The organism is Nocardia sp. NPDC050712 (assembly GCF_040654295.1).
Lineage (GTDB): Bacteria > Actinomycetota > Actinomycetes > Mycobacteriales > Mycobacteriaceae > Nocardia.
The window spans coordinates 1,799,829-1,857,499 of sequence record NZ_JBFAHT010000002.1 but is presented as its reverse complement, the minus strand read 5'-3'; the positions used below and the strand labels follow the sequence as shown (position 1 = coordinate 1,857,499).

Annotated in this window: 45 protein-coding genes and 1 riboswitch (2 of these 46 cut by a window edge); of the genes, 28 read left to right on the top strand and 17 right to left on the bottom strand. The window is 68.4% G+C overall.

Annotation, left to right across the window (positions count from 1 at the left end; all coding sequences use genetic code 11):
* From AB0H76_RS19540 to AB0H76_RS19515, 6 genes are all read left to right on the top strand, one after another.
* Positions 1 to 18,472 carry the 3' portion of a non-ribosomal peptide synthase/polyketide synthase gene (locus AB0H76_RS19540; protein WP_357325445.1) on the top strand. Its footprint begins 2,300 nt before the window's first position, so only the last 18,472 of its 20,772 coding nucleotides appear in the window; its start codon lies off the left edge, out of view; the stop codon is at positions 18,470 to 18,472.
* Between the two features lie 58 nt (positions 18,473 to 18,530).
* The gene (locus tag AB0H76_RS19535; RefSeq protein ID WP_357325442.1) at positions 18,531 to 18,902 is read left to right on the top strand and encodes a VOC family protein; all 372 of its coding nucleotides are present in this window, start codon (positions 18,531 to 18,533) and stop codon (positions 18,900 to 18,902) included.
* Positions 18,885 to 19,077: riboswitch (cobalamin riboswitch) on the top strand. It overlaps the preceding gene by 18 nt.
* 14 nt (positions 19,078 to 19,091) lie before the next feature.
* Positions 19,092 to 20,747: an ABC transporter substrate-binding protein gene (locus AB0H76_RS19530; RefSeq protein ID WP_357325439.1), complete on the top strand. Its 1,656-nt coding sequence runs from the start codon at positions 19,092 to 19,094 to the stop codon at positions 20,745 to 20,747.
* A 13-nt stretch (positions 20,748 to 20,760) separates the two neighbouring features.
* The gene (locus AB0H76_RS19525; RefSeq protein ID WP_357325436.1) at positions 20,761 to 21,702 is read left to right on the top strand and encodes an ABC transporter permease; all 942 of its coding nucleotides are present in this window, start codon (positions 20,761 to 20,763) and stop codon (positions 21,700 to 21,702) included.
* A complete protein-coding gene (locus AB0H76_RS19520) occupies positions 21,699 to 22,520 on the top strand; it encodes an ABC transporter permease (RefSeq protein ID WP_357325434.1) in 822 nt (273 codons plus the stop codon). Before AB0H76_RS19525 ends, AB0H76_RS19520 begins: the two co-directional genes overlap by 4 nt.
* Positions 22,517 to 23,893 (top strand): ATP-binding cassette domain-containing protein, encoded by a 1,377-nt coding sequence (locus AB0H76_RS19515; protein ID WP_357325431.1) that lies wholly within the window; start codon positions 22,517 to 22,519, stop codon positions 23,891 to 23,893. The genes AB0H76_RS19520 and AB0H76_RS19515 overlap by 4 nt, the downstream gene beginning before the upstream one ends.
* Here AB0H76_RS19515 and AB0H76_RS19510 read toward each other — a convergent pair.
* Positions 23,856 to 24,824, bottom strand: coding sequence for an LLM class flavin-dependent oxidoreductase (locus tag AB0H76_RS19510; RefSeq protein ID WP_357325428.1), 969 nt, complete (start codon positions 24,822 to 24,824; stop codon positions 23,856 to 23,858). The two genes, AB0H76_RS19515 and AB0H76_RS19510, sit on opposite strands and share 38 nt — an antisense overlap.
* 155 nt (positions 24,825 to 24,979) lie before the next feature.
* On the opposite strand from AB0H76_RS19510, the gene AB0H76_RS19505 reads away from it, so the two are divergent.
* Entirely contained in the window at positions 24,980 to 25,351 is a 372-nt protein-coding gene (locus AB0H76_RS19505) for a DUF5655 domain-containing protein (protein ID WP_357325425.1), read from the top strand.
* A 709-nt stretch (positions 25,352 to 26,060) separates the two neighbouring features.
* The gene (locus AB0H76_RS19500) at positions 26,061 to 26,405 is read left to right on the top strand and encodes a hypothetical protein (RefSeq protein WP_357325423.1); all 345 of its coding nucleotides are present in this window, start codon (positions 26,061 to 26,063) and stop codon (positions 26,403 to 26,405) included.
* 81 nt (positions 26,406 to 26,486) lie between these two features.
* Here AB0H76_RS19500 and AB0H76_RS19495 read toward each other — a convergent pair whose 3' ends face one another.
* Both AB0H76_RS19495 and AB0H76_RS19490 read right to left on the bottom strand, forming a co-directional pair.
* Entirely contained in the window at positions 26,487 to 26,774 is a 288-nt protein-coding gene (locus AB0H76_RS19495; RefSeq protein WP_357325420.1) for a hypothetical protein, read from the bottom strand.
* A gap of 87 nt (positions 26,775 to 26,861) precedes the next feature.
* The gene (locus AB0H76_RS19490) at positions 26,862 to 27,485 is read right to left on the bottom strand and encodes a hypothetical protein (RefSeq protein WP_357325417.1); all 624 of its coding nucleotides are present in this window, start codon (positions 27,483 to 27,485) and stop codon (positions 26,862 to 26,864) included.
* A gap of 192 nt (positions 27,486 to 27,677) precedes the next feature.
* On the opposite strand from AB0H76_RS19490, the gene AB0H76_RS19485 reads away from it, so the two are divergent.
* From AB0H76_RS19485 to AB0H76_RS19475, 3 genes are all read left to right on the top strand, one after another.
* The gene (locus AB0H76_RS19485; RefSeq protein ID WP_357325416.1) at positions 27,678 to 28,418 is read left to right on the top strand and encodes a hypothetical protein; all 741 of its coding nucleotides are present in this window, start codon (positions 27,678 to 27,680) and stop codon (positions 28,416 to 28,418) included.
* A 325-nt stretch (positions 28,419 to 28,743) separates the two neighbouring features.
* Entirely contained in the window at positions 28,744 to 29,019 is a 276-nt protein-coding gene (locus tag AB0H76_RS19480; protein WP_357325413.1) for a hypothetical protein, read from the top strand.
* Positions 29,020 to 29,156: 137 nt separating this feature from the next.
* Complete coding sequence (locus AB0H76_RS19475; protein ID WP_357325410.1) at positions 29,157 to 29,753, top strand: hypothetical protein; 597 nt, start codon at positions 29,157 to 29,159, stop codon at positions 29,751 to 29,753.
* Positions 29,754 to 29,836: 83 nt separating this feature from the next.
* Here AB0H76_RS19475 and AB0H76_RS19470 read toward each other — a convergent pair whose 3' ends face one another.
* The 7 genes from AB0H76_RS19470 to AB0H76_RS19440 form a co-directional block, all read right to left on the bottom strand.
* Positions 29,837 to 30,058, bottom strand: coding sequence for a hypothetical protein (locus tag AB0H76_RS19470; RefSeq protein WP_357325407.1), 222 nt, complete (start codon positions 30,056 to 30,058; stop codon positions 29,837 to 29,839).
* A 256-nt stretch (positions 30,059 to 30,314) separates the two neighbouring features.
* Positions 30,315 to 31,778: a DHA2 family efflux MFS transporter permease subunit gene (locus tag AB0H76_RS19465; RefSeq protein WP_357325404.1), complete on the bottom strand. Its 1,464-nt coding sequence runs from the start codon at positions 31,776 to 31,778 to the stop codon at positions 30,315 to 30,317.
* Positions 31,779 to 31,783: 5 nt separating this feature from the next.
* Complete coding sequence (locus tag AB0H76_RS19460; RefSeq protein WP_357325401.1) at positions 31,784 to 32,401, bottom strand: NAD(P)H-dependent oxidoreductase; 618 nt, start codon at positions 32,399 to 32,401, stop codon at positions 31,784 to 31,786.
* A gap of 214 nt (positions 32,402 to 32,615) precedes the next feature.
* Entirely contained in the window at positions 32,616 to 33,263 is a 648-nt protein-coding gene (gene merB, locus AB0H76_RS19455; RefSeq protein WP_357325398.1) for an organomercurial lyase, read from the bottom strand.
* 208 nt (positions 33,264 to 33,471) lie between these two features.
* A complete protein-coding gene (locus tag AB0H76_RS19450) occupies positions 33,472 to 34,437 on the bottom strand; it encodes a hypothetical protein (protein WP_357325396.1) in 966 nt (321 codons plus the stop codon).
* 109 nt (positions 34,438 to 34,546) lie between these two features.
* On the bottom strand, positions 34,547 to 34,747 hold the full coding sequence (locus AB0H76_RS19445) for a hypothetical protein (protein WP_357325393.1): 201 nt from the start codon (positions 34,745 to 34,747) through the stop codon (positions 34,547 to 34,549).
* Positions 34,748 to 34,845: 98 nt separating this feature from the next.
* Complete coding sequence (locus AB0H76_RS19440) at positions 34,846 to 35,685, bottom strand: LysR family transcriptional regulator (RefSeq protein WP_357325390.1); 840 nt, start codon at positions 35,683 to 35,685, stop codon at positions 34,846 to 34,848.
* Between the two features lie 105 nt (positions 35,686 to 35,790).
* Between AB0H76_RS19440 and AB0H76_RS19435 the strand changes: the two genes are divergently transcribed.
* The 3 genes from AB0H76_RS19435 to AB0H76_RS19425 all read left to right on the top strand — a co-directional run bounded on the left by AB0H76_RS19435 (position 35,791) and on the right by AB0H76_RS19425 (position 37,805).
* Positions 35,791 to 36,516 carry an SDR family oxidoreductase gene (locus AB0H76_RS19435; RefSeq protein WP_357325387.1) on the top strand — a complete coding sequence of 242 codons (726 nt, stop codon included), beginning with the start codon at positions 35,791 to 35,793 and terminating at the stop codon, positions 36,514 to 36,516.
* Positions 36,517 to 36,646: 130 nt separating this feature from the next.
* The gene (locus AB0H76_RS19430) at positions 36,647 to 37,342 is read left to right on the top strand and encodes a respiratory nitrate reductase subunit gamma (RefSeq protein ID WP_357325384.1); all 696 of its coding nucleotides are present in this window, start codon (positions 36,647 to 36,649) and stop codon (positions 37,340 to 37,342) included.
* A 34-nt stretch (positions 37,343 to 37,376) separates the two neighbouring features.
* Positions 37,377 to 37,805 (top strand): hypothetical protein, encoded by a 429-nt coding sequence (locus AB0H76_RS19425; RefSeq protein ID WP_357325381.1) that lies wholly within the window; start codon positions 37,377 to 37,379, stop codon positions 37,803 to 37,805.
* A 43-nt stretch (positions 37,806 to 37,848) separates the two neighbouring features.
* On the opposite strand, the gene AB0H76_RS19420 is transcribed toward AB0H76_RS19425, so the two are convergent.
* Positions 37,849 to 38,772 carry an SDR family NAD(P)-dependent oxidoreductase gene (locus AB0H76_RS19420; protein WP_357325378.1) on the bottom strand — a complete coding sequence of 308 codons (924 nt, stop codon included), beginning with the start codon at positions 38,770 to 38,772 and terminating at the stop codon, positions 37,849 to 37,851.
* Positions 38,773 to 38,926: 154 nt separating this feature from the next.
* On the opposite strand from AB0H76_RS19420, the gene AB0H76_RS19415 reads away from it, so the two are divergent.
* The 5 genes from AB0H76_RS19415 to AB0H76_RS19395 all read left to right on the top strand — a co-directional run bounded on the left by AB0H76_RS19415 (position 38,927) and on the right by AB0H76_RS19395 (position 43,956).
* Positions 38,927 to 39,346, top strand: coding sequence for a YciI family protein (locus tag AB0H76_RS19415; RefSeq protein WP_357325375.1), 420 nt, complete (start codon positions 38,927 to 38,929; stop codon positions 39,344 to 39,346).
* Positions 39,347 to 39,353: 7 nt separating this feature from the next.
* Positions 39,354 to 40,640, top strand: coding sequence for a sigma-70 family RNA polymerase sigma factor (locus tag AB0H76_RS19410; protein WP_357325372.1), 1,287 nt, complete (start codon positions 39,354 to 39,356; stop codon positions 40,638 to 40,640).
* A 52-nt stretch (positions 40,641 to 40,692) separates the two neighbouring features.
* A complete protein-coding gene (locus tag AB0H76_RS19405; RefSeq protein ID WP_357325369.1) occupies positions 40,693 to 42,204 on the top strand; it encodes an MFS transporter in 1,512 nt (503 codons plus the stop codon).
* Between the two features lie 28 nt (positions 42,205 to 42,232).
* The gene (locus tag AB0H76_RS19400) at positions 42,233 to 42,799 is read left to right on the top strand and encodes a TetR family transcriptional regulator (protein WP_357325366.1); all 567 of its coding nucleotides are present in this window, start codon (positions 42,233 to 42,235) and stop codon (positions 42,797 to 42,799) included.
* 179 nt (positions 42,800 to 42,978) lie between these two features.
* Positions 42,979 to 43,956, top strand: a complete 978-nt coding sequence (locus tag AB0H76_RS19395) for an AraC family transcriptional regulator (protein ID WP_357325363.1) — start codon at positions 42,979 to 42,981, stop codon at positions 43,954 to 43,956.
* A 42-nt stretch (positions 43,957 to 43,998) separates the two neighbouring features.
* Here the strand turns inward: AB0H76_RS19395 and AB0H76_RS19390 are convergent, their stop codons facing one another.
* Positions 43,999 to 45,201, bottom strand: coding sequence for an FAD-dependent monooxygenase (locus AB0H76_RS19390; protein WP_357325360.1), 1,203 nt, complete (start codon positions 45,199 to 45,201; stop codon positions 43,999 to 44,001).
* 133 nt (positions 45,202 to 45,334) lie between these two features.
* Positions 45,335 to 46,030 carry a DUF4190 domain-containing protein gene (locus AB0H76_RS19385; protein WP_357325357.1) on the bottom strand — a complete coding sequence of 232 codons (696 nt, stop codon included), beginning with the start codon at positions 46,028 to 46,030 and terminating at the stop codon, positions 45,335 to 45,337.
* A 228-nt stretch (positions 46,031 to 46,258) separates the two neighbouring features.
* Between AB0H76_RS19385 and AB0H76_RS19380 the strand changes: the two genes are divergently transcribed.
* A complete protein-coding gene (locus AB0H76_RS19380; RefSeq protein WP_357325354.1) occupies positions 46,259 to 47,569 on the top strand; it encodes a GAF domain-containing SpoIIE family protein phosphatase in 1,311 nt (436 codons plus the stop codon).
* Between the two features lie 16 nt (positions 47,570 to 47,585).
* Positions 47,586 to 47,861, top strand: a complete 276-nt coding sequence (locus tag AB0H76_RS19375) for a hypothetical protein (RefSeq protein WP_357325351.1) — start codon at positions 47,586 to 47,588, stop codon at positions 47,859 to 47,861.
* A 61-nt stretch (positions 47,862 to 47,922) separates the two neighbouring features.
* Here AB0H76_RS19375 and AB0H76_RS19370 read toward each other — a convergent pair whose 3' ends face one another.
* Positions 47,923 to 48,564 (bottom strand): TetR/AcrR family transcriptional regulator, encoded by a 642-nt coding sequence (locus tag AB0H76_RS19370; RefSeq protein ID WP_357325348.1) that lies wholly within the window; start codon positions 48,562 to 48,564, stop codon positions 47,923 to 47,925.
* A 115-nt stretch (positions 48,565 to 48,679) separates the two neighbouring features.
* Between AB0H76_RS19370 and AB0H76_RS19365 the strand changes: the two genes are divergently transcribed.
* Positions 48,680 to 49,516 carry an SDR family NAD(P)-dependent oxidoreductase gene (locus tag AB0H76_RS19365; protein WP_357325345.1) on the top strand — a complete coding sequence of 279 codons (837 nt, stop codon included), beginning with the start codon at positions 48,680 to 48,682 and terminating at the stop codon, positions 49,514 to 49,516.
* 45 nt (positions 49,517 to 49,561) lie between these two features.
* On the opposite strand, the gene AB0H76_RS19360 is transcribed toward AB0H76_RS19365, so the two are convergent.
* Positions 49,562 to 50,530, bottom strand: coding sequence for a WYL domain-containing protein (locus tag AB0H76_RS19360; protein ID WP_357325343.1), 969 nt, complete (start codon positions 50,528 to 50,530; stop codon positions 49,562 to 49,564).
* 63 nt (positions 50,531 to 50,593) lie between these two features.
* On the opposite strand from AB0H76_RS19360, the gene AB0H76_RS19355 reads away from it, so the two are divergent.
* The 5 genes from AB0H76_RS19355 to AB0H76_RS19335 all read left to right on the top strand — a co-directional run bounded on the left by AB0H76_RS19355 (position 50,594) and on the right by AB0H76_RS19335 (position 54,721).
* Entirely contained in the window at positions 50,594 to 51,103 is a 510-nt protein-coding gene (locus AB0H76_RS19355) for a DUF488 domain-containing protein (protein WP_357325340.1), read from the top strand.
* 90 nt (positions 51,104 to 51,193) lie between these two features.
* Entirely contained in the window at positions 51,194 to 52,147 is a 954-nt protein-coding gene (locus tag AB0H76_RS19350) for an ABC transporter ATP-binding protein (protein WP_357325338.1), read from the top strand.
* Entirely contained in the window at positions 52,144 to 52,959 is an 816-nt protein-coding gene (locus AB0H76_RS19345) for an ABC transporter permease (RefSeq protein WP_357325335.1), read from the top strand. Before AB0H76_RS19350 ends, AB0H76_RS19345 begins: the two co-directional genes overlap by 4 nt.
* Positions 52,956 to 54,104, top strand: a complete 1,149-nt coding sequence (locus AB0H76_RS19340) for a histidine kinase (protein WP_357325332.1) — start codon at positions 52,956 to 52,958, stop codon at positions 54,102 to 54,104. The genes AB0H76_RS19345 and AB0H76_RS19340 overlap by 4 nt, the downstream gene beginning before the upstream one ends.
* Positions 54,101 to 54,721: a response regulator transcription factor gene (locus tag AB0H76_RS19335; RefSeq protein ID WP_357325329.1), complete on the top strand. Its 621-nt coding sequence runs from the start codon at positions 54,101 to 54,103 to the stop codon at positions 54,719 to 54,721. The genes AB0H76_RS19340 and AB0H76_RS19335 overlap by 4 nt, the downstream gene beginning before the upstream one ends.
* A gap of 7 nt (positions 54,722 to 54,728) precedes the next feature.
* Here AB0H76_RS19335 and AB0H76_RS19330 read toward each other — a convergent pair whose 3' ends face one another.
* Positions 54,729 to 55,511, bottom strand: a complete 783-nt coding sequence (locus tag AB0H76_RS19330) for a class I SAM-dependent methyltransferase (protein WP_357325326.1) — start codon at positions 55,509 to 55,511, stop codon at positions 54,729 to 54,731.
* Positions 55,512 to 55,559: 48 nt separating this feature from the next.
* On the opposite strand from AB0H76_RS19330, the gene AB0H76_RS19325 reads away from it, so the two are divergent.
* Entirely contained in the window at positions 55,560 to 56,135 is a 576-nt protein-coding gene (locus AB0H76_RS19325) for a helix-turn-helix domain-containing protein (RefSeq protein WP_357325323.1), read from the top strand.
* A gap of 12 nt (positions 56,136 to 56,147) precedes the next feature.
* On the opposite strand, the gene AB0H76_RS19320 is transcribed toward AB0H76_RS19325, so the two are convergent.
* Positions 56,148 to 57,671 carry the 3' portion of an FAD-dependent monooxygenase gene (locus AB0H76_RS19320; protein ID WP_357325320.1) on the bottom strand. 27 nt of this gene lie beyond the right edge of the window, so only the last 1,524 of its 1,551 coding nucleotides appear in the window; the start codon falls outside the window, past its right edge; it ends in the stop codon at positions 56,148 to 56,150.

Below are 57,671 nucleotides of genomic sequence, written 5' to 3'. Positions count from 1 at the left end.
GGCCGTGGTGCCGATCGGCACGCCGGTGGCCAATGCGCGGGCCTACGTGCTGGATTCGTGGCTGGCCCCGGTGCCGGTCGGGGTCGCCGGTGAGTTGTATGTGGCCGGACCGCAATTGGCGCGCGGCTATCACGGCAAGGCCGGTCCGACGGCGGCGCGGTTCGTCGCCGATCCCTTCGACCGGACCGGTGGCCGGCTGTATCGCACCGGTGACATCGTGCGCTGGACGACCAGTGGGCAGCTGGAATTCGCGGGGCGGGTCGACGATCAGGTCAAGATCCGCGGCTTCCGCGTCGAACCCGGCGAGATCGAAACCGTGCTGGCACAGCATCCTTCGGTGTCGCAGGCGGTGGTGCTGGCACGGGCGACCGATACCGGCGACAAACAGCTGGTCGGCTATGTGGTCGGCGAGCGGCTCGACGGGGGAGCGGTCCGTGCCTTCGCGGCCGAGCGATTGCCGGACTTCATGGTCCCGGCGGTGGTGCTGGTGCTCGACGCGGTGCCGCTGACGGCCGGCGGGAAAGTGGATCGTGCGGCGTTGCCGGTCCCGGACCTCAGGTCGACGCTGAAATACCGGGCCCCGCGCAGCACCGAGGAACAGAGCCTGGCGCAGTTGTTCGCCGACATTCTCGGGCACGACCGCGTCGGCCTCGACGACAACTTCTTCGCGCTGGGCGGCCACTCACTGCTGGCCACCCGCCTGGCCAGCCGGATTCGCGCGGTCCTGGGCGCGGAGGTGCCGATCCGGACGATCTTCGCCGCCCCGACGGTGGCGCAGCTGGCGACTCGCCTCCATGCGGGCGTTCAGTTGCGCCCGGCAGTGTCGGCGTACCCGCGGCCGGAGGTGCTCCCGCTGTCCTACGCGCAGCGGCGATTGTGGTTCATCCATCGGCTGGAAGGGCCTTCGGCCACGTTCAATATTCCGCTGGCGGTGCGCGTGCGCGGGCTGGATGTGGCGGCGTTGCGCGGCGCGGTCGGCGATGTCGTCGCCCGGCACGAGAGTCTGCGCACGATTGTGGTGGACGCCGACGGCGTGCCCGCGCAGCGGGTGCTCGACGAGGTCGCGGTTCCGTGCACGGTCACCGAGCCGGACGCCGCGGACGTGCCCGCGGCGGTGACCGCCGCGGCCCGCTACGCCTTCGACCTGACCGCGGAGATCCCGATCCGCGCCAGCGTGATCCGTTGTGGCGCAGACGAGTGCGTGCTCGTGCTGCTGCTGCACCACATCGCCGGTGACGGCTGGTCGATGGCGCCGTTGCTGCGGGACCTGTCGGTGGCGTACGCGGCCCGCCTGGCGGGCCGGGCGCCGCGGTGGGAACCCTTGCCGGTGCAGTACGTGGATTACACGCTGTGGCAGCAGAACCTGCTGGGCGCACCCGAGGATCCCGGCAGCCTGGTCTCGCGTCAGTTCGAGTACTGGCGGGGCGAACTCGACGGAGTGCCCGAGCAGCTGCGGTTGCCCACCGACCGGCCGCGGCCGCGAGTGGCGAGTTACCGGGGCGACGTCGTGGCGTTCGCGATCGACGCCGAGATTCGTTCCGCCGTCGAGCGTTTGGCGGCGCGCGAGGGCACGACGGTATCGATGGTGTTGCAGTCGGCCTTGGCGGTGCTGCTGTGCAAACTCGGTGCGGGCGAGGATATTCCGCTGGGAACGCCGATCGCCGGCCGCACTGACGACAGTCTCGCCGATCTGGTCGGGTTCTTCGTCAACACCTGGGTGCTGCGCGCGCGGGTGGCGCCGGGGATGTCGTTCACCGAGGTTCTGGCGCAGGTGCGGGGTAAAGCGCTGTCCGCCTACGAGAACCAGGATGTTCCGTTCGAGTTGCTGGTCGAATTGCTCAACCCGGTCCGGTCGGCCGCCCATCACCCGCTGTTCCAGGTGTCGCTGGCCTTCCAGAACAACGCCCTGCCCGCCCTCGAGCTGCCGGGTGCGGGATTCGAGCCCTACGCCACCTCCGTCGCGGCCGCGCGGTTCGACCTGTTCTTCAACATCGCCGATACCGCCGCTGGTCAGCCGTGGACTGGTCTGGTCGAGTACGCGACCGAGTTGTTCGATCGGGCCACCGTCGAGGCGATGGCGGCGCGGTTGGTGCGGGTGCTGGACCTGGTCGTGTCGGATCCCGATGTCGCGGTGGGCGCGATCGACGTGCTCGACGCCGGTGAACGCGCGTCGCTGGTGCGCGGACTCAACGACACCGCCGAGGCAACGCCGGACACCACCCTGGTCGAGCTGTTCCGGACCCAGGCCGTGCGGACTCCCGAAGCGGTCGCAGTCGTCTGCGGTGACACGGAGCTGACGTATCGGGACCTCGATATCCAGGCCACGCGCTTGGCTCAGGTGCTGATCACCCGTGGGGTAGGCCCGGATCGTCTTGTCGCGGTGGCCTTGCCGCGCTCCACGGAGCTGATCGTGGCGCTGCTCGCGGTACTGCGGGCGGGTGGTGCGTATCTGCCGATCGATCCCGGCTATCCCGCGGATCGGCTGGCGTTCATCCTCGCCGACGCCGCCCCGGTCGGCGTGCTGACCGATTCGGCGACCGCGCCGCTGCTGCCTGCGACGGCCGCGCAACACATCTGTCTCGATACGCTCGATCTCGTCGACAGCGCCGGAATCGAGTCCGCGCCGCCCGTCTGTCCCGACTCGCTCGACCTTCACGGCGGTGCGGACGCCGAGGGCGCGGTCGACCCGCGAAACCTGGCGTATGTGATCTACACATCCGGTTCCACCGGTGTCCCGAAGGGCGTCGGGGTAACGCATCGCAACGTGGCGAATCTCGTTGCGCAGGCCTGGACCGGCGGTGCCGGAGACCGGGTCCTCGTGCATTCGTCGGTAGCGTTCGACGCCTCCACCTTCGAGATCTGGCCCGCCCTGTGCAGCGGCGCGACACTGGTCGTCGCGACTGCACAGCGTTCGGATCCGCTCGAACTCACCCAACTGGTCGAGGCGCGAGCGGTCACCGCGATGTTCGCTACCCCACCCCTGCTCGCGGCGTTGCTCGAGCACGTCGACTCGGTGCCGGGCAACCCGCTGCGCAGCCTGCGCCGGGTGGTCGCCGGCGGTTCCCAGTTGTCCACGGCCGTCGTCGCCCGGATGCATGCACATTGTGCGGACATGCAGGTGGTGAACGGTTACGGGCCCACCGAGACGACGGCGTGTGTGACGGATTTCGTTGCCGGGTCTACTGGGACGACGGTGTCCGTGACTGAATATGTCGACGGATCTTCGGAGACGGCGGCGTGCGTGACGGACCATGTGGATGGGCCGATGGACGCGGCAGCGAGCGCGGCCGGACACGTTGGCGGGTCTGTCGAGACGGCGGCGTGCGCGACCGACTATGTCGCAGGCATCGGGCTCGGTGGTGTTGTGCCGATCGGACGGCCGACGGGCAATGTGCGGGTGTTCGTGCTGGATTCGGGCTTGAGTCCGGTTCCGGTCGGCGTGCCGGGTGAGCTGTATGTGGCGGGCGAGCAGGTGGCTCGAGGTTATTACGGGCGCACGAGTGCGACTGCCGCGCGGTTCGTGCCTGATCCGTTCGATCCGGCCGGTGGGGGCCGGATGTATCGGACCGGCGATATCGTGCGCTGGACGGCGGGCGGGCAGTTGGCGTTCGAGGGCCGGGCGGACGATCAGGTCAAGATTCGCGGGTACCGGGTGGAGCCCGGTGAGGTCGAAACCGTGCTGGCGCGGCATCCGGGGGTGTCGCGCGCGGTCGTCGTCGTGGGTGACAACCAGTTGATCGGCTACGTGGTCGGCGTCGGGCTCGACGGTGCCGACGTGCGCGCGTTCGCCGCCGAGCAGCTGCCCGAATTCATGGTTCCGGCAGCGGTCATGGTGATCGACTCGGTGCCGTTGACCGCGAACGGAAAACTCGACCGCGCCGCGCTGCCGGACCCGCAGTTCGCCGCGTCCGCGCGCTATCGCGCTCCGCGCACCGACGCGGAGCGGGTTCTGACCACCGTCTTCGCCGAGGTGCTCGGGGTGGCGCGGGTCGGCGTCGACGACAGCTTCTTCGAGCTGGGCGGGGACAGCATCCGCTCCATCCAGGTGGTGTCGCGAGCCCGGGCACTCGGAGTGGAAATCAGTCCGCGGGAGATGTTCGAACACCGGACGGCGGCGAGACTGGCGGGCGTCGCGCGCGGCAGTGGCACCGCGATGCCGGGATTGGCCGAGCTGCCCGGTGCGGGCGTGGGGTGGATGCCGCTGTTGCCGGCGGCGCGATTCGTGCGCGGGCTGGGCGCGGGATTCGAGCGTTTCACCCAGTCGCTGCTGCTGGATCTGCCGGTCGGCATCGATCGGCCGGCGTTGGTGGCGACGTTGTCGGCGGTACTCGACCGGCACGACGTGTTGCGGTCGCGGTTGGTCGAAGACGAGCGCGGGGCGGGACTCGAAGTCGCACCGATGGGCGCGATCGACGTCGAGCGGCTGGTGCATCGTGTCGAGAGTTTCCCTGCGACAGCGGCATCCGATGATCGAGTTGCGAACGAGGTCGCCGCGGCAGCCGGGCGGCTGGCCCCGTCGACGGGTGTGGTGGTGCAGTTCGTGTGGTTCGACGCCGGGCCCGATCGGGCCGGCCGGTTGTCGATCGTGGCCCATCACCTGGTTATCGACGGTGTCTCGTGGCGAATTCTGTTGCCGGACTTGGCGTTGGCGTGGCAAGCGGTGTCCGCCGGATCCACCCCGGTCCTGGCGGGCTCGGGGACTTCTCTGCGGCGGTGGGCGCACGGGTTGGTCGACCAGGCGAGCACGCCTGAGCGTGTCGCCGAGCTGTCTTGGTGGCGTTCGGTTTTGGATGGCCCGGATCCGATCCTGGGCGCACGACCGCTGGACCCGGCCGTCGATGTCATGCGGACAGTACACCGGGTCGACGTGCAGATCCCGGCACAAGAAACCGAGGCCTTGCTGGCCACGTTGCCCGCCCTGTTCCACGGCGGCGTAGAAGACGGCTTGCTGGCGGCATTGGCTGCCGCAGTAGTGCATTGGCGCGATGACCGGGATTCGGTGCTCGTCCGGCTGGAGGGCCACGGCCGTGAAGAAGGCGCTGTCACCGGTGCTGATCTGTCGAACACCCTCGGCTGGTTCACCAGCGTCTTCCCGGTCCGGTTGCACGCCGAAACCGACTGGGAGCAACTCTGTGCCGGCGGCGCCGCGGCAGGTGCCCTGTTCAAGTCGGTGAAGGAGCAGCTGCGCGCCGTGCCGGACAAAGGCATCGGGTTCGGCATGCTGCGGTACCTGAATCCGGAGACAGCTGTTGAGCTGCAACGGTTTCCGACCGGACAGATCGGCTTCAACTACCTGGGCCGCTTCACCTCGACGGACCTCATGCCCCAGCACATCCGGGGTGCGGGTTGGACCCCGGCCGAACACGGCGCGGGAGCCGGCGCGGCTCCGGACCCGGCCATGCCGGCGCTGTCGGTAGTGGACGTCACCGCGATCGTCGTCGACACCAGTGCGGGCCCGGTACTTCAGGCGACTTTCGCCGCACCGTCGGGTGTCCTCGACCGAACCGAAACAGCCGACCTCGCCGACCTCTGGCGGCGCGCGGTATCGGGACTGGCCCGCCACACCACCGGCGGCCTCACGCCCTCGGACCTGTCGCTGGTGTCGTTGCGCCAGAACGAGATCGAAGCGCTGGAACAGCGCTACCCGGGTTTGGCCGACGTCTGGCCGCTGACTTCGATGCAATCGGGATTGCTGTTCCATCAGGTCCTGGCGGCTTCGGGCGCCTATCACATGCAGGTCGTCTTCGGGCTGACCGGCACGGTGGACCCGTCCCGGCTGCGGGCGGCCGGTCAGGCACTGCTGGACCGGTATCCGAACCTGCGCGCGGGCTTCTTCTCGGCGGTCGGGGGCGCGCTCGTCCAGGTTGTCGTCGACGACGTCGTTTTGCCTTGGCGGGTACTGGATCTGCGGGCATCGGACCCGGGCGATCGTGCCGCCGCACTGGAGCGTCTGCTGCGCGAGGACCGGGACGCGCACTTCGATATGGCGGTACCGCCGCTGCTGCGGCTGACGCTGGTGCTGACGGCCGGCGACCGCGCCGAGCTGGTGCTGACCGCGCACCACGTGCTGCTCGACGGGTGGTCGCTGCCACTGCTCCTGCGCGACCTGCTCTTGCTCTACGGCGGCACGACCCTGCCGCAGCCGCCGGACTACAAGTCCTTCCTGAAGTGGTTGCGCGAGCACGATTCCGGTGCCGGTGTGCGAGCCTGGATCGGCGAACTCGACGGCGTGGACGAACCCACCCTGCTCGCGCCCGAGACCGGTGCGGCCGAGGGCGCGGGGATCGAGCGCGTCGAGATACCCCTCGACACCGAGGCCGCACTGCTGGTGCACAAGCGGGCCGGTGAAATCGGGGTCACCACGAACACCGTCGTGCAGGCCGCGTGGGGACTGCTGCTCGCCGCGTCGACCGGCCGCCGGGACGTGGTCGTCGGCGCGACGGTGTCGGGTCGCCCGGCCGCGCTCGAACAGGTCGATGCGATGGTCGGGTTGTTCATCAACACCGTGCCGGTGCGCGTGCGTTTCGGCGCGCGGGACACCCTCGCCGAGGTCATGACCGCCTTGCAGTCCCGGCAGGTCGCACTGCTTGATCACCATCACGTAGGTCTGAGCGAGATCCAACAGGCCATTGGCCTGCCCGTCTTGTTCGACACCCTGATCGGGTTCGAGTCCTACCCGGTCGACCAGACCGGCCTCGGCACCGCGGCCGGCACCAGCGGAATCGCCATCACCGACCTGCGCTCCGACGCGCCCACCCACTATCCACTGACCCTCTTCGCCGCCGCGAATCCCACACTGGCCCTGCGACTCGAATACCGCACCGACGCGTTCGACCGGCCCACGGCCGAGGCGATGGCGGCACGTTTGGCGCGAATCCTGCGGCAGCTGGCTGCGGACCCGGACGTGCCGGTGGGCTCGATCGATCTGCTCGGCGCCGAGGAACGTGAGCTGGTGCTGCGGCGGTGGAACGCCACCGCGGCCGATCTCCCGGATATCACTCTGGACGAATTGTTCCGGGCCCAGGCGACCCGGACACCGGACGCGGTGGCCGCGCTCTGCGGCGACACCCAGCTCACCTATCAGGCACTCGACACGCGTGCCGAGCGGCTGGCCCGCGTGCTGGCCTCGCGCGGAGTCGGCCCGGACACCGTGGTGGCGGTCGCGCTGCCGCGCTCCGTGGCGCTGATCGTGGCCTTGACGGCGGTGCTGCGAGCGGGCGGCGCCTACCTCCCGATCGATCCGGCCTACCCCTCCGATCGTTTGGCGTTCGTCCTCGCCGACGCCGCGCCGATCGTCGTCGTCACCGATTCCGCGACCGCGCCTCTCCTGCCCGGTACCGCACCGCACCTCTACCTCGACACGCTCGAGGAAACCGGATCGGAACGGCCGGCCCCGGCGAGGCCGCAGGATCTGGCGTACGTGATCTACACGTCCGGTTCCACCGGTGTGCCCAAAGGCGTTGGTATCACTCATCGCAACGTGGTGAATCTCGTTGCCCAGGCGTGGACGGCGGAGCCCGGGGATCGGGTACTGGTGCACTCCTCGATCGCTTTCGACGCCTCCACCTATGAGATCTGGCCCGCGCTGTGCGGTGGGGCGACGCTGGTGCTCGCGAGCGCACAGCGGTCGGATCCGGACGAGATCGCGGAGCTGGTCGAAAACCGTTCCGTGACGATGATATTCGCGACGCCTCCGCTGCTCGCGGCGCTGGCCGAGCACTCGAAGCCGGTACCCGGCAATCCGTTCCGGAGTGTGCGGCAGGTGAACACGGGCGCGGATACGGTGACGCGCGCGCTCGTCGAGGCGGTGCGAGCGCGATTCGGCGCGATCCGGATCGACAACTTGTACGGACCGACCGAAGCCACGGTCGACGTGACGGCATTCGCCGTGCCTTCCGACGCGGACACCGCGGTCGTACCGATCGGTGGCCCGCTCGCGAATATGCGGGTGTACGTGCTGGATTCGTGGCTGGCTCCGGTGCCGGTCGGGGTGGCGGGTGAGCTGTACGTCGCGGGTGCGCAGGTGGCGCGCGGCTATCGCGGCCGAGCAGGTCTGACCGCGGCGCGGTTCGTCGCCGACCCGTTCGATCCGGCCGGTGGCCGGTTGTATCGCACCGGCGACCTCGTGCGCTGGACGGCGGGCGGGCTGCTGGAGTTCGCCGGGCGGGCCGATGATCAGGTCAAGATCCGTGGCTTCCGGGTGGAACCCGGCGAGGTCGAAACCGTGCTGGCGCAGCATCCTTCGGTCTCGCGCGCCGTAGTGGTGGCACGCGGCCGCGGCGCGGGCGGCAAGCAGCTGGTGGGCTACGTGGTCGGCGCGGGACTCGACGCGACCCAGGTCCGGGCGTTCGCGGCGGAACGCCTGCCGGACTTCATGGTGCCGGCGGTGGTGCTGGTGCTCGACGCGGTGCCGTTGACCCCCAGCGGCAAGCTCGATCGCGCCGCGCTGCCGGAACCCGAACTGCGTTCGGCGGTGCGCTATCGCGCGCCGGGCACAGACCGGGAACAGACGCTGGCGGGTGTGTTCGCCGAGGTCTTGGGGCTGGAACGGGTCGGAGTGGACGACAGCTTCTTCGAGCTGGGCGGCGACAGCATCCGGTCGATCCAGCTGGTGTCGCGGGCCCGGGAACTGGGCGTCGACCTCAGCCCGCGCGAGGTCTTCGAGCATCGGACGGCGGCCGCGCTGGCCGCGATCTCGCAGCATCGCGGCGCGGCGGCTCCGGTCCTGGCGGAGTTGCCGGGCGGCGGTGTGGGCTGGCTGCCGCTGCTGCCGGTGGCGCGCTTCGTGCGCGGAATGGGCGGATCGGGTTTCGACGGTTTCAGTCAGTCGCTGCTGCTGGATCTGCCGGTCGGTATCGACCGGGCGGGGCTGGTGGCGACGGTGTCGGCGGTGCTCGATCGGCACGACATGCTGCGGTCGCGTCTGGTCGAGGACGAGCGCGGCGCGGGGCTCGAGGTCGCGCCGGCGGGTGCCGTCGACGTCGACGGGCTCGTCCGCCGGGTCGCGGGCGCCGGCGCGGGAGTGATCGTTCCGCAGCTTGCGGAGGCTGCGGGACGGTTGCTTCCGGCCGCGGGTGTGATGGTGCAGTTCGTCTGGTTCGACGCTGGACCCGAGCGGGCGGGCCGGCTGGCGATCGTGGCGCATCACCTCGTGATCGACGGTGTTTCCTGGCGGATCCTGTTGCCGGACTTGGCGTTGGCGTGGCAGTCGGTGTCCGCCGGGTCCACCCCGGCCTTCGCGAATTCGGGGACCTCCCTGCGACGGTGGGCGCACGGGCTGGTGACGGAGGCGAGCCGGCCGGAGCGAGTCGCGGAGTTGGCTTGGTGGCGAGCGGTTTTGGACGGCCCGGACCCGCTGCTGGGCGCTCGCCCGCTGGATCCGGACGTCGATCTCATGGCTACGGCGCGAAATGTCCAGGTGCTGATACCGCTGGCCGAGACCGAGACAGTGCTGACGGTGCTGCCCGCACTGTTCCACGGCGGCGTGGACGACGGCCTGCTGGCGGCATTGGCCGCCGCGGTGGTCCGTTGGCGCGGCGACCGGGATTCGGTACTGATCCGGCTGGAGGGCCACGGCCGCGAGGAAGGCGCGGTCGCGGGCGCGGACCTGTCGGGCACCGTGGGCTGGTTCACCAGTGTGTTCCCGGTGCGGTTGCGCGCCGGAACCGCATGGGATCAGCTGTGTGCCGGTGGTCCCGCGGCGGGTGCCTTGCTCAAATCGGTGAAGGAGCAATTGCGTGCGGTGCCGGACAAGGGCATCGGCTTCGGCCTGCTGCGCTATCTGAATCCGGAGACCGCTGCTGAGCTGCGACATTTTTCGACCGGTCAGATCGGGTTCAACTATTTGGGCCGCTTCACCTCGACGGATCTGCTGCCCGCGCGTCTCCAGGGCGCGGGCTGGACACCTGCGGTCGACGCGGGACAGCAGGTCACCCCGCTGGATCCGGCGACCTCGTCGATGCCCGCGCTGTCGGTGCTCGACGTGAACGCGATGGTGGTCGACACCGATGCCGGACCGGTCTTGCAAGCGGTATTCGCCGCGCCGGGGGAAGTGCTGGCGGAGAACGAGATACGTGAACTAAGCGAGCTGTGGCGGAGCGCGGTCATGGGGCTGGCCCGCCATGCCGCGACGCCCGAGGCGGGTGGCTTGACGCCGTCGGACGTGTCGCTGGTGCGGCTGGACCAGGGTGAGATCGAGGCGCTGGAGCAGCGCTATCCGGGGTTGGTGGATGTGTGGCCGCTGACCTCGATGCAGTCGGGGCTGCTGTTCCATCAAGGGCTGGCCGGATCAGGTTTCGACGCCTATCACATGCAAGTCGTGTTCGGGCTGAGCGGCGCGGTGGACCCGGACCGGCTGCGCGCGGCCGGGCAGGCGCTGCTGGACCGTCATCCGAACCTGCGGGTGGCCTTCGCCGCCGATCACGACGGCACTGCGATTCAGGTGGTCACCGAGGGCGTCGACTTGCCTTGGCGGATAGTCGATCTGCGCGACTACGCGCCGGGCGAGCGGCCCGCCGCGCTGGCGCGGGTGCTCGCCGACGACCAGAACGAGCATTTCGATACCGCGATCCCACCCCTGCTGCGGTTGACCCTCGTGCCGATGACCGCGCAACGGTCCGAACTGGTGGTCACCGCCCACCACGTGCTGCTCGACGGCTGGTCGATGCCGCTGCTCATCCAGGATCTGCTGCGCCTGTACGCCGGCACGGCGATGCCGCAGCCGCCGGACTACACCGACTTCCTGAAGTGGCTGCACCATCAAGATTCCGAGGCGGGCATACACGCCTGGGCGCGGGAACTCGACGGCGTGCAGGAACCCACGCTGGTGGCGGGGCCGGACCGGAGCGCCCATGACTCGGCCACAGCCGGGGTGCGGCGGGTCGAAGTGCCGCTGCCCGAGGCGACGGCCGCGGCGCTGGGCAGGCAGGCCGCGGCACTCGGAATCACCGTGAATACCGTCGTACAGGGCGGATGGGGGCTGCTGCTGGCCGCCTCGACCGGCCGGCCCGAGGTGATCGCGGGTGCAACCGTCTCGGGTCGCCCGCCCGCGATCGCGGGCATCGACTCGATGGTCGGTCTGTTCATCAACACGGTGCCGGTGCGCGTGCGCTTCGGCCCCCGGGACACCGTGGCGGACTTGCTGATCGACGTGCAGGCACGCCAGGTCGCGCTGCTGGATTACCACCACGTGGGCTTGAGCGAGATCCATCGGGCGACGGGCCTGAACATCCTCTTCGACACCCTCATCGCCTTCGAGTCCTACCCCGTCGACCAAGCCGGAATCGGCGCGGCCACCACCAGCAGCGGCCTCGTCCTCACCGACCCACGACCCAACACACCCTCGCACTACCCACTGACCCTCATCGCCAACGCCACCCCGACTCTGACCCTGCACCTGGAATACCGCACCGACGTCTTCGACAACGACGCGATCGAAGCGATGGCGGCTCGGCTGGCCCGCATCCTGCGGCAGGTCGCGGAAGACCCGAACCTTCCGGTGCGCGCACTCGATGTCCTCGGCGCGGACGAACGCGACCTGGTGCTGCGCCGCTGGAACGACACCACCGCAGCCCGGCCCGCCACCACCCTGATCGACAGGTTCCGGGCCCAGGCCACGGCGACTCCCGACGCGATCGCGGTGTTCTGCGCGGCCACCGAGCTCACCTACGCCGAACTCGACGTCCGGGCCGCGCATCTGGCCCACGAATTGACCTCGTACGGAGTCGGTCCCGACGCCGTCGTGGCAGTCGCACTGCCCAAATCGCCCGACCTGATCGTGACGCTGCTCGCGGTGCTGCGGGCGGGCGGCGCCTACCTCCCGATCGATCCGGCCTACCCCTCGGACCGACTGGCCTTCGTCCTCGCCGACGCCGCCCCGGTCGTCGTGGTGACCGACCACGCCACCGCCCCCACACTGCCCGACAGTGCGACACCGCGGCTGTACCTGGACGCTCTCGATACCAGTGGCGCGAGCAGTCGGGAATCGGCCGCCTCCGTGCGCCTCGAGAACCTGGCGTACTTGATCTACACCTCCGGCTCGACCGGTGTCCCCAAAGGCGTTGCGGTCACGCACCATAACGTGCTGAACCTGGCTGCCCAGGCGTGGTCGACCGGCCCGGGGGAGCGGGTGCTGGTGCACTCCTCGGTCGCCTTCGACGCATCGACCTATGAGATCTGGCCCGCGCTGCTCAGCGGCGGCGCGGTGGTACTGGCCGAGGCGCAGCGTTCGGATCCGGCCGAGATCGCCGAGCTGATCGCGGAGCGGGCCGTCACCAGGATGTTCGCGACCCCGGCACTGCTGTCGGCCCTCCTGGAGCACGCGGAAACGGTGCCGGGCAATGCTTTCCGATCACTGGCGGAAGTGATCGCTGGTGGCGCGGAGCTCGGCCCGGCGTTGGTGGACCGGCTGCAGCGGCGCATCGACGGAGTGCGCGTCACCAACGGTTACGGTCCGACGGAGACGACAGTCTTCGCGACGGTCTTCACCCCCGATGCGGTGTCAGAGCACTCGGTCCCGATCGGATCGGCACTGTCCAATGTGCGTGCCTACGTATTGAATCCGTGGCTCTCACCGGTGCCCGTCGGGGTGCCCGGCGAGTTGTATGTGGCCGGTGCGCAATTGGCGCGCGGCTACCACGGTCGCGCGGGCTTGACCGCCGCGCGGTTCGTGGCCGACCCCTTCGACCCGGCCGGTGGCCGGTTGTATCGAACCGGCGATGTCGTGCGCTGGAACACGAGCGGACAGCTGGAGTTCGCGGGCCGCATCGACGACCAGGTCAAGATTCGCGGCTTCCGCATCGAACCCGGCGAGATCGAAACCGTGCTGGCGCAGCATCCTTCGGTGTCGCAGGCCGTGGTCGTCGCGCGCGACACCGCCACGGGCGGCAAACAGCTGATCGGCTATGTGGTCGGGTCCGAGGACGAACTCGACGGCGGACAGCTCCGCGCCTTCGCGGCGGAACGCTTGCCGGACTACATGGTCCCCGCGGTGGTGCTGGTGCTCGACTCCGTTCCGCTGACCCCGAACGGAAAACTCGACCGCGCGGCGCTGCCGGAGCCGGAATGGGTGTCCTCTGTGAGCTATCGGACGCCACGCAGCCCGCGCGAGCAAGCACTGGCCGCACTGTTCGCCGAGATCCTGGCCGTGCAGCGGGTGGGCCTGGACGACAGCTTCTTCGAACTCGGCGGCCATTCGCTGCTGGCCACCCGCCTCGTGAGCCGGATCCGCGTGGTGCTCGGGGTGGAGGTCCCGATTCGAACGGTCTTCGACGCCCCGACCGTGGCACAGCTGGCGGGCCGTCTCGACGCGGGCCGCGCGGTGCGGACACTGCTCACGCCCCGCCCACGGCCGGAGATCGTGCCGCTGTCGTTCGCGCAGCGGCGGCTGTGGTTCATCCACCGCCTGGAAGGGCCGTCCGCCACCTACAACATTCCGCTGGCGGTGCGGTTGCGTGGCGTCGATGTCGAGGTGCTGCGCGCCGCCATCGAGGACGTGGTCGCCCGGCACGAGAGTCTGCGCACCTCCTTCGTGGAGGCCGACGGGGTGCCGTCCCAGCGGGTGGTCGACATCGCCGAGGTCGAGGTGCCGTTCGCGGTGGTCGAGGTGGCTCCGGCCGAGGTCGAAGCGGCGGTGACCACCGCGGTGCGCTTCGGATTCGACCTGTCGGCGCAGATCCCGATCCGCGTCACGGTAGTGCGCGACGACGCCGGTGACTGCGTGCTGGTGCTGCTGATCCATCACATCGCCGGCGACGGCTGGTCGATGGGCCCGCTGCTGCGAGACCTGGCGCTGGCCTACTCGGCGCATCTGGCGGGCCGGGCGCCGGACTGGCGGCCGCTGCCGGTGCAGTACGTGGATTACACGCTGTGGCAGCAGGAGCTGCTCGGCTCGCCCGAGGACCCGGACAGCGTGCTCTCGCGGCAATTCGACTATTGGCGCGCCGAACTCGACGGGTTGCCCGAACAGCTGCGCTTGCCGATGGACCGGCCGCGCCCCCGGGTCGCCAGTTATCGCGGTGACATGGTGCTGTTCGAGATCGATGCCGAGACTCGCGCGGCGGTCGAACGGCTGGCCGCCGGCGCCGGCGCGACGGTGTCGATGGTGCTGCAATCGGCCTTGGCCGTGCTGCTGTTCAAACTCGGTGCGGGCGAGGATATTCCGATCGGCGCCCCGGTCGCGGGCCGCACCGATGACGCGCTGAGCGATCTGGTCGGATTCTTCGTCAATACCTGGGTGCTGCGGGCGGGCGTGGCCCCGGCCGCGTCCTTCACCGAGATCCTCGAGCAGATCCGGGCGAAATCGCTGTCCGCCTACGAGAACCAGGACGCGCCGTTCGAGCTGCTGGTGGAACTGCTCAATCCGGTCCGCTCGGCGGCCCACCACCCGCTGTTCCAGGTGTCGCTGGCCTTCCAGAACAACGCCATGCCGACGATGGAGTTCGCGGGCGTCGAGTTCGAGCCCTACAACGCCTCCATCGCCGCCGCCCGCTTCGATCTGTTCTTCAATATCGCGAACGCGCCCGCGGGCGGGCCGTGGGGCGGGTTCGTCGAATACGCGACCGACCTGTTCGACCGCCCGACCGTCGAGGCGATCGCGGCCCGGCTGGTGCGGGTCTTGCGGCAGGCGGTCGCCGAACCCGGTATCCCGGTGGGCGCGATCACGGCGCTCGAAGGTGGCGAACACGAACTGGTAGTGCGGCGTTGGAACAACACCGCCGTCGCCCTGGACCCGAAACACACCCTGGCCGGACTGTTCCAGGCGCAGGTGGCCAAGGCTCCGGATGCCGTCGCGGTGGTCTGCGGTGATGTCGAGGTCACCTATCGGGAGCTTGCCGCGCGTGCGAACCGGCTCGCGCGCAGCTTGGTCGCCCGCGGCGCGGGGCCCGACAGCGTCGTCGCGGTCGCACTGCCGCGATCGATCGAGTTGATCGTGACATTGCTGGGTGTGCTGCGAGCGGGCGCCGGCTACTTGCCGATCGATCCGGGTTATCCCTCGGATCGCCTGGCCTACATCCTCGCCGACGCCGCGCCGGTAGTCGTGGTGACCGACTCCGCTACAGCCCACGTCCTGCCGGACCAGCCGACACCACCACGGATCTACCTCGATGCGCTTGCCGAGGATCCGACGGATGTCGTTGTGCCCGGCGTGCTGCGATCACAGAATCTGGCGTACGTGATCTACACGTCCGGTTCCACCGGTGTGCCGAAAGGCGTTGGTATCACCCATCAGAACGTGGTGAACCTGGTGCATCAGGCGTGGCCGATCGAGCCGGGCGATCGAGTGCTGATGCATTCGTCGGTGGCCTTCGACGCCTCCACCTATGAGATCTGGCCCGCGCTGTGTGGTGGCGCGGCGCTGGTGATCGCGGGGGAGCGGCGCTCGGATCCGGTGGAGATCGCCCGCCTGGTCGAGACCTGGTCGGTGACGAAGATGTTCGCGACCCCGCCGTTGCTCTCGGCGTTGGTGGAGCACGCGGCGGCCTTGCCGGGCAATCCGTTCCGGAGTCTGCGGCAGGTGAACACGGGCGCGGATTCGTTGACCCGTGCGCTGGTGCAGGCCGTGCGGGCCGAGTGGGGCGGCATCCGGATCGACAACCTGTACGGCCCCACCGAGGCCACGGTCGATGTGACGGCTTTCAGCGTGCGCGACGAAATGCCGGGCGCGGTGCTGCCGATCGGTGCCCCGGTGGCCAATGCCCGGGTATACGTGCTGGATTCGTGGCTCGCGCCGGTTCCGGTCGGCGTGGCCGGTGAGTTGTATGTGGCCGGTGCGCAATTGGCGCGCGGCTATCGCGGCAAAGCCGAGTTGACGGCCACGCGGTTCGTCGCCGACCCGTTCGATCCGGCCGGTGGCCGGCTCTATCGGACGGGCGACGTGGTGCGCTGGACGCGCGGCGGGCAGCTGGAATTCGCGGGCCGGGCCGACGATCAGGTCAAGATCCGTGGCTTCCGCGTCGAACCCGGCGAAGTCGAAACCGTACTGGCGCAGCATCCTTCGGTCGCACAGGCCGTGGTGGTCGCCCGCGAGGTCGACGCGGGCGGCAAGCAGCTGGTCGGGTACGTGGTCGCCGCCAAGTCCGGCCCGGCTGTCGGTGAGGACGAATTGGTCGGCCAGTGGCGCCAGGTCTACGACGACCTGTACGCCGCCGCCGACGAAGGCGAGCCCGACCTGGAGTCCACGGACGAGTTCGGTGCCGGTTTCGAAGGCTGGAACAGCAGCTATACCGGTGTCCCGATTCCGCTGGAGCAGATGCGGGAATGGCGGGCCGCGACCGCGGATCGGATCCGCGGCCTCGGGCTGGGCCGCGTGCTCGAGATCGGGGTGGGTTCGGGCCTGCTGATGTCGCAGGTGGCGCCGGACTGCGCGGAATACTGGGCGACGGATCTGTCGGCCGCGACCATCGCCTCGCTGCGCCGGCAATTGGGGGAGGTGGGCGCGGACTGGGCCGACCGGGTCGTACTGCGTGCGCAGACGGCCGACGACGTCGAGGGCCTGCCCGAGCAGCACTTCGACACGGTCGTGCTGAACTCCGTGGTCCAGTACTTTCCGAGCCAGAACTACCTGCGGACCGTGCTGAAGCGAGTGGAAGGACTGCTGGCTCCCGGCGGGGTGGTGTTCGTGGGTGACGTGCGCAATTTCGCGCTGCTCGAGGAGTTCGCCACGGCCGTGCAGGTCAGCCGCAACGGCGGTGGTGATCCGGCGGTGGTGCGCGATCGGGTGCGCCGGGACATCGCCGCGGAGCAGGAATTGCTGCTGGCGCCGGAGTACTTCTCGGGCCTGTGCGGCGAGACCGGCGGATTCGGCGCCGTCGATATCCGGCTCAAGCGCGGATACTCGGTGAACGAGCTGACGCGCTACCGGTACGACGTCTTCCTGCACAAGGCGCCGACGGCCGCGATATCCGTCGCCGATGTTCCGAAAGTCGCGTTCCGAGAACTGGATTCGGTACGGACGCTCTTGGGTTCCTCGCATCCCGACGGCATTCGCGTCACCGGTATCCCGCACGCCGGTTTGCTCGGCGAGGTCGATGTCGCGCACCGTGTCAGAGCGGGTCATCCGGTGCCCGACGGTGATCGAAGCAGTTCGCGCACAGCCGGTTTCGAAGCGACGCTCGACCCCGTGCCGGATCGGGCCGAGGGCCTGTTGCCCGAGGATCTGCACGTGCTGGGCCGCGAACTCGGCTACGCCACGGCCGTCACCTGGTCCGCGCAGCCGGGGCGCATGGAAGCGGTCTTCCTCGAACTCGGCCGGGTGGCGGACCGCCCGATGACCGATGTGTACCGCACGCCCGCCTCGGTGGGCGTACTGGGCGGCTGCGCGAACAATCCGCAGGCGGGTCTGCTGGCCGCCGATGTGCGGCGCTGGGCGGCCGAGCGGTTGCCGGAGTTCATGGTGCCCGCGACGGTCATGGTGCTGGAATCGGTGCCGCTGACCGCCGGCGGCAAGCTCGATCGCAAGGCCCTGCCGGATCCGGAGTTGCTGTCCGCCAAGGAATATCGAGCCCCGCGCACCGGCCGGGAACAGGCCCTGGCGGAGTTGTTCAGCGAGATCCTGGGTGTGCGCCGGGTCGGCATCGACGACGATTTCTTCGCGCTGGGCGGGCACTCGCTGCTGGCGACCCGACTCACCAGCCGGATCCGGGCCGTCCTCGGCGCCGAGGTGCCGGTCCGGGTGATCTTCGACGCGCCCACCGTCGCCGAACTCGCGCCACGGCTCGACGACGAGGTTGCCGCGGGCATGGATTTCGATCCCGTGCTGGTGCTGAAGCGTTCGGGCACACAGCAACCGCTGTGGTGCCTGCACCCGGGCGGTGGGCTCGGCTGGTTCTACCAGCGGCTCGGCCAGGACCTGCCCGATCGGCCGGTCATCGCCGTCCAGTCCCGTGGCCTGAACGGCGGCCGGCTGGCCGACTCCTTCCCGGAGATGATCCAGGACTACGTCGCCCAGATCCTCGAACGCCAGCCCGAGGGGCCGTACTACCTGCTGGGCTGGTCCTACGGCGGGATCGTCGCGCACGCGCTCGCGAGCGAACTCGCCGGGCGGGGCCTGCCGATCGGGCTGCTGGGCATCATGGACAGCAAGCCGCCGGTCACCTCGGGCCCGCAACCCGATCTCTCCGAGGACGACGCGATGGCCGGTATCCAGGACTGGGTGGCCGACCGGTTCGGCGACCAGCTCGAATCCCCCGATGTGCAGGGTCTGGCCGAGCGCGCGACACGCGTGCTCGTCAACAACAGCAAGCTGCTCGACGGTTTCCGCACACCCTATTTCGACGGTGACGCAACCCTCTTCGCCGCCGCGATCGATGTGGAAGGCAATCGGCCCGCCGATGCGAAAGGCGAGCTCGAAGCGGCCTGGCGTCCCTACATCGGCGGGCGCATGGACATCTTCGACGTCGATTGCGCGCACGGCGACTTCGATCGCCCGGAGATGATGGGTCTGGTGGGCCGGATCCTGCGCGGGGTCCTGTGACGCGCTCGAGGTGACAAACGTCCAAGCCACCGGCGGCGGAAGCGGCGAGGATCAGAGCATGCACATCGAGAGGGTTACACCGAAGCTGGTTGTCGAGGGCGCGAAGGCGGCACTCGAGTACTACCGGGAGGTGTTCGGAGCCGAAGTGGGAGAACTGCACGAGGCCGACGGGCGCGTGACGTTCGCGGAGCTGGAATTGCCCGGGGGCGTGCTGTTCCAGGTCAAGGACGCCGACTCGGTCGATAGCGTTGCGACAGTGTTGCTGAGTGTGGTGGTCGACGAGCCGGACCGGCTCGCCGAGCGGATGGCCGCGGGCGGCGGGGAGATCGTGTTCGAGGTCGCCGATCAGCCGTATGGGATCCGGCAGGGCCGGGTGCGAGATCCGTTCGGGCACGAGTGGATCCTCGGTACGCCACTGCACCGCGGCTGACCTACATACTGCTAGGTTTTGTTCAGCAGGGAACACCGGTGCGAATCCGGGGCTGTCCCGCAACTGTGACCGAGGAGCAGACCTTCATCTACGGCCACGACCTTCCTGGGTTGGAAGGCCGAAGGCGAGCGTTGATCCGGGAGCCAGGATACCTGCGCCCTTTCAGGATCGAGCTTCACGAGGATGACAATGCGAGTGCCAACTCGCCGCCGGCTCCGCGCCGCGCGGCTACCCGATGGTGCGCCCGGCACGGGCCGCCATCACCGTTCCCCGGTCGCCGTGGTCGTGGCGGGACTGCTCGCCGTCGCCATGGTCTTCACCGGTTGTGCGTCGAACGAGAACGAGGGCGGCGCAGCGTCTTCGGCGCGGGCGCTGCGCGCGTCCGGTGACGGCGCCCTGACGATCTACAACTCCTACAAGATCGCCGGGCTGGACCCGATCGGCACCGGCACCAACTGGCTGTTCGACTGGGGTGTCGCGGAAAATCTGCTGCAGATCACCGAGACCGGCGAGGTCGCGCCGTGGCTGGCGGAGTCGGTGACCCGCGACGGGGACACCCGCTGGGTGGCCACCCTGCGCAAGGGCGTCACCTTCCAGAACGGCAAGCCGGTCGACGCCGTCGCCGTGGCCGCCGCGCTGACCAGGCAGATCGCCAAATCCGCTGCGGCCCGGGTCTATCTCGACGCGGCGACCACGGTGACGGTGGCCGGTGAGCAGGTCGTCATCACGACGCCGGCGCCGAACGCGATGGTGCCCGCCGCGCTGGCCGCGCGCGACAACTCCTTGCAGATCTACGACGTCGCCGCGATGGACGCCGCGGGCGGCGATTCGGCGAAGATCGTCGGCGCCGGCGCATACTCGGGCCCCTACGCGATCACCGCGTGGACACCGGACAATCTCGTGCTCGCCCCGTACGAAAAGCACTGGGAGGGCCCACCGCCGCTGCGGCGGATCACCGTCCGCGTGGTGCCCGACGAGCAGGCCCGGCTGGCGGGCGTGCGCAGCGGCGAAGCCGATATGGCGTTCTACCCGTCCACCGCGGCCAAGCTGGAGTTGCAGGGCGACAAGGACATGCACGTGCTGTCCTCCGAGTTGGCGCTGCAATCGCTGCTGGTCGAGATGAATCTGAAGGCCGGGATCTTCACCGACACCGCCGTGCGCAAGGCGTTCACCGCGGCGATCGACTACCAGGGCATCGCCGCCGACGTCGGCAACGGTCAGTTCGCCCCGGCCACCGGCCTGTACCCGCCCACCATGTCCTTCGCCGCCGACAGCCAGGTCTACGACCTGAACGAGGCGAAACGGCTGCTCGACGCGGCGGGCTGGGTGCCCGGCAGCGACGGCATCCGCGGCAAGGACGGCCGGAAACTGGTGGTGCGATTCGTGACTCAGGCTCAGGGGCCGGAGACCAACGATGTCGCGATCGCGATGAAAGACCAGGTGGCGCGCGCCGGTTTCGAGCTGCGCATCGACAATGCCGAGGATTCCGCCGCGGTCAAGAAGGACCCGACCGGGTGGGAATCCTCGGTGGCGCTGAGCGGTTCGCTCTCCGGCACCGCCGACCCGATCCAGCCGTATCTGGTGCGCTGGACCACCGGCGGCTCGTCCAACGCCCAGGGTGTGGCGAATCCGGAGATCGACGCGATCGGCGCGCAGCTGCGCGGCGAGTTCGACACCACCCGCCGCGACGCCCTGCTCGAGCGGGCGCAGCAGATCCTGGTGCGGGAGCAGGCCTATGTGGTGGCGGGCACGTTCAAGTACTTCACCGTGGTGACGGGTCCGGAGTGGGCCGACTACCGGGTGTCGAGCGTGCGCCGGCATCTGACCAGCCGGACCGGTGCCTGACGCGGCTCCGGCGATGCGAGTTCTCGTTCCGGTCCGGCGCCGGGTGGTCGAGGCGCTGCTGACGCTGCTGGGCGCGAGCGTGCTGATCTGGGCGCTGATGCCGTTGGCTCCGGGCAACCCGGCGCGAATGATCCTGGTCGCGCAGGGTGTCCCGGAGCCGCCGCCCGAGCAGATCAGCGCGCTCGAACGAACCCTGCATCTGGATCGGCCGGTGCTCGCGCAGTACGCGCACTGGCTGTGGGGTGTGGTGCGCGGCGATTTCGGGCTGTCGTTCGTCTCGGGGCGGCCGGTGGCGGGGGAGTTCGCCGAGCGGCTACCGGCGACGCTGACCCTCGCGTCCGCGTCGCTGGCGCTCGCGCTGGCGTTGTCGGTCGCCCTCGGCGTGCTCGCGGCCCGGTATCCGCGGCGGTGGCCCGATCAAGGCACCCGGTGGCTGGCGCTGGTGTTCGCCTCGGTGCCGGGATTCGTGGTGGCGCTGTTGCTGATTCAGGTGTTCGTGGTCGGGCTGGGTTTCGGCAAGGCCGCGCTGGACGGCACCTGGCGGCAGGTGTGGTTGCCCGCGATCTGCCTGGCGGTGGATCTGTCCGACACCTGGTCGCGACTGTTGCGGGCGAATCTGCTCGGGTTTCTGGAGTCTCCGACCGCGGAGGTGCTGCGGGCCCGGGGTGCGTCACGCTGGCGGGTGCTGTGGCGGCACGGGCTGCCCAACAGCGCGGTGCCCTCGTTGCACGCGCTGGCCGTCGGCACCGCGGTGCTGATCGGCGGGGCGACGGTCGTCGAGACGGTGTTCACCTGGCCCGGGCTGGGTTCCTATGTGGTGGAGTCGGTGAAGACGCGGGATCTGCCGGTGATTCAGGCGTTCACGGTGTTCGCGACGGCGAGTTATGTGGTGACGAGCCTGGTCGCGGATCTGCTGTCCGCGGTGATCGATCGCCGGATCGCGGTGGACGCGTGAGCGCCCGGCTGCGCCTGCCCGGATCGGTGCGCGCCGGGGCCGTGCTGCTCGGGGTGCTGCTGGTGCTGGCGCTGGTCGGCCCGCTGGTGGCGCAGTATCCGCCGAACGAGCCGCACTACGCGGACAAGCTGGTCGCGCCGAGCCTCGAGTACTGGTTGGGGACAGATCAATACGGCCGGGACCAGTTCTCGCGGGTGCTGCACGGGCTGCGACTGTCGCTGCTGTCGGCGTTGCTGGTGCTGGTGGGCTCGGCGACGATCAGCCTGCTCGTCGGGCTCGGCGCCGGGCTCTACGGTGGGTGGCTCGATCGCGCGGTGTCGCGTGTCGTCGATGTCGTCCTGGCCGTTCCGGCGCTGGTCCTGGCGCTGGCCGTGGTCGGTCTGCTGGGTCCGGGTTATCTGAATCTGCTGCTGGCGCTGGTGATCGCGAGCTGGGCGGCGGACGCGCGGGTCGCCCGGGCGCTGACCCTGGCGGCGCGCTCGCGGCCGTATGTGGTCGCCGCGCGAGTGGCGGGCGTCAGTCGCCCCGCAATCGGCGTGCGGCACCTGCTGCCCGCGGTGGTCGGGCCGTTCCTCATCGTGGCGACGCTGCGGCTCGGCGGCATCGTGGTTGCCTTGGCCGGGTTGTCGTTCCTGGGGCTCGGTGTGCAGATGCCCGAGGCCGAACTCGGGGCGATCCTGGGCGACGCGCGCCGATTCCTGACCGCCGCACCATGGTTATTGATCGCACCCTCGGTGGTGATCCTGGCGATGGCGGCCGCGGCAAACCTGCTTGCCGAGGGTTTGCGGGACCGGCACGAGAGCGAGGGAAACCGATGATCGCGGAACTGCGCGGGCTGACCGTCGCCTATCCGGGCGCCGGCCCGGTGCTGCGCGAGGTGTCGTTGACCGTGCGGCGTGGTGAGACCGTCGCCGTGGTCGGGCCGAGCGGGAGCGGCAAGACCACGATCATCCGGGCACTGCTCGGCTTGCTCGACGCCTCGGCGCGAGTCGAGGGCACGGTGCTCATCGATGGTGTCGCCATGTCCGGCAGAGACTTTCGCGCCGTGCGCGGCACGGTCCTCGGCTATGTCAGCCAGGATCCGTTCGCCGCGATGGACCCGATCATGTCGGTGGGCGGCAATATCGCCCAGGGCTGGCGCATCGCGCGGCGGCCGGTGCCCGACGGCCGGATCGTCGCCGACCTCACGGCTGTCGACATCGCCGAACCGGCGGCGCGAATTCGGCAGCGGCCGTTCACTTGGTCCGGCGGCATGTTGCAGCGCGGCTCGGTGACGACCGCGCGGGCCCTGGACCCGGCGCTGGTACTGGCCGACGAACCGACCTCGGCGCTGGACGAGGCCAACGCGCACCGCGTCATGGCCGCGTTGACCGCCGGCGCATCGGCGCTGCTGATCGTCAGCCATGACCGGCGGCTGGTCGAAAAGTACGCCGACCGGGTGTATCTCGTCGAGAACGGCACCGTTGTCGAATCGGGCGCGGCGAGTCCGGCTGTCGCGCAGCATGTTCCGGCGCGCAAACCGGTGCCGGACAGCGCACCGATCTTGCGGGCGCACGGCGTAGCGAAGCGGTATTCCACCGGTGGTGGTCTGGCCGCAACGGATCTGGAGGTGCGGCGCGGTGAGATCGTGGGGCTCGCCGGGCCGTCCGGGGCCGGGAAGAGCACGCTGCTGCGGGTGCTCGCGGGGGTCGAAGCGCCCAGCGTCGGACGGCTGGTCTGGGACGGCCGCGCGGGTGCGCCACCGCCCGGGCAGGTCGGTGTGGTATTCCAGAACGCCGTCGGCAGTCTCGATCCGCGGCGGCCGATCTATCGCAGTATCACCGAGCCGTTGCAGCCGCGGTTGCGCAGCCGGCTGCGGCGGGACGACGCGGTAAAGGTCGCCGGAACTGCCTTGGCACGAGTGGGATTGGGTGAGATCGACCCCGGACGCTATCCGCGCGAGCTCTCCGGTGGTCAGGCGCAGCGCGTGGCACTGGCCCGGGCGCTGGTCGGCGACGTGCGGTTGCTGCTGGCCGACGAGCCGACCGCCGCGCTCGACGAGGCATCGGCCGCGCGGGTCGTGGCGATCCTGCGCGAACTCGCCGACGACGGTATGGCGGTGGTCCTGGTCTCGCACTCCGAGCGGTTGCTGCGCGATGTCGCCGACACAGTGGTCAGGATCGATCCGGTAGGGGAGTCCACCGCGCGATAACCGTGTCGGCGAACAGGCGCAGGCTGGTACGCACCGCCGCCGCAGACGGTCCCGCCGGTTGGACGTTGCACAGGAACTCGGTCGCGTCCGGCACTACGAGGTCGCGCCGGATCGCGTCCCCGACTTCGGCACCGGTCCCGAGATATCCGTGGCCGGTGTCGACATAGTCGCGCGCGGTGAAGCCCGGCGGAAACCGCCCCGCCTCGACCGAGCTCGCGACCCAGCGTTCGATGCCCGGCCGCATGTGCTCGAACGCGGTCGCGGCGGTGTCGGCGCACAGCACCGACCGCGATACCCCGACCCGCGGCGTGCGCCCGGCGGCGCGCTGCGCCGCACGGTATTTCGCGACCCGCTCGGCCGCGATCTCGTCCCGCGGACCGTGCGGGGTCGAGGTCCGCCCGGTGAGCACGCCCAGGTCGAGTTCGGCGGCGAGGTCGAACCCCGATTCGGAGGCGGTCCCGATCCAGAGCCGATCCCGCAGCCCGGACGCCGCCGGCACCAGATCACTACCCGCGCCGAACAGTGCACGCAGCCGATGCAGCGTCTCGACGAACCGCTCATGCCGCTGCTCGTGCGCACGACCGAACCGCGCGGCCGTCTGCGCGTCCGCCCCCGCCCCGAGCCCGAGCTCCAGCCGCCCACCACTGAGCGCGTCCACCGTCGCCGCATCCTCGGCCAACCGGATCGGATCCTCCAGCGACCCGATCACCACCGCCGTCCCCAGCCGAATCCGGTCTGTCCGCTGCGCGATCGCCGCCAGCAACACCAACGGCGACGGGCAATGCGCCCGCTGCGCCCCGAAATGATGCTGCGCCACCCAGAACGAATCGAACCCGCACTCCTCCGCCCACACCGCCAACTCGACGACCTGCCGCAACTCCTCGCCAGACCCGCCCGCCCCCACCACATGCGAGATGAACCCGAACCGCACTACCCACCCATCCCATCAGCCATTTGTCTACCGGGTTCCACCGTAGTGCCCGGGCTACTTCACTCCCGGCCGGGCGAATCGGCCAGCCCCATCGTGGCGACGTCCTAGAATTGCGGGGCCGAACCGCTGCGCCGCCTTCGAACAGGAGCACGCACATGACGGATACGCCCCACACTCCCGAGGAATACCTCGACGGGCATCCCGGTGCCCTGCCTATCTACCGCAAGCTCTGCAAGTTGCTGGATTCGCTGGGGCCCTACGACATTCGTGTCACCAAGAGCCAGATCGCCTTCCGCCGCAAGCGCGGCTTCGCGTATCTGTGGCTGCCCGGGCAGTACCTGCGTAATCCGGATGCGGAGGTCGCCTTGTCGTTCGTGCTCGACCACGAGGAGAGCTCGAAGCGGTTCAAGGAGATCGCGCACCCCACTCCGAACCGGTGGACGCATCATCTCGAAGTCCACCACCCCGACGACCTCGATGAGGAAGTCCGCAGCTGGCTGCGCGCAGCCGCGGATTCAGCACAGTGACTGTTGGTCAGGGGCTGATTGCGAGGCCCATCAGGACGTCGTCGACGTAGCGCCCATCGAGGAAGAACTGCCCGACGTGCCTGCCTTGGATTGGGATCCGTATATGCAAGCTCTCTGGCGAGCAACCTGACGAAGTCGCTCACGAGCACTTCCGCGAGCGAGGGATTCGGCTCGCGAATAACGAGCCGAATCCGCGCGACTCACCAGCCGGAGCCCGAACCACCCGATCCGGTGTTGGCAAGGATGGTGCCGATGATCATCTGCAAGATCCCGGCGATGGGGCCTAGAAATTCCACGGTGTTCCTCCGACTTCTCAGCGCCGAGTGTCCGGCGTAGCGGGGAATCTAGCCCAGCAAACATCCGAAATGTTGGCGTTTCACCGAAATTGCAGGTCACCAGCTACCGCTTGGGCATCCATGGGTGACGTGGTGGCCTTCACGTGAACAGGCTCGTCAGTGTTCGAGACGCACTGGGTGTTCGCAGGTCAGCTGATTCATCCGTTCGAGCCACCGACGACTAGTTGCTAACTCAGCGCTGTACTGTGCGGTGCCAATGTTCCGTGGAGGGGATGGTGCCGCCGGACTTAGCAATGTGGCAACTGTGCAGCAGCGCTCGACTCTCGACTCGATACATAGCGATGGCTAACTCGCCCAACGAGATGCTTTGCGGGCCAACCATTCAAGTGTGTGAGACAGGCGAGAATGTGATCATGCGTTTTCGCGGCGAGCTTCCGTTCCGTGGCCAGATGGTCTGGCTCACAGCGGCTCAGGGCGGTCGCTCGTCGGGACCGCCTCCGACTCCATCCGACCACGATTACGCAGCAACAGCCTATGTCCCGCCCCATGGCGCGGTGGAGGGCCTCGCATCGTGGATCCGGCGGGTCGATGATCGCTCGGCCTGGCGATCACCCGCCAGCGCCGGATGGCTGGCTTTTGGAAACACCGGTCTATACCGGGTCCAGGCTGGATCCATCGTCGTTGTCACCGAGGGCTACCGGATCGTCGGCTACTTCCACGTCGACGACGTGGTGGATAGCGCCGGCCGACGCGGTTGAGCATCAGGCCGTCATTGCGGCGCAACATAATTCGTGACCTGCCTGGCCCCCCGCCGATGCAGCGAGATGACCTGCGACAGGCTAACTCTCGATCGGCTCCTCGTCGTCCAGCACATTGGCCGCGAGGCGGCTCGCGCCGACCGCGATCAGCAGCGCGATTGCCACGATGGGCGTGCCGAAGACAGTTCCCCACAGCACGACGAAGGGGCCGATGTATCCGACCCTCGGCCAGAATCCGCAGGGGGCTACGTCCTGGGGAATCTGGGAGCATTCCGGATGGTCGCCGGAAAGACCGAAGGCGACAGCCGCCAAGACGGACAGCAGGATTGCTCCGAACGCCGTATACGCCATCCCCTTGAGCAACCACATGCCTGCACTATACGAAGCCCGCGCACCGTCCGGGCTTTCGTCGTGTCATCGTTAGATTGTCAGACATTGGGCTACAGGTGCGATCTGCTATCCGCCGGGCGGTTGTTCCGACAACAAATTCTCGCTGATGCGGGCGAGCAGGACCGCCGAGAATTCCAGCAGCAGATCGATGTCGGATGCGTGGTCGTCGAGCCCGCCGTTGTCGCGGATGCTTTTCAAGATTATGAGCGCGCACCGGTGATGGACGACCAGCTCGCGGATCAGCTCAGCCTGCTCCGGTCCCGCTACCGTGCCGGCGTCCGGGACCGCGCGGGTCGGTACGCCGACGGCGAAGTTATCGAAGAACTCGACTCCCTCGAGCCCGGCCTCCTCGACTAGGCACCGGGCGACGCGGGTCATCGCCTCGGCGGTACGGCGTGTGATCGTGGCCCGGCTGGCGAACGGCGCCCAGTCCGGATCCGCGTCGTCGTCCGGCAGGTGCAGACCGCGCCGGGCGTAGCGTCGGACGTCGTTGTCGGTACCAACTCGCCCCACCACCTCGACGAGGCGTTCCAGTCGGCGGGCGGCCGACGGGCGGTTGAGTAGATAGTTGAGCACCGGAAAAGTTTCGGTGGCGAGCATGGTGCCGACCGTGGCACCGCCCTGTCTGCGCAGAACCTGCAACTCGCGCAGGACCAACTCGACAGGATCGTCCGGCGCGCCGGTTCCCATCTGGCTCCTTTGTCAAGCCCTCGGAAATCATCCCGTGCTCAATCTGCGATCAGGGGCGTATCGACGACGCTTCAGCGTGGCGTTACAGCGAATCGCTCTTGCCTCAGATGCCGTATCCCGCTTGGAGAGCGCCGAACCCGCCACAACAGTGGGAGTTGATCACGCGGTGATCGAGGAACTGAAGGGAACGACATGAGGATCCTTCCGGTGTTCGCGGGTGTGCTGACGGCCTTGGCGGTGACGGCGACCGTGGCGGCGGCGCCGGCCGCGGCCAAGGACACAGACGTCAACGTGCAGGAGCAATGTCAGACGCAGTACCCGAAGACGGACAGCCACAAAGTCGGCGTGGCGTATCTAGTTGACAAGAACAACGCGTACACGTGGCGCTGCAAGCAGGAACCGGCTGGCTCGGCCAAGGCCCGGAACGACCTCTCCGTCGATGTACAGGCGTACTGCGCGCGCCACAACACCGGCAAGGCCATGGCCCGTGACATTCACAATGCCTACTCGTGGAAATGCGCGACGACGCCCATGCCTGGCACCGGAGACAACTGGGTCGACTGCTCCGGGCCGTCCGTCTGCACAAAGTACTGGTCGCGCACCAAAACTCGCGACCTCAACAAATCACTGAGCACCGCGAAGCTGGCGGACGGCTCCTATGGTGCTGCCTTCTTTTGTGGGCTGGGTGCCTTTCTCGCCAGCGGCGGTCCGTTGATGCCCCTGTTGGGGGCCGGCGTCGCCGCGGTAGTCGGCGCGACGTGCAAGGCGGGCGCTTCCGCGATCTTGCCCTGGCAACTCAACGGTCTGGATACGGCCGCCGCGGCCGCAGTACCTGCGAACGGTTGCTTGCAGGTTGCCTACCCCAAGGACGAAAAGGAAGGAGATCGGCGCTGGAGTTACACCACGGACTCGGGCTACTGCTGGGAGAAGTAAAGCTATTGCGTCACATTACCTTTCCCGTGTTGGCGGCGACCGCCGGGCGCGGGGTAGCTCGGTAGGCCGACACCATCAATCGGCTGGTTCGTCCCAGATGGCGAGCGAGCCGGACGCACTCAATTCGGCACTGCTGTGCGTTCGCCGGAACGCGCCCGCGGCAGAACCGGATGCTGAGCGATCAGGGATCTCAGCTGCCGAGCGCGCTCCGCACCGAACTCCCGAATAGCGGAAAGCGCTGTGCGGCGGATAAAGTCGCGCTGGGGTTGCCGCCGGGGGAGTCATGGTGGTTCACATGAGCGGCTGCCGGGAGGGTTGTGCAGCCATGCTCGAAGAATTGGTCGACGGTGCCGGAGTGATCAAAGCGGTCCGCCGGGTGCCATTCGATTTCAGCGATTCGCGGTTCCAGACCAATGTCTTCGCCAAGGTCGCTTGGGTGCTCGGTATTGTCGGGGTCTTCTTCGTCGCCGTGCCGTTGGCGCTGTTCGCGCTGACCCGGATTCCGAAGGCCGATCAGAACAGCCGTGATCTCGCGTTCGGGGCGCTGATCTCGGGGTTCGGTGTGCCGCTGGCTATCGCGCTGTTCTATTTGCTGGGCTGACGCGGATTGAAGGGCACCGGCTGCGCGGCTTTGGCCGGCGGTCGGTGCACGGTCCGCAGGTTCGCGGCGGATGCGGGGACGCGCTGACATCGGCACGGTGGTGCGTTCAAGGCGGTAACCGGGAGGAGGAGGCTCGGATGGGATTCGCTGCGCGGCAAGATGATTCGACTGTGGCCGTTCGAAGTCGCACACGGGCAGTAGTGTTCATACTGCTGGGGCTCTCGTCGATGGTCACCATGGTCGTCTTGGTTCTTGTCTTCGCGCTGTCCAAACTCGCGGGCGTGGCAGATTCTCTCGTTGTCCCTTACGTTGAACAGACGAAACTGTCCGACAGCGAAGCCAAGGACAAGATGGCCAACCTGTTTCGAGTCGATATCCCGGACAACTGGCATCTGATCGGGATGACGTCGACCTGCCGGGGTGGGGCGGAACGATTGAACATCTGCACATTCGACGGTTCGTTCACCGGACCGGCCTCCGAATTCGTGCTTTACCCTTCACTCTTCCCGGTCAAGACACCCGGGGCGGTAGATCAACCAGCTACGCAGCTCGTCACATGTGAGGGTCTCGCCACCAGAAACCTACTCGACCTGGCATCCGATCTCGACTGCGCGAGTCAGCAGACTCTGGTCCTTTGCGAAGTGAATGGAGGCCACGCGTTGCCTGGAAGCAACGTGCTGATCGCAGGCTCTGCCGCGGCGACCACCGTGCGAGTAAGAGTTAGCGCCGTCTAGCAGGCCGTGCGCGCGGACCGTGTTTTGGGTACACCGTGCTATTGCGGCTGCTCACGCTTCCCCGGTGCGCATGCGCGTTTCGATCAGTTTCCCTCAGCGTCGAGGAACGCCTCGCGCTGGTGTCGCCAGCTCTGCACGAACGATGTCGCAGCGCGGGCGGCGTGCGCTGCTCGGACCGCACGTGCCGGCGCGGCGAACTCGTCGGCCGCGCCTTGGCTGACGAGGGTCCGGTGATAACCGGCATGCCGGTCGCGGAAGTGAACCATCCACAGCAGGACCAGATCGTCGTCGGTATCGAGGACCATCTCTAGATCGGCCGAACCGTCCGAAGCCACTGTTAATCGGCCCCCCGAGGGACGGAGTGTCTGCGCTGGAGCGCGTCCGGCAACTCGGTGCGGGCTCAGGCGGTCATCGGAAGCACGCAACTAGGTGTTGCGTTTGACTGCCTGAGCCCGCAAGCAATAACGGATCTCTAGTTGCACGGTTCGAAGCCGGCAATCCGCGGAAGGCTCGAAGAGGCGTACAACGCCACGGCACCAAGATGCCTGTCATCGGCGATGATCAGCGACCACTGTCAGCCGACCGCCGCGGCAGCAGCAAGGCCGGAATCAACGCGAGCGCGATCACGACCGGAGCGATCAGATAGGTGCTCTGGAACGCCTCGGCCAGCGCGGGAGCGATCTCGGCGCGCTGCGCCGGAGCCATGCCGTGCAGCGCTTGCAGCCCGCCGGTCACCGGGAGTAGCGCGCCCAGGATGACCGAGGACACCGCGGTGCCGATCGCCATGGCGGTGGTGCTGATCATGTTCAGCACCGTCGATCCCGCCGGCTGATCCGCCCGGCTCAGCGACCGGGTGGCTGTGGTCATGACCGGCATCATGGTGCCGCCGCCACCGGCGCCCATGAGCAGCATGCTCGCGCCGAGCGCCCAGTACGGCGCGTCCGCGTCCAGTTGGACGATGAACAGCACGAAACCGGTGAGCGCCACCGTGATCGACAGCGGCAGGTAGCGGCCGGGTGGAATCCGATCGATCAACCGGCCCGCCACCTGCATGGTCAGGCCGGAGGCCAGCGCGAACGGGATGCCCAGTGCGCCTGCCACCAGCGCCGATTCGCCACGAACCACTTGAAAATACAAGGGCAGCAACAGCATCGAACCGAAATAGCCGCTGGCGAACAGAGCCAGCAGCAGCGCGGCGGTGCCGCTGACCCGGTTGCCCAGCACTCGCAGATTCAGCAGCGGTTGCGCGGTGGTCAGCGACCGGCGCACGAAGGCGGCGATGAGTCCGGCCCCGGCCAGCAGCGGGACCAGCACGGCGGGCGTGGCGAATCCTGCCTGCTCACCCGCCGCGGTCACCCCGTAGATCAGCAGGGCCAGGCCGGGCGACATCAACAGGAGTCCGGGCAGGTCGAGCGCGTGCCGCGGTTCCGGCAGATCGTCGGGCACGATCCGGGCGGCCAGAACCAGCACCAGCACACCCATCGGCAGATTGATGAAGAACATCCACCGCCACGACACCTCGTCGATCAGGTAGCCGCCGATCACGGGCCCGAGCAGCGGGCCGACCAGAATGGCCAGACCCAGGGTGCTCATCAGCCGTCCGAGCCGTTCCGGCCCGGCCGCGCGCAGCAGGATCGTCATCGCGACCGGCATGAGCAGCCCGCCGCTGGCGCCCTGCACAACCCGGAAGGCGATGAGCGACTCGATGTTCCAGGCCAGCCCGGCCAGCATCGAGCCGACCGCGAAGGCGGCGATCGCGGTCAGGTACAGCCGTTTGGCGCCGAACCGGCCGACCAGCCACGCCGAGGTCGGCACGACGGCGCCGAGCGCGAGCGAATAGCCGGTCGCCACCCACTGGATGGTGTTCAGGCCCGCGTCGAATCGCGCGGACAGCGTGTTGATCGAGACGTTGACGATGGTCTGGTCGAGTGTGGCCATGATCGTGCCGAGCACCAGCACCAGGACGATCGTCATCGGGTTCCGGGTTGTGGGCGGCACCGGGGGAGCCGTTGCGGTAGTGGTCACGGCCCTCACGCTCCGTACGGGTTGGCGGCACGGGCGGTGCGCAATGCCTCACCCCACCAGGTCAATTGCTTCAGCAGGGCCTTGGTGGCGGTGACGGCGTCGGTGGGTTCGGCCAGCTCGCCCGCGTCGTCGAATCGGCCCCACGGGTTCGCGAAGCTGACGGTGTCGCGGATGGTGACCGCGTGCAGTTCGGCGAAGACGGGCCGCAGGTGTTCCACCGCGCGCAGGCCACCGGAGATGCCGCCGTAGGAGACGAAACCCACCGGCTTGGCCTGCCATTCGACGTGATGTTCGTCGATCAGGTTCTTCAACGCGCCCGGGTAGCTGTGGTTGTATTCGGGCGTCACGACCACGAAAGCGTCAGCGCGGGAGAGTGTTTCGGTGGTCTCTGTCCGTGACGGGTGCTCGGTGACCGCACCGAAGGCGTGCGACAGCGCGACCTCCCGGGTATCGACGATCTCGACCTCGAGGGTGTCGTGGCGCCGGAGCTGGCCGACGAACCAATCCGCGATCGTCGTGCCGAAACGGCCCTCCCGGGTGCTGCCGACGACGACCGCGACTCGCAGCGGAGTCGTGGCCGGATCGCGTTGCGGCTCTTCGGTATTGGCGTGCCAGTTGCTCATGAGGCCCCTCTTTCGGACGATCGCGCCGGCGTTGGCGCTGTCCAAAGCCTCCAACCTCAACCAATCTTCGGGTCAAGCCCCTGTGATCCAGGCGACATTATTCTGGGCAACAGAAGGTCGTCCACGTGCTGCCTGAGGCGCGGACACCCTATGGCGACTGACCGGCCACGCGATCGCCGTCGTCCGGACCGACACGTCAGGTTGCGCTCCCGCCTCAGAACATATCGGCGAGTTTCTTTGTATCCGTCCATAATTCCGCGATGGGTGCGCACGCGATATCCGGGTCGGCGGTCGCTGCGGCGACCGCAGCATCTTTGTCCCGATAGATATTTACCCGATCGCAGTACACTTTGCGTATTTCGCCGCCGTGCGCCGGAGCCAACGTGAACCACGCGCCTGGGTGAGATAACTCGTCGAACCCGGTAGGAGTGACTGTGAAGGTGATCCGCTCTTTCGTCGCCGGACATACCGTCGAACAGGGCGATTCGACTCCGAGGATGATCGGGAACATGACGATGTCGCAGACGCACCAATTGTAGAATCGCCGGCCATTGATCTCGCTGATATGCACTGCGGACCGGTGATCGCAGATCAGAGAGATCCCGGCGCCGACGATATCGCCTGCGGCGTTTACTTCCAGGTCGTAGTCGCGCGCGGCGAAGTACTCGACCATGCCTTTGTCCTGGTCCGCCGCAGGCAGCATGGCGTCTGCGACCTCGGGCGGCAGTGGTCCATGATTGATCAGGTGGGTGACGATCTTCGCGCCCTCTCGAATCAGGTCCCGGCCGTCGGGCTGCTGCCACTTCCAGATGAGCGCGTCGCCGACCTCATGAAACTTCTTTTCGAGTTCCGTCGATGCCACTATGCGTCCCTTCGACCGGCTCGCCAGTTGATCGAGACATTATTTCACGTGCTTGCTCTTATCGGACGTAGCGCTCCGATCGATAGAGATAAACCATCCGCCGACTGGTGCCCGCAACCGCCAGAATGTGAGTGCGTTCCACGACGGCGGCCCCGCATGGTTGAGATTATCGATCACTCGGGCTGAGTGAATTCAGCGCCAATCGTTCTCACGCCTCCAGCCCCGGATTCAGGGCGATCTCCTCCAGCATCGCCAACGGCAGAAGCTCGACGGGTGCGTCGGTGAAGGAGATTTCGATCTGTGTCCCGGATGGGCGGGTGACGGTGACGGCGCGGTCGGTTCGCGGCGTGGACGACAATGCCGCGCTTCGCTCTTCGTGGGTCTCCACCACGGTGCCGTCCGGCAGCCGCCGCCTCGCGCCGTCGTAGGAGGAGGTGTCAGGCTCCTGCGGCAGGGGCTGCGCGGTGGTGATCGTGACACTCAACCGCGACTGCCTGCCGTGGGTGGTGACTTGAACCTGCTGGCACACGCCGCCCCACTGGTCGGGCAGCAGCGCCCCCAGGGGCCGGTCCAGGGCCACACCCTCGAGTGGAATTTGCGCCAGCACCGCGTTCCATCGACGCGCCTGGGCCTCATCGATCGCGGGGGAACGTTCGGCGTAGATACTGCAGGGCCCGGGCGGTTCCGGCGTTCCGGGCGGCACCGGCGCGCTGACCCGCAACCCGGGGTCGGTCACGAATGCGACGAGTTCCTCGATGGACAAGAGGACGGCTCCGGCAGGGCCGTTGTCGTCAGCGGGTTGATCAGTGGTATAGGCGTGGACGACGGATCCGTCGGGCAGATAACCCTTGGCGCTGCGCGAAAGGGTGCGAACCCCACTCATCTCATACCAGGTGTCATGGGTATCGACGATCGCGCCGTCGGGGAAGTGACGCCGCTCGTCGAGAGCGCCGGCGACACATGAGGGAATCGGTGTGGTGGATTGGCGAACGGTCACCGTGAGACTGCCCGCTCGGTCACCACGTAGCACCGTAGCGCGTGCCTGGGTCGAATGGCCGAATTCGATGTGCTGTGAAGGGTTGCCGAGGATCGGCTGGAACACCAGCGAGCTATCGATCGGGGCGAAGGCGATCTCGGCATCATCGGGCAGCCCAGCCTGCAGCGCCTGCGTCATCGCGCCTGCCTTGGGACCGGAGAACCACGGAAAGGACGGGTTGTCGTATGCGTATGTCATCGCGTAGACCGCCCCGGTCAATTGCGCCTCCCGCGGAGGTTCCACGACATCACAACCGGGGGATCTGCACCGGAAACGCGACCGGCGGAGTGACATAGGAACTCTTGGCCTGAGTCGCTGGCCCCGGCTCGAACACCAGCCAGGCGAGAAGATAGGCGGCCGCGACGACCGCGGCGCAGGTCAGGACCACCGCCCAGCCGTTCACCGCCGGGGCGGGCTGGGCCGCGTCCTTGTTGTCACCGTGTTCCATACCTGCATTGTGTCTGCCGGTACCGACACACTGCACGCCGCGTCCCCGACGAGATGTCCTGCGTGAGCCGGTTACCCGAGGTGGCCGAGTTCTGCTGGTTAGAGCCGTATCGCCGCACGGACAAGGCCGGCGACGGCTTGGGATCTGCTGTGTGGTGGCCAGGCGATGACGGTCGTGACGGCCGGTGCGTCCGGCACGGGCACGATGGCGTGCTCGTCGCGGAGCTGGGCTCGGAGCGACTCGGGCATGAGCGCGCAGGCGCGGCCGAGCGTGATCAGCTGGATCAGTTGGGTCTGGTCGCGAACCTGTGGGCCGGGGCCGTCGGGATAACTCCCGTCCCGTCGACGCCAGCGGGGCAGGGGCAGGTCCGGCAGGGCGCTGACCTCGGCCATCGACATGTGAGGGCGGTTGGCGAGGGGGTGCCCCGCGGGTAGGACCGCGACCTGCTGTTCGGTGTGCAGGTCCTCGGTGTCGAAGCCGGTGGTCGTGTCGTAGGGCCGGTGCAGCAGGGCAACGTCGGCACTTCCGTTGCGCAGCAAGTTTTCCGGGTCGCCGGGCCCGCACAGCACCACCTCGACTGCGACGGCGCCGGGCTCGGCGGCGTAGGCGTCCAGCAGCTTCGACAACAGTTCTCTGGACGCGCCGGCCTTGGTGGCCAGCACCACGCCGGGTCGGTCGGCGGCGGCGCGGCGGGTGCGACGTTCGGCGGCTTCGACCGCCTCGAGGGCGAGCCGCGCCTCCCGCAGCAGCACCGACCCGGCCGTGGTCAAAGTGATTGCGCGAGTAGCGCGGTTAAGCAGAACGACGCCGAGTCGTCGTTCGAGCTGCTGGATCGCCCGCGACAGCGGTGGTTGCGCCACGGCGAGCCGCTGTGCCGCCCGCCCGAAGTGCAACTCCTCGGCGACGGCGACGAAATATCGCAACTCCCGCGTCTCCACCGGGTCATGGTAACCGGCGATGACCACGACCAATACCCGTGCGGTATCGCCGCCCACCCGATCGGTCTTGGACGGTATCCCGGGGATCGCAGCAGGATCGGCAGTGTGAGTGAACAGACGATTGCGCTGGTGACCGGCGCGAACAAGGGAATCGGATACGAGATCGCCGCCGGCCTGGGCGCGCTCGGCTGGCGCATCGGTGTGGGCGCGCGGGATCGGCAACGCCGAGACACCGCGGTGGAGAAGCTGCGCGCGGCCGGGGCCGACGCGTTCGGTGTGCCGCTCGACGTGACCGACGATGCCAGTGTGGCCGCGGCGGCCGAATTGATCGCCGATCATGCCGGAGGGCTCGATGTCCTGGTCAACAATGCCGCGGTCACCGGGAGTATGCCGCAGATACCCAGCACGCTCGATCCCGCGACCGTGCGAATCGTCGTGGAAACCAACGTGATCGGGGTCATCCGGGTGACCAACGCGATGCTGCCGATGTTGCGCGCCTCGGCCGCGCCGCGAATCGTCAACATGTCCAGCAGTGTCGGCTCGCTCGCCCTGCAGACCACGCCCGGCGTCGACATGGGCCCGGTTCCCGCCGCCTACCTGGCCTCGAAGACCTTCCTCAACGCCCTCACGATCCAGTACGTCAAGGAACTGGGCGATACCGACATCTTGATCAACTCCGGCTGTCCCGGTTTCACCGCCACCGACCTCAACGGTTTTCGCGGCGACCGGACACCGGAACAGGGTGCGGCCATCGCCATTCGGCTCGCGACGCTGCCCGACGACGGACCCACCGGCGGATTCTTCGACGACGCCGGAACGGTGTCCTGGTGACGGGCCCACCGACCAACCGGTATGTGATGGGCTGATTGCGCAGTCCTGGCAGGTAGGTGCCGTTGGTCCCTTGCGAGTGAATCGCAACCCTGCCAGGGTCAGTGCCGAGTGAGAATGCCGGAAGCGAAAGGTGCGGAGAGTGTCAGCGCTGATATGGATCGTCTTGCCCTACTGCGCTTTCCTCTCCTTCGTCTTAGGTCACGTGTGGCGACTACGGCGCGACGGCTTCCGTCGCTACACCAGCGGCGCGGGGCTGGACCGGGCCGAACGCATCGGGGCGACAACGTTCGGACTCGCTGTCGGCATGCTGGTCGTCGCGCGAGTCACCGACATGGCGGCGTCCGGGCCGCATACCCCGCCGAGTGACGCCGTCCGTCTCACGATCACCGTCATCGAGTTTCTCGCCGTCGTTCCCGCGATCGTCGGGGCCGCGCTGCTGCTGGTCCCGAATTTGATCACGGCCACCGCCAAGACACCGATAACACCGATCGACCGCGTGACGTTCCCGCTACTGACCGCCGCCGTGCTGTCGCGGGTCGCCATCCAGGTGGACCCGATCTCCGACAGCAGCCGGTATCGCAGTGCCGAGACGCTGTACAGCTGGTTCCGCTCGCTGTTCACCGCTCACCCGCAGGTCGAAATGATGCAGCACGCCCCGTTGCTCTATCAAACGCGAGCGCTGATTTTGGTTCTACTCGTAGCGCTGTGGCCGTTCACCCGTCTCTCCGGGACGTTCGTCCGACCGATCTATCGTTTGATCAGCCATGTTCTTTCGCGCTTGGTTCGGCGCCCAGTGCAGGTCGCTGCGGATGACAGGCCTGCCTAGGTAGCGGGTCGGTGCTCGTGCGGACAGTTGGGCGGTGAAGGCCGAGATGATGCGATTCACGTTGGCGCTGAGCGCTATCGCCGTTGTGCTGGCGAGCGGCTGTGCGAACAGTTCGGAGCAACCGCCCGACAGCCCGGAACAGGCTGTGCGCGAACACATCGCGGCCGCCGAGGGCGGCGACGTCGCGGCGTTGCGTCGGCTCGCCTGCGGTAGCCTCGCCGAGCAGCTGGCCGTTCGCGACGACGAGCAGGTGCGAACGGCCTTTCAGCGCTACTACGAACCGAAGCCGGACCAGTTCGGCGCGTCGGCTCCGGTGCGAGACTCGGTCAGTGTTCTCGGGTTCTATACGGGCATAACGGATCTGGATATCTCATTCGTCACCGAGCGACATGGCCGATGGCAGGTGTGTGAAATCCACAAGGGCAATGGACCCTTCGGTCCACTGCCTGGTCCCTTCGGCTGATTGCCGGTGTTGGATCCTGGTACTTGCGTCCATGCCTCGGCGCTCACGGACTTTGTCGCACAGAAAATGGATCGACGCCCGTGCGGGCCGAGCTGGCGGCCCATAGTCCGGCGGCGGTGTCGAGGTCGGTCATGTGGGGGTGTGGCGTTTCCTGATGTGGTCGTCCGCGCAGGCCGAAAACTCTTGGGCCCCAGAGTTGACCGCCGGTGATGTCGGTGTCGAGGACGGCGCGGACGATGGGGTGGGCGCCCGCGTCTTTGCCGTGCAGTACAAGGTTCGCGGGGAGTCCGCGTAGGCGTTGGGCGGGGGTGCGGGCGAACAGGGGTGGTCGAGCGGGGGTCAATGCGTCCAGGGCCCCGCCGGGGTGGACGACGATGCTGGCGATGGTGGCGCCGCTCGCGCGTAGTCGCCGATCGAGTTCGAATGCGAACAGCATTTGTGCCAACTTCGATCGTCCGTAGCTGGGTTTGGGCTGATAGTCGTGCTTGGAATCCAGATCGGCAAGGTCGAGCCGCTCGGATCGGGCCGCGAAGCTACCCACGGTGATCACCCGGCTGCCGGCCGCCAACACCGGCGTCAGGTGGGCGACCAGGGCGAAGTGTCCGAGATGGTTTGTCGCGAACATCAATTCGTGCCCCTGCGGGCTTACGCGGCGTTCCGGCCCCGACAGCATGATCCCGGCATTGAGCACGACCGCGTCCAAGCTGTCGACGCCGAGGGCATCCACAGTCGCGGGCAGTGTGGACAGGTCCGCCAGGTTCAAGGGCACCTGCCGCAGCCGAGCGCCTTCGACCCGTGCCCGGATCGCCTGCATCGCCAGATCGGCTTTGCTGGTATCGCGGCAGCCCAGGATCACGGTGGCGCCGGTGGCCGCGAGCTGTTCCGCGGCGAAATATCCGATGCCCGCGTTGGCGCCGGTCACCAGAAACGTCTTGTCGTCGGCACGGTGGCCGCTCTGCCAGGTCATGGCATCGACCCTCACACTAGGCTCTTGCGCCGCCCTGACACCGCACTGTCATGACAGCGCCGAAAAAAGTTTTCGGCCCGTTGTCGATCTCTGCCATCGTCCGTTCGACCTAGGGATGTAAGAAGGATCAACACCTACCCCAGGAGACAACATCATGAAGTACATGCTGATCATGCGCGCGACCGACGAAGCCTGGGCCTCGATCGGCGAGGTCGATTTCGACACGATCCTCGAGACGATGGGCAAGTTCAACGACGAGCTGATCCGTGCCGGGGTCCTGGTCGCCGCCGAGGGGCTCGAAGACGCCGCCGAGACCGTGGTCGTCGACTACGGCACCGAGACCCCCGTCGTCACCGACGGCCCCTACGGCGAGACCAAGGAACTCTTCGGCGGCTACTACATCCTCAATGTCGCCTCGAAGGAAGAGGCGGTCGAGTGGGCCAAGCGGCTGCCGATGACCGGGCCCGGGGTCAAGACCGAGATCCGCCGGGTCACCTCCATCGACGAGTTCCCGCAGGACAACGAGTGGATCAAGAAGGAACGCGCCTGGCGCGAGTCCACCGGCCAGCTCTGAACACGCGATGACGAACCACACCGGCCGGGAAGCCGTCGCCGCGGTCTGGCGGATCGAGTCGGCGCGCATCGTCGGCGCGCTGGCCCGCTACACCGGCGACTTCGCGATGGCCGAGGATCTGGCGCAGGAAGCGCTGGCCGAGGCGCTGGTGACGTGGCCGCGAGACGGCGTGCCACGGCAACCGGCCGGGTGGTTGCTCACCGTCGGGCGGCGCCGCGCGATCGACGCGTTCCGGCGCCGCGCCGCCCTCGACGACCGCTACACCGCCCTCGCCGGAACCCTCGGCGAGGGTGGTGCGCTGACCGGCGGCGCGCCTGCCGAGCCGGCGCAGGAGGACGCGCAGGTGCTGTGGGATCCCGATCAGATCGATGACGACGTGCTCGCGCTGATGTTCATCTCCTGCCACCCGGTGCTCTCCCGCGAAGCCCGCTTGGCGTTGACGTTGCGGGTGGTCGGCGGTCTGTCCAGTGACGAGATCGCCAAGGCGTGCCTGGTGCCGACCGCGACGGTGCAGGCCCGGATCACCAGGGCCAAGAAGACGCTCGGCGCCGCCGAGGTCGCCTTCGAGGTGCCGCCGGCGGCCGAACGCCGGGCTCGGCTCGGGTCGGTGCTCGGCGTCATCTATCTGATCTTCACCGAGGGCTCCTCGGCCAGTACGGGCGGCGATCTGATCCGGGCGGATCTGGCGGGGGAGGCCGTGCGGCTGGCACGGGTCCTGGCTCGCCTGATGCCCGGCGAAGCCGAGGTGTACGGGCTGCTCGCGCTGCTGGAATTCACCGCGGCCCGCTTTCCCGCGCGCACGGGTCCCGATGGGGAACCGGTGCTGCTCGAACGGCAGGACCGGCGGCGCTGGGACCGATCCGCGATCCGGCGCGGCCGGGCCGCGCTGAGCAAGGCCGCCGAAGTCGGCCGTGGGCTCGGCGCCTACGGTCTGCAGGCCGCGATCGCCGAATGTCATGCTGTCGCAGCGTCGGTCGAGGCGACGAACTGGGAGCGGGTGGTGCTGCTCTACGAGGCGCTGGGCAGGCTCGCGCCCTCACCGGTGGTGGAGTTGAACCGCGCCGTGGCGGTGTCGATGGCGAGCGGGCCCGCCGCCGCACTGCCGATCGTCGACGGGCTGGCCGCCGAGGGGGCACTGGCGAATTCGCATCTGCTGCCGAGTGTGCGCGGTGAGCTCCTCACGCGGCTCGGCCGCACCGCCGAGGCGCGGGATGCGCTGACCGAGGCGATTCGGCTGTGTGGCAACGATCGTGAAAAGTCCGTTCTCGCAGGGAAGCTCGCCGCACTCGCCTGACTCCACCGACAAGATATTTGAACGAAAGTACTAATTGTACTATCGTTCAAATATGTCGATGGGGAAGCAAGTCGTGCCGGGCGCCGGGGTGCGGGAGTGGTTGGGTCTGGGGCTGCTGGCGTTGCCGACAGCGCTGCTCGGGCTGGATGTCACCGTGCTGTACCTGGTCACGCCGAGTGTGGCCGCGGCGCTCGATCCGACTGCCGCGCAAACGTTGTGGATCATGGACGCCTACGGCTTCTTCGTCGCCGGCTTCCTCATCACGATGGGCACGCTGGGGGATCGGATCGGCAGACGGCGGCTCCTGATGATCGGTGTCGCCGCGTTCGCCGCCATCTCGGTCCTGGCCGCATTCGCGCCCACCGCCGGCCTGCTGATCCTGGCGCGAGCGCTGCTCGGCGTCGCGGGCGCGACCCTCATGCCCTCGACGCTGTCACTGATCAGCACTATGTTCGCCGACGCACGCCAGCGCGCCGTGGCGATCGGCGTGTGGGCCACCATGTTCGCCCTGGGCATGGCCGCCGGGCCTATCGTGGGCGGTGCGCTGGTCGACCGATTCTGGTGGGGTGCGGCGTTTCTGCTCGCGGTGCCGGTGGCGTTGCTGGTCCTGGCCGGTGCGCGCGCACTGCTACCCGAATACGCCGCGCCCGGCGAAGGCCGGCTCGACCTCATCAGCGTCGCCTTGTCGTTGGCCGCCATCCTGCCGATGGCTTACGCCGTGAAGAATCTGGCCACACACGGAGCCGACGTGCCGACGCTGTTGATCGTACTGCTCGGCCTGGTTGCGGGAATCGCCTTCGTGCGCAGGCAACTTCGGCTCACCTTCCCGCTCCTGGACCTGACGTTGTTCACCGACCGGGCGTTCTCCGCCGCCTTGGCGGTTTTGCTGATCGGGCTCGTCGGTGTCGGCGGCACGATGTATCTCGTCACCCAGTTCCTGCAGCTGGTCGAAGGGCTCTCGCCGGCGGCGGCCGGATTGTGGATGGGCGCACCGGCATCGGCGATGTTCGCCGCCGCCATCGGCGCGCCCATCGTCGCCCGGCGCATCCGGCCGGGGGTGGTTATGGCTGCGACACAAATACTTTCGCTGGTCGGCTACGCATTGCTGGCCGCGGCGGACGTCGGCGACGCGCTGCGCGTCGTGATCGGATTCGCCTTCGTCTACCTCGGGTTGGGCGCGATAGCCGCGCTGGGCACCGATATCGTCGTCGGAGCCGCTCCGGCGACGAAATCCGGTTCGGCGGCGGCACTTTCGGAAACCGTGCAGGAGCTCGGGCTCGCTGTCGGTGTTGCCGTGCTGGGCAGTTTGTCCACTGCCGTCTATCGTTCGCAGATCCAGCCGCCCGCGGCCCCGGAGGACGCCGATCGCGTCACCGCCGGGCTGGACGGGGCCGTGGCCGTCTCCGATCGAATTCCGCCGGAGGCCTTCCGTGGTGCGCAGGAAGCGTTCACCACCGGACTCAACATCGCTGCCCTCACCGTCGGAGTCGCGATTACCGCCGTGATCGCCCTGTGCCTGCTCATGCTCGGACACATCCGTCCGATCGGGGAAGCCCAGCCGTGATCGTTTAACCTGGTAGCGGAGGAGGGGCATGGGCGAGGAAGATTCCACGGACGGGCGCAAAGCCAGAGGGCAGAAGCGCCGCGCCGAGATCATCGAGGCGACTCTGACCGTGGTCCAGCGTGACGGCGCCAGCGGTGTCACCCACCGCACCGTCGCCAAGGAAGCCGGCATACCCGTCAGCCTGAGCACCTACTACTTCGCCAGCCTCGACGACCTCCTGATCGCCGCTCTGACCAGCATTGTCGACGAGTACACCGAGCGGATTCGGCACATCATCGAGCACCGCGACGACAAAATTCGCGGCCTGGCCGAGCTCATCGCCGAATCCGCGGGTCCAGGGCGCGATCGTGCCCTGGCCGAACGCGAACTGTCCACGCTGGCCGCACGCCGGCCCGCCCTGCGCCCGATCGCCCGTCGCTGGCGTGAGGGCGTCGCCGAACTGGCCCGGCACTGCACCGACACCCCCGATGCCGTCACCGCGCTGGTCGCGACCTCCGACGGCCTGTGTGCCGCGATCCTGATCGACAGCGCACCCGCCGATGCCGACTATGTGTGCGCTGTTCTGCGGCAAGCGCTCGGTGCGACCCGGCGGTAACCGTCTGTCAACGGACCGCGCTATGTAAATGGGTGTCATGACCGGGTATTCGTGCGCTCGGCCCGTCGTCGCGGGACACTCCGTGCGGCGGAGTTAGTTGGCGGCATCTGGGCACCGTGGTCACCGAAAACGAGTAACGTCCCGGGGATCGGAAGCAGGACCCGGGTCGAAGAGGATGTATGGCAGGGCCTCAACTCATCGAGGTGCGGCGCGAGGAGATGGCTTCCCGTGACCCGCAAGAAGTAGTCGCGTTCGTCGGGCAGATGTATACCGACAGCAAGGTCCGGCTCTGGAAATCGCCGCCGCGGTGCCACGTCCGGATCAGTGCGACGGTCTGCGGGGAGATCATGGCCACCGAGATCCGCAGCACCATCGGCTACAGCTGTCAGATCGCGCCGGCCGAAGACCAGGTCTACTTCGAGCGGACGCTGCGCGGCCGGGGCCGGATGCGGATCTGGGGCCACGATCTGCGCCAGCAACGCGGCAACCTCATGGTGTGTCCCGCGGGCGCTCCGATCTTCACCGACTGCGACAGTCACGACGTCAACCTGCTGCACGTCCCGCAGGTCACGCTGATCGACAGTGCCGCGGAATACGGAATCGATGCTGCCGCTTTTCGTTTCACCGGTCTGGCGCCGGCCGATCCGCAGCGTGAGCGCTTCTGGAGCCGGCTCTTCGACCTCACCCATCACGAACTCACCGCGGGCGGGTCGCCGGTCCTGACCGAACTCGTCGTGCAGAACCTGACGCGCAGCCTCGCCGCCGCGGCCCTGGCCGTGTTCCCCAACACGACCATGGACCTGCACCTGCAGCCCGGCCCCGGCGCGGTCGGCAGCCCGGCCCTGCAACGCGCCGTCGACTACCTGCACGCCAACCCCGCGCAGCCGATCACCGTCAGTGAGCTGGCCGGCCACGCGGGTACCAGTGTTCGCGCCCTCCAGCACGCCTTCCAGAACCATTACGACACAACACCTCTCGGGTATTTGCGTCGGCTCCGTCTGGACCGTGCGCACCAGGACCTGTGTGCGGCCGAGCCCAGCGACGGGCTGACCGTCGCCCTCGTCGCCGCGCGCTGGGGGTTCAGTCACCAGGGGCGCTTCGCGCAGCTCTACACCGAGAAGTTCGGGCACTCGCCGAAGCAGGACCTGCGGCGCTGAAAGCTGCTCCCGGGCAGTGGAACTCCGGCAACGCGTCGGCTCTTATGGTGTGCGGGAGTCCGGGACCTCCGCATAGTCGGGCAGCTCGACCCCGTTGATCGCGCGCTCGACCAGCTCGGCGAACCACTCGCCGGTGAAATCGATGCCCGGCTCGTCGGAGACGTCGCGGCTGCGCGCGTTCAGTCGCGCGATCTCCTGGTTCGCCTCGACGTACGAACGCATACGTGCCTGGTAAGCGGCGAACCCGGCTTCCGGGTCCCAGCCGGTCGCGGCCAGCTCACCGGCCAGCAGATAGGCGCCGACCAAGGCCAGCCCGGTGCCCTGCCCGGACATCGGCGAGGAACTGAACGCCGCGTCGCCGAGCAGCACCACCCGGCCGTTCGACCAGCGGTCCATCACCACCTGGGCGACCTGGTCGAGGTAGAAGTCGGGGGTGTCGTCCAGGTGCACGAGGATGTCCGAGGTCAGCCAGCCCAGGCCGGTCAGTTGTTCGCGCAGCAGGCGCTTCTGGGCCTCGATGTCGCGGTAGTCGACCTCGAGGCCGGCCGCGGGGAAGGAGAACATGGCCATCGCCCGGGTGGCGTCCTGGATCGGGCGCAGGCCGGCCGAACGCCCGGAATCCTGGTACTCGATCAGCCACTTGTCCAGCCCGAACTCGTTGGGCACGCTGTAGAAGGCCAGCATGTGGCCGAGGTGGCGGACGAATTGTTCGTGCGGGCCGAAGACCATCGCACGCAGGGCCGAGTACGGCCCGTCCGCCCCGACCACCAGGTCGAAGCGGCGCTGCTCGCCGCCCGCGAAGGTCACGTCGACGCCGTCCGCGTCCTGGGCGAGTTCGGCGATCCGGTCGCCGAAGAGGTATTCGACGTCGGCGCGGGTGTTGTCGTAGAGCACCTGGGACAGATCGCCGCGCAGGATCTCGATCTCCGCGATGAACCCGTCGCCGCCGTCGTCGTCCACACGGTAGGTCTGCAGGATGTTGCCGTCACCGTCCACGGCGTGCGCGCCGATGGTCTGGGTGCAGGCCGCGCGGACCGCCGTGTCCAGGCCCATGCGCCGGATGACCTCCTTGGTGATGCCGCGCGCGTCCACCGCTTGTCCGCCGGGGCGCAGCTCGGGGGCGCGCTCCACGACCGTCACCCGCGCTCCCCGGCGGTGCAGCCAGTGGGCCAGCGCGGGTCCCGCGATGCTTGCTCCCGCTATCAGCACTCGGGGACCGGTGCCCTGCTCGGCGTCGACGCTCATCCTTGCCTCCCTGTGTTGCTTCCGCGTCGGAACGATCCGCGCGGGGGCGCACCGCCGTCGGTGTGTCCAGCCGTATCGACTACGGAGGCGCGCGAAATTCATCGGTACTTCCGAAAATCGGGTCCGCGGGGCGTTAGTTGGCGTTCACCTCGGTCGTCCACTCGCCGTCGGTGCCCTCGCCCGGCTGGCCTTCCGGGTTCAGGCATTGGACCACTTTGCCCTCGCTGTTCTGCCCTAATCGGGTCGTGCTGGAAGGGTCGCAGGATTCGCCTTCGTCGTGGGTTCCCGACTGCAGCGGCTCGCCGGTGGATTGCCACACCGGGCGCGGGGCTCCGCCGCCCTTCGAGCACACCATCGCGTTGCCGTCGGGGCCGGTGGTGATTCTCTGTAGCTCATTGCAGGGGGAGCCGGCGGCCGGACGGGCTGTTGTGGTGGTGGTTGGTCGTGCGGTAGTTGTGGGGGCCGGCTCGACGCTGGGAGTCGTTGTGGGGACTGTTGTTTCGATGACCGTGGGAAACTGTGTGGCGTAGGCGCTCGGGCGCGCGGACGAGGTGCTCAGCGCGGACGACGCGTTGTCGAACGCGTTTCCGCCGATGACGGCGATCGTCAGCACGACCCCGAGCTCGAGGCAGCCGAGGATGAGCGCCGACCAGGCCAAACCGCGCCCGCGCGGATAGGTGAATGCGATGAGGCCGAAAATGATGGCGATCGGGAACACCAGCAGCAGGGCCGCGACCAGGGCGATGACCGCGTACGGGTTGATTACCGGCTGCGGCTCCCCGGGATCGTCGTAGTCGGCGATCGTTCCGGGCCGGTGTGTTGACTGCATTGCCCGACATTATTGGCAGGAGTGGGGCGGGCGCCATGACCGGGTTATCCCGGTCGCGGAACCGGCGATGCCGGATTCCATTGGTGCGTAGCCGACTTCGGCCGCCGGAGCAGGTAGGGGCTGGGCGGGTGAGGGATGTCGGGGTCGGCCTCTAGGCTGGTGTCAAGTTGGTTGACGCCGAACGATGCTCGATTCGCTCGGCTCGGCTCGCCCGGAAATGAGGATCTGATGGCCGCACAGCTTCGCCTGGTCCAGGCGGCTGCGCCGGAGCTGCCCGCGGCTGTGTTCGACCCTGCGCGTTTGGCCGCGGTGGTGGCGAGCGAACTGCTCGACACCGAGCCGGAGGAGAACTTCGACGACCTGGCCCGATTGGCGATGGCGGTGACGGGGGCGAGCATGGCGTTCTTCACCGTTGCCGACGGGACGCGCTCGTTCTGGAAGAGCGCACTCGGAATCGACCCGACGATGGGGCGGCAGAACGATATTCGGGACAGCCCCTGCCACCTGTTGATCGGTACCGGTGAGCCGCTGATCGCCGAGGACGCGGTCACCGACGCCCGGATCAAGGACCTGGCCGCGGTCGGCGCGCTGGGCATCGGCGCCTGGGCCGGCTACCCGGTCCGGAACCCGGACGGTCAGGTGCTGGGCGGGCTGTGTGTGGTCGATGGGCAGGCCAGGCCCTTCACCGCCGCGCAGCGCGAGGCTCTCAAAACCCTGGCTCGTTCGGTCTCCTCCGAGATCGCCTTGCGTCAGGCGCTGCGCTCGGCGCTGGCTTCCGGGCACGCCTCGGCCGAGCTGGCGCGCACCCTGCAGGAGTCGCTACTGCCGTCGCGGATGCCCGAGATCCCCGGACTGGACATCGCCGCGCTGTACCTGCCCGCCGATACGACCGGCGCGGAGGTGCTGGGCGACTTCTACGACGTGTTCCACACCCGCGGCACGCATTGGTGCGCGGTGCTGGGTGACGTGTGCGGCAAGGGTATCGAAGCCGCGAAGGTCACCGCCCTGGCCCGCTACACCGTGCGCGCGGAAGCCACCCAGCATCCGCGACCGGCCACGGTGCTGCGCCGGCTGCATCACGCGCTGGTCGATCAGCAGATCAGTGACCGCTTCCTGACCGCGGCCCTGACCACCTTCAAGGTGGCGGCCGACGGGAGCCTGCGCGGTCGCTACACCAGCGCCGGGCATCCGCCCGCGCTGATTCGCCGCGCCGAGGGCACCGTGACGGAACTGCACACCCCCGGCACTTTGCTGACGACCCTGCTCGGGCCCGACGAGATCCGTTTGAGCGAAACGGTATTCACGCTGCATGCCGGGGACGCGCTGCTGCTCTACAGCGACGGCATCACCGAGGCCCGCACCCGTGAGCGCGGTCCGCAGTTCGGGGAAGAGAACCTCGCTGCCACCCTGGCCGCCACCGCCGGAATGGATGCCCGCGCGACGCTGAACCACCTGTGCGCGGTCGTGGCCGAGCACACCGGCGGCCACGCCTTCGACGACACCGCGTTGCTGCTGCTGCGCGTGCCCGCTCGCCCCTGACCGATCCGGAGAATCCGTGCCCGCCGCATCGCCTTTGGGCCAGCAAGCCGAGCAGGTCTGCCACCAACTCCAGACCCTGCTCGAGACCCTGGCCGACTGCACACCCCAGCAGCGCCTGGAGACCGTCGCCCTGCTGCGCGGCTCGTGCGAGGAACTGCTCTCACCCGCCCTGCTCGAGGCGATGGCCGCGGCCCGCGACCAAGGATGGGGATTGCGCCGGATCGGCGTCGCCTCGCACTACTCCCACGAACAAGTTCGCGCTCTGCTCGCCAACCGGCCCGTCGGCCCGTAATCGCCGATAGGCGCTCCGCGTCAAACGATTTCAGGTCGCGCAGTCAGATCCGGACGTGGGCCTAACGCCCGAACGCCCTGAGGAACGTCGCCGCCGCGGCATCGGTGATGACCCGCAGTTCACTGTCGGGGATCCTGCGGGTGCCGGAGCGGGAGCGGGTGTCCACGCTGCCGGTGAGCAGGGCGGCGAATTGGGTGGCGGCCAGGTCCGGGTCGTCGAGGTGGAGGCTGCCGGACAACGAGAGGCGGGCGAGGCGGTCGGCCAGTGCGCCGAGGACGCGGCGGGGGACCTCGTCGACGATGTCGAGGAGGTCGGGGAATTGGGAGGCTTCGGCGGACACGAGCCGGCGTAGGGCGCGGGATTCTTCGGCGCAGTAGCAGGTGGCCAGTTGCCATCCGGCGGCGCGGAGGTTGGCGGGCAGGTCGTCGCCGTTCTTGGTCAGAAGTTCGACCGCGGCGAGGTTGGCGGTGAGCGCGTTGTCGGTCAAAGTCTGGACTACCTGACGGAACAGGGTTTCTTTGTCGCCGAAGTGGTTGTAGACGGTGGCTTTGGCGACGTTCGCCTCGGCGGCGATCTCATCGACCCGGGCCTGCGTGTAGCCCGAGCGGACGAAGACAGTGAGCGCGGCCGCCAGCACTGCCTGCTGTTTGTCGATTCGCCCGCGCGGCGTAGCCGGTCGGGACGCGCTCAGGGCCGCATTCATCGGTCCAGCCTATCGGTGATTGGACGCATCATCCTGTTTACCTGAACTCGTGAGTATGTTTAGACTGGCGAGTCTAGTTAGATAGGATCAACAGTTCAGTGATGAGGAGTTGCATGTGAAGACCGTGGTCATTACCGGTGGGACCGATGGCATGGGTAAGGCGCTCGCGCTGACCTACCTACGGCGCGGCGACCGGGTAGTCATCGTCGGCACGAGCGAGCGGAAGGGGCAGGCGATCCTGGACACCGCGAGCGAACTCGGGGCCGCTGACCGGATCGAGTTCATCCAGGCGGATCTGAGCCTGCTGGCCGAGAATCAGCGGGTGCTCGACCGGATCGGGTCGACCTACGAGGTGGTCGACGCACTTGTGCTGGGAGCGCGGTACTTTCGCGCTACCCGCTTCGTCACGGCGGAGGGCTTCGAAGCCAACTTCGCGCTGTTCTATCTGAGTCGATACCTGCTCGCCCACGGTTTGGCGGCGCAACTCGATCGGGCCGAAGCGCCGGTGATTCTCGACCTGTCCGGCCCGGGCGGCCCGATGTCCCGAATCCGCTGGGAGGACCTGCAATTCGAGCTCGGGTACAACGCCGACGAGGTCATGGGCCAGTGCGGCAAGCTGAGTGATCTGCTCGCAGCGGCTTTCACGCGCCGCCATCCCGGCTCCGCGGTCCGGTACGTGCTGCTGCATCCGGGACTGACCGCGACCGGCTTCACCGGCGAATACGACGCTGCCAGCGCCGAAGTGCTGGCCGGCATGCGGGAGCGCGGCCAGCCGGTCGAAGCCGCTGTCACCCGCATCCTCCGGCACCTCGACAACCCGCCGCCGGCGCCGCTGTCGGCGTTCATGCAGGACAACCGGGTCGACGTGCACGGCGAGCCGTTCGATCCCGCCGCGGCCGACCGGTTGTCCGAGCTCACCGCGAAGCTCGTGGCGCGCGTGAGTGCTCGCTGAGCTCGAGACCCATTATTGGCCAGTCGATTTCGCCGGTCCGCGGTATCACTCGGCATACCTGGCGACCAGGGTGGCGGCGCGCTCCCGCAGGGCGGTCCGTAACCATTGCGGGGTAACGACTTCCGCGGTGGTGGCGAGTTGCCACAGCGCCCAGATGGCGTGCCGGGAATCCTGGAAGGTGGCTTCCAGGCGCAGCTGTCCGTCGGGGTCGGTCGCTTCGGCTTTGATCGCCAGCGCCGTGCCCGCCAGTTCCTCGCGCCGTTCCGGGTCGAGCCGGACCAGGACGGTGACTTGCTCGCCGCCGGTGCGGAATCGGGTGCTGCGTTCCTGCCAAGCCTGGTCCAGGTCGACTCGCTCCGGCCGCTGTGCGGGTTCGGGAAGTTCCTCGGCGGCCAGGATCCGGGACAGGCGGTAGGTGCGGTCCGCGCCGGAGCGGGTGGCGAGCAGATAGCCCTGGTTGTGCACGGTGACCAGGCCGATCGGGTCTACCGTGCGCCAGGTCGCCTCCTGATCCGCGGGGGCGTAGTGGATGCGCACCTTGTGGCCGGCGAACACCGCGCGCCGGACCTCGGCGACCACGGTGTCGGGCACCTCTTCGGCGACGACGCGGCGGGCGAGCAGGTCGGTCTGGGGATCGATGAGCAGGCGTTCGGCCGCGCCGGTCGCGGTGGTCCGATAGTCCTCGGGCATCGCGTCGACCACCTTGCGCATGGCCGAGGTGAGTGCGGAGCCGAGGCCGAAAGCCTGTGCGCCACGGCGTGAGCCGGCGACCATCAGGGCGAGCGCCTCGTCGTGATTGAGCCCGGTCAGCTCGGTCTGGAAGCCGGGCAGCAGGGCGAAACCGCCGTGCCGGCCGCGTTCGGCGTAGACCGGCACCCCGGCCGAGGACAGCGCCTCGATATCACGCAGCACGGTGCGGGTGGACACCTCGAGCTCGCGGGCCAGCTCGGGCGCGGACAGCCGCCCGTGCCGGCGCAGCAACAGCACCAGCGAAACCAATCGGTCGGCGCGCATGGAAACAACCTTCGCACAAATACATGACACAGGGTGTCGCGATTCGCTGACAGCCTGATCGGTATGACGAAAAACGATGACCTCCTCGACACCGACCAGCGGCGAGGCGGAGTCGTGACGATCGGCGTGTACGGCTTCACCGCCGAGACGTTCCTCGAACAGCTCACCGGCGCGGGCGTTGGCCTCGTGCTCGATCTGCGCCAGCGCCGCGGCGTGCGTGGTCCCGACTACTCCTGGGCGAACTCGGTACGGCTCCAAAGCGCGCTCGCGGCAACGGGTATCGGCTACCGGCACGTGAAGAACCTGGCACCGACGACCGAACTGCGCCACCTGCAGTACCGCGAGGACGACCGGCAAGGGGTCGGCAAGCGCAACCGGATCACGCTGGCGTCCGAATACACCGCGCGCTACACCCGCGAGATCCTCGACCCGTTCGACCTCGGCGCACTCGAACTGCCCGGCGACGCGGTGACCGCCCTGTTCTGCGTCGAACGCGATCCGGAAGCCTGCCATCGCTCGCTCGTGGCCGCGGGCCTTGGCCTGCCGGTCACGCATCTGCGCCCCGGCGGATGACATTTGTCATGGCCGAACCATGGGCATATCAACGAGATTCGGTGACTGCGCTTACTACTGACACCGCGCCGGATCCGAGATCGTTGAGCTATGAACAACGCGATCGACGATGTCATCACCGCACGCGGTCTGCGCCGGACCTACGGGACCGGCAAGAACGCGTTCGAAGCCGTCAAGGGGGTGGATCTGCAGATCGGCGAGGGTGAGGTCTTCGCCCTGCTGGGCACCAACGGCGCCGGCAAGACCTCCACCCTGGACCTGCTGGAGGGACTGGCCGCACCTACCGCCGGCGCGGTCGAGGTCTTCGGCCTCGATCCGCGCCGGGACCGGGAGCAGGTCCGTGCGCAGGTCGGGATCATGCTGCAATCCGGCGGGCTGCCGGCCGAACTCACCGTCCTGGAAGCGCTGGAGATGTGGCGCGGGACGTGCACCAACCCCACCACCACCGACGTGGTTCTCGCCCAGGTCGACCTGGCCGACCGGGCCGGGGTCCGGATCGGTTCGCTCTCCGGGGGTGAGCAGCGCCGCGTCGATATGGCGTGCGCGCTGCTCGGGCAGCCACGGCTGCTGTTCCTCGACGAACCCACCACCGGGCTCGACCCCGAAAGCCGCCGGGCAACCTGGCGATTGCTCGCCGACCTGAAAGCCTCCGGCGTGACCATGGTGCTCACCACCCACTATCTGGACGAGGCGGAGGCGCTGGCCGACCGGATCGCGATCATGCACAAGGGCGCGGTCGCCCGGACCGGCACGCTGCGCGAGATCGTCGACGGGCATCCGGCCCGGATCACCTTCGACCATCCGGGACTGCCGTTGCCGCAGTTGCCCGGCGCGCAGGTGGACGCGCAGGCGCGCGTCACCATCGGCACCCACGACCTGCAAGGTCATCTGTTCCAGCTGCTCGGGTGGGCACGCGAGCACGGACTGCAGCTGAGCGGGCTCGAAGCCCGCGCCGCCTCCCTGGAGTCGGTCTTCCTCGATATCGCCCACGAATCGGCCGCCGGATCGGCGCCGACCCCCGAACTGATCGGAGCAGCACGATGATCGACACCGCGACACCCGCCGCCGGCTTTCGCCGCCGCCCACTCGCCGCGCTCGCGAAGGCGGAATTCCTGCAATTCCGGCGCAACAAGACGCTGGTCTACATGGCGACGGTCTTCCCGATCGGGCTACCACTGATCACGTATTTCCTCGCCCGCCGGGATACCCCGCCCACGACCGCCATGGCGGCAACGACATTCGAGATGCTGGCGTTGCTCGCCGTGCTGTTCGTGCAGTACTACTCGGTGCTGTCGATGGTGACCACGCGCCGCGGCGAAGGCGTGCTGAAGCGGCTGCGCACGGGGGAGGCCGCCGATTGGCAGATCCAGACCGCCCCGGCGATTCCGGGGGTGCTGATCACCCTGGCCTGCACGGTCGTCGTCGCCGCGGTGGTCTACGGGACGGGTGCGCCGGCCCCGGTCAACCCGCTCGCGATCGCCGCCGGCCTGCTCGGCGGGGTGCTCCTGTTCTCCCTGCTCGCCCTCGCGACCAGCGCGGTCACCAAGAACGCCGAGGCCGCGCAGATCACCTCGCTGCCGGTGATGACGATCGCGATGCTGGGCCTGGGCTCGATTCGCGGCGTCCTGCCCGATCGGCTGGCCACCATCGCCGACTGGACCCCGTTCGCCGCCGTCTCCGACCTCGTCTCGTTCGGCGCGTCCGGCAAACCCGCCATCGCCGCCGCTTCCGACGTGGCCGTCGACTTCGCGGGCACCTTCGCCGAACTCGGCCGCCCGTTTGCCACACTGGCGATATGGACCGTTCTGGCACTCGTGCTGACCCGCCGGAACTTCCGCTGGGACGATCGCGGGTGACCCGCCTGACCGCGTGGTGGCACGGGTTGTCGGGGGCGGCCAAGTTCCGCCTCTACACCCGGCTCACCCTGCAATTCGCGGTCGCCGTGCTGGTAGTGGTCGTGAGCACGTCGGTGGCGCGATCGCCGCTCGCGTGGGCGGGGATCGTGACCGCCGGGATCGCGGCGATCCTCGCCCTGGAGGTGCAACCGGGCTTCGCGCAATCGCCGGAGATGGCGGCGCGGCGGTGGATCCTGTTCGCCGCCACCGCGCTGATGGCGGCGGTGTGGCTGGTCTACGCCGTGATCGCCCGGCTGGCCGGGAGCGAGTCGACCGAGGAGCAGGCCGGTGTCACCGGGATCTATGTGGCGGTGCTGGGCATCTTCGCGGTCGTCTCGTTCCTGCCGCGACACCGCTGGTGGACGGTCGCCGGCGTCAGCGCCGCTACCGGACTGGCCTACGGAGTGTCGCTCACGACGGGCCTGATCGTCGCGCTCACGACCTTCGTCGCCGGGGCCTTCATCGTCGCGACGACCCTGCTCACCGTGTGGGGACTGCGGGTCGTCGAGGAACTGGAGCGGGCGCGGGTGGTGGAGGCCGAATTGCAGGTCGCCGAGGAACGGTTGCGTTTCGCCCGGGACCTGCACGATATCGTCGGCCGGGGTTTCTCCGCGATCGCGGTGAAAAGCGAACTGGCAGCGGCGCTCTCGCGCGCCGGAGACGGCAGTCGCGCCGCCGCCGAGATGGACGAGGTCAAGACGCTGGCCGTCGAATCGATGGGGCAGATGCGCCAGCTGGTGCGCGGCTACCGGGGCATCGATCTGCTGGCCGAGGTGGCCGGGGCGCGCTCGCTGCTGTCGGCGGTGGATTGCCGGCTGGTGGTCGAGGGCGATCCGGCCCGGGTCCCGGCGCGATACCACGAGGTCGCGGCCTGGGTGGTGCGCGAGGGCACGACCAACATCGTCGAACATTCGGCCGCCACCTCGGCGGTGCTCACCCTCGGCGCCGCGGGGATGTCGCTGCGCAACGACCGTCCGCGCGGTGTGGCGGGGGAGCGCTCCGGGCTCCGCGGGCTCGCCGAGCGCCTGGCGGCCACCGGCGCGACCCTCGGCATCGACGCGACGAGCGCGGCCTTCGTTCTCGAAATTCGTTGGGAGAATTCATGATTCCGGTTCTGCTCGCCGACGACGAAACGCTCATCCGCACCGCGCTGGCGACCTTGCTCGGGCTGGAGGCCGATATCGAGGTGGCCGGCCACGTGGGCTCCGGCGAGGAACTCGTCGCCGTGTGGCAACGCCGCCTCGCCGAGGGCGCACCGGTCGCGGTGGCCGTGATCGACTTGCAGATGCCCGGTATGGACGGCATCGAGACCGCGGTGGAACTGCAACGCCTCACCCCGGGCGTGGGCACGCTGATCGTCACCAGTCACGGCCGCCCCGGTTATCTCAAACGCGCGCTCGCCGCGGGCGTGCGCGGTTTCCTGCCGAAGACGAGCTCGGCCGCCACGCTGGCCGCGGTGATCCGCACCGTCCACACCGGTGGCCGCTACGTCGACCCGGAGCTGGCCGCGGAAGCCATCAGCGCGGGCGACACGGTGCTCACCGGCCGCGAGGCCGACGTTCTCGAATACGCCATCGACGGCGCGTCCGTCGACGACATCGCCCGGCGCGCGCATCTGTCGCCCGGGACTACCCGCAACTATCTTTCCGCTGCCATGGCGAAACTCGGTGTCTCGAATCGCTATGAGGCCGCGCTGAAAGCGCGGGAGAAGGGCTGGATCTGAGAACTGGTCAGCCGGCGACGAGCAGGGTACGGGTGGTGCGCACGGTGAGGTCGGCGCGATGCAGGACGCTGTCCGCCCCGGTCGGGGCGGTCAGCGTCGTCAGCGCTTCGCGGTCGGCGGGTGTCAGGCCGTCGCGGCCGAAGTGCAGCATCCGGCTCAGGCAGAGCTGGGCGTAGCGGCGGAGAACCGGTGTTGCCGGGCCCGCGAGGGCGATGTCGTAGCGGCGGTCGGCGACGATGCGGAATCCCGCTTCGGTCAACGCCGGACGGACCGGGGGATGGTCGCTGCGCATCAGGGCGGCGAGCCGGTCCTCGAGGGCGGATTCACCGAGGAAGCGCGGGATCGGGTAGCTGTCCTTCTCGGCGGCGGCGAGTAGTCCGCCCGTGGTCAGCGCGCCGAAGGCCTGTCGGAGTGCGATGGTGGCGTCGGGCAGGTGGTGCAGGAACGAGTCGGTCCAGATCAGGTCTACCGGACCGAAATCGGGCCAGGGCCGCGCGAGATCGGCGGTGACGATCCGGACGCGATCGGCGACGCCCGCGCTGTCGGCCTTCGCGCGCAGGACGTCGAGCATCCGCGGTGACCGGTCGACGGCGATCACCTCGGCCTTGTCGAAGTGCTCGAGCAGGGCGAGCGTGCCGACCCCGGTGCCCGCGCCCAGATCGAGGATTCGCTGCGGTGGTGCGGGCAGCAACCGGGCGAGTTCGGTCAGCACTCGCGACAGGTGCGCGCCCAGGACCTCGCCGTCGAGTTCGAGTAGTTCGAGCATCGCGTGTTCGCTGTCGTGCGTCATGAACTCCAAGCTAGGCGCAATTTGCATAATCCGGCTACCATCTTGCAGATGATGCAAGAAAGCCGGTTCGAGGACGTCGTCCGGCTCCGATTGCGCGGATTGCGGAAGGCGCGCGGATGGTCGCTGGATGATCTGGCGGCGCGTGCGCACCTGAGCGCCTCGACGGTGAGCCGGATCGAGACCGGCCGGCAGGGGCTCAATCTGGAACAGGTGCGGCTGCTCGCGCGGGCGCTGGGCACCTCGCTCGATGTGCTGGTCGAATCGACCGACGACAGTGATGTGCTGATCCGGCCGGAGACCGATGAGCAGCGTGGACTCACCACCTGGCTGCTCTCGCGCGGCGGTGAGCCCGCCGGGCTCGTCGTGGCCAAACAGCGGATCACCAGGACGCCGAGTCCGGACGGCACGGACGAATTGGGCGTGCATCCCGGCAGCGACTGGTTCACCGTGCTGCACGGGACTGCCGTGTTGCTACTCGATGACCGGCGCATTCTCGTGCAGACCGGTCAGGCTGCCCAGTTCTCGACGATGGTTCCGCATGCCATTCGTGCGCACGAGGAACCGGTGGAGATCTTGATCATTCTCGACCGCAACAGCAATCCGGCTCATCTCGACCGGGGCTAGGTCGACCAACGCTCAGGCGGGTGCGGCGACGGCGTCGAACGCGGTGCTCAAGTCCGTCGCGGGGTCGGCCGGTGCGGTGACGGCGCGCCAGGCAATGTATCCGTCGGGTCGCACGAGTGTCGCTCCGCCGGGGTCGAGGCCGTAGGCGGACCGGAATGCGTTGGGCTCCAAAGTTTTTACATCGACACCGACGTGCACGAACTTGACGGGCTTTTCGGCGGCGGTGGCCCAGCGGTCGTCCTCGGACAGCAGTACCCAATCACCCCGGAACAGGTCCAGCGTCGAGACCTTCTCGCCGTCGAGGGTCACCCACAGGTGCGGGGCGCGCGTGCCGGGCTGACCGGCCCACTGATCGGGACGCTGCGCGGGCGGCAGATCTTCGCTCGCACCCAGGACCGCGGTCGAGCGGTAGAGCTGGCCGAGTTCGATGGCGGCGTCGTCGAGGACCGGCACGGCCGATTCGGGGGCGTCGAGGTAGGCCTTGTAGTCGGCGCGGGCGAAGAGCTGGTCGTGGCGCAGGTCCGCGACCGGGCGGCGCTCGGCGTCGTAGGTGTCGAGCAGTCGTGGCCGCGACTTCCCGGACAGGACTGCGGCGAGTTTCCAGGCCAGGTTGTGCGCGTCGTCGATGCCGGTGTTGGCGCCGAAACCGCCACGGTTGGGCGGCAATTGGTGCGCGGCGTCGCCGGCCAGGAAGACGCGTCCGGCGGAGAATCGATCGGCGATCAGCGCGGCCAGGTCCCAGCGGCCGGTGGTGACCAGCTCGATCGGGATGTCGTCGCGGCCGAGCGCTTTTCGCACCATCCGGCGCTGTTGTTCGGCGTCGCGCTCGACGTCGTCGCTGAGCATCAGCACCCAGCGTCCGTCGGAGTAGGTGGTCAGGAACGCTTTGAGGTCGGGTTGTTCGATCTCGAACTGGACCACGCCGTGCCGCAGGTATTCGTCGAGGGGTGCGCGAAACAGGATGCTGCGCTGCACGGAAAGTGGGCCCACGCCGTGGCGGCCGATGTCCAGCGCGTTGCGCACGGGGCCGGCCGCTCCGTCTGCGGCGACGACATACTGTGCGCGCATGCGGTATTCGTGGCCGTCGTCGCGGCGGCGCAGGGTCGCGGTGACGCCGTCGTCGTCCTGGACGAAGCCGAGAAGTTCGGTGCCCAAGCGTAGTTCGGCTCCGAGTTCCAGCGCGCGGGCCCGCAGCAGGGGTTCGAGACGGTCCTGGGTGATGGCGATCGCCTGGACAGGGGAGTCTTCGGCGCCGTAAGCGCCTTTGCCGCCCGGAGACCACGGGTATTCCTCGAGCCAGGTGCCGGTGAGGCTTTCCACGCGGGCTCGGCGCGGCGGCTTCATGCCCTGCACGGAGTTCGGGACCTCGATTCCGACCTGGCGGAAATGCTCGATGGTGCGGGTGGTGAACCCGATCGCGCGCGGGTGCGGGGAGCTGCCGCGGTGCTTGTCGATCACCACGACCGGCACGCCCTGCCAGGCCAGGAACACGGCCGTGGACAGCCCGACCAGGCTGCCGCCGACGACCAGTACGGG

Coding starts and splice junctions, on each gene's coding strand:
- AB0H76_RS19330 (WP_357325326.1), bottom strand. CDS start 55,511: ATGACGCACGACAGCGAACACGCGATGCTCGAACTACTCGAACTCGAC.
- AB0H76_RS19480 (WP_357325413.1), top strand. CDS start 28,744: ATGCTCGAAGAATTGGTCGACGGTGCCGGAGTGATCAAAGCGGTCCGC.
- AB0H76_RS19530 (WP_357325439.1), top strand. CDS start 19,092: ATGCGAGTGCCAACTCGCCGCCGGCTCCGCGCCGCGCGGCTACCCGAT.
- AB0H76_RS19420 (WP_357325378.1), bottom strand. CDS start 38,772: ATGACCTGGCAGAGCGGCCACCGTGCCGACGACAAGACGTTTCTGGTG.
- AB0H76_RS19325 (WP_357325323.1), top strand. CDS start 55,560: ATGATGCAAGAAAGCCGGTTCGAGGACGTCGTCCGGCTCCGATTGCGC.
- AB0H76_RS19370 (WP_357325348.1), bottom strand. CDS start 48,564: ATGAATGCGGCCCTGAGCGCGTCCCGACCGGCTACGCCGCGCGGGCGA.
- AB0H76_RS19360 (WP_357325343.1), bottom strand. CDS start 50,530: ATGCGCGCCGACCGATTGGTTTCGCTGGTGCTGTTGCTGCGCCGGCAC.
- AB0H76_RS19485 (WP_357325416.1), top strand. CDS start 27,678: ATGAGGATCCTTCCGGTGTTCGCGGGTGTGCTGACGGCCTTGGCGGTG.
- AB0H76_RS19505 (WP_357325425.1), top strand. CDS start 24,980: ATGACGGATACGCCCCACACTCCCGAGGAATACCTCGACGGGCATCCC.
- AB0H76_RS19345 (WP_357325335.1), top strand. CDS start 52,144: ATGATCGACACCGCGACACCCGCCGCCGGCTTTCGCCGCCGCCCACTC.
- AB0H76_RS19395 (WP_357325363.1), top strand. CDS start 42,979: ATGGCAGGGCCTCAACTCATCGAGGTGCGGCGCGAGGAGATGGCTTCC.
- AB0H76_RS19460 (WP_357325401.1), bottom strand. CDS start 32,401: ATGAGCAACTGGCACGCCAATACCGAAGAGCCGCAACGCGATCCGGCC.
- AB0H76_RS19515 (WP_357325431.1), top strand. CDS start 22,517: ATGATCGCGGAACTGCGCGGGCTGACCGTCGCCTATCCGGGCGCCGGC.
- AB0H76_RS19445 (WP_357325393.1), bottom strand. CDS start 34,747: ATGGAACACGGTGACAACAAGGACGCGGCCCAGCCCGCCCCGGCGGTG.
- AB0H76_RS19535 (WP_357325442.1), top strand. CDS start 18,531: ATGCACATCGAGAGGGTTACACCGAAGCTGGTTGTCGAGGGCGCGAAG.
- AB0H76_RS19525 (WP_357325436.1), top strand. CDS start 20,761: ATGCGAGTTCTCGTTCCGGTCCGGCGCCGGGTGGTCGAGGCGCTGCTG.
- AB0H76_RS19385 (WP_357325357.1), bottom strand. CDS start 46,030: ATGCAGTCAACACACCGGCCCGGAACGATCGCCGACTACGACGATCCC.
- AB0H76_RS19355 (WP_357325340.1), top strand. CDS start 50,594: ATGACGAAAAACGATGACCTCCTCGACACCGACCAGCGGCGAGGCGGA.
- AB0H76_RS19450 (WP_357325396.1), bottom strand. CDS start 34,437: ATGACGCAGGCGCTGCAGGCTGGGCTGCCCGATGATGCCGAGATCGCC.
- AB0H76_RS19490 (WP_357325417.1), bottom strand. CDS start 27,485: ATGGGAACCGGCGCGCCGGACGATCCTGTCGAGTTGGTCCTGCGCGAG.
- AB0H76_RS19470 (WP_357325407.1), bottom strand. CDS start 30,058: ATGGTCCTCGATACCGACGACGATCTGGTCCTGCTGTGGATGGTTCAC.
- AB0H76_RS19475 (WP_357325410.1), top strand. CDS start 29,157: ATGGGATTCGCTGCGCGGCAAGATGATTCGACTGTGGCCGTTCGAAGT.
- AB0H76_RS19495 (WP_357325420.1), bottom strand. CDS start 26,774: ATGTGGTTGCTCAAGGGGATGGCGTATACGGCGTTCGGAGCAATCCTG.
- AB0H76_RS19335 (WP_357325329.1), top strand. CDS start 54,101: ATGATTCCGGTTCTGCTCGCCGACGACGAAACGCTCATCCGCACCGCG.
- AB0H76_RS19410 (WP_357325372.1), top strand. CDS start 39,354: ATGACGAACCACACCGGCCGGGAAGCCGTCGCCGCGGTCTGGCGGATC.
- AB0H76_RS19400 (WP_357325366.1), top strand. CDS start 42,233: ATGGGCGAGGAAGATTCCACGGACGGGCGCAAAGCCAGAGGGCAGAAG.
- AB0H76_RS19350 (WP_357325338.1), top strand. CDS start 51,194: ATGAACAACGCGATCGACGATGTCATCACCGCACGCGGTCTGCGCCGG.
- AB0H76_RS19380 (WP_357325354.1), top strand. CDS start 46,259: ATGGCCGCACAGCTTCGCCTGGTCCAGGCGGCTGCGCCGGAGCTGCCC.
- AB0H76_RS19390 (WP_357325360.1), bottom strand. CDS start 45,201: ATGAGCGTCGACGCCGAGCAGGGCACCGGTCCCCGAGTGCTGATAGCG.
- AB0H76_RS19500 (WP_357325423.1), top strand. CDS start 26,061: ATGCGTTTTCGCGGCGAGCTTCCGTTCCGTGGCCAGATGGTCTGGCTC.
- AB0H76_RS19415 (WP_357325375.1), top strand. CDS start 38,927: ATGAAGTACATGCTGATCATGCGCGCGACCGACGAAGCCTGGGCCTCG.
- AB0H76_RS19405 (WP_357325369.1), top strand. CDS start 40,693: ATGTCGATGGGGAAGCAAGTCGTGCCGGGCGCCGGGGTGCGGGAGTGG.